48 protein-coding genes and 1 riboswitch (2 of these 49 only partly in view) are annotated in these 57,671 nt (G+C 63.7%); of the genes, 18 read left to right on the top strand and 30 right to left on the bottom strand.

What is annotated here, in order from left to right; translation table 11 throughout:
* The 3 genes from XB14_RS19590 to XB14_RS19580 all read left to right on the top strand — a co-directional run.
* A protein-coding gene (locus XB14_RS19590) for a LysR family transcriptional regulator (protein WP_077963267.1) crosses the window boundary here: on the top strand, positions 1–751 show its 3' portion. It extends 167 nt beyond the left edge of the window; only the last 751 of its 918 coding nucleotides appear in the window; its start codon lies beyond the left edge, outside the window; it ends in the stop codon at positions 749–751.
* Between the two features lie 260 nt (positions 752–1,011).
* The gene (locus XB14_RS19585) at positions 1,012–1,374 is read left to right on the top strand and encodes an ArsR/SmtB family transcription factor (RefSeq protein WP_077963266.1); all 363 of its coding nucleotides are present in this window, start codon (positions 1,012–1,014) and stop codon (positions 1,372–1,374) included.
* Positions 1,355–1,846 (top strand): SRPBCC family protein, encoded by a 492-nt coding sequence (locus XB14_RS19580; protein ID WP_077963265.1) that lies wholly within the window; start codon positions 1,355–1,357, stop codon positions 1,844–1,846. Before XB14_RS19585 ends, XB14_RS19580 begins: the two co-directional genes overlap by 20 nt.
* A gap of 125 nt (positions 1,847–1,971) precedes the next feature.
* On the opposite strand, the gene XB14_RS19575 is transcribed toward XB14_RS19580, so the two are convergent.
* The 12 genes from XB14_RS19575 to XB14_RS19520 form a co-directional block, all read right to left on the bottom strand.
* The gene (locus XB14_RS19575) at positions 1,972–3,519 is read right to left on the bottom strand and encodes a SpoVR family protein (RefSeq protein WP_077963264.1); all 1,548 of its coding nucleotides are present in this window, start codon (positions 3,517–3,519) and stop codon (positions 1,972–1,974) included.
* Positions 3,520–3,531: 12 nt separating this feature from the next.
* Positions 3,532–4,851: a YeaH/YhbH family protein gene (locus XB14_RS19570; RefSeq protein ID WP_077963263.1), complete on the bottom strand. Its 1,320-nt coding sequence runs from the start codon at positions 4,849–4,851 to the stop codon at positions 3,532–3,534.
* 25 nt (positions 4,852–4,876) lie between these two features.
* Positions 4,877–6,826: a PrkA family serine protein kinase gene (locus XB14_RS19565; protein ID WP_077963262.1), complete on the bottom strand. Its 1,950-nt coding sequence runs from the start codon at positions 6,824–6,826 to the stop codon at positions 4,877–4,879.
* Between the two features lie 269 nt (positions 6,827–7,095).
* On the bottom strand, positions 7,096–8,007 hold the full coding sequence (locus tag XB14_RS19560; RefSeq protein ID WP_077963261.1) for an alpha/beta hydrolase family protein: 912 nt from the start codon (positions 8,005–8,007) through the stop codon (positions 7,096–7,098).
* Positions 8,008–8,016: 9 nt separating this feature from the next.
* A complete protein-coding gene (gene kduD / locus XB14_RS19555) occupies positions 8,017–8,775 on the bottom strand; it encodes a 2-dehydro-3-deoxy-D-gluconate 5-dehydrogenase KduD (protein ID WP_077963260.1) in 759 nt (252 codons plus the stop codon).
* Positions 8,759–9,844, bottom strand: a complete 1,086-nt coding sequence (locus XB14_RS19550; RefSeq protein WP_077963259.1) for an ABC transporter ATP-binding protein — start codon at positions 9,842–9,844, stop codon at positions 8,759–8,761. Before XB14_RS19550 ends, kduD begins: the two co-directional genes overlap by 17 nt.
* 10 nt (positions 9,845–9,854) lie before the next feature.
* Positions 9,855–10,907: a carbohydrate ABC transporter permease gene (locus XB14_RS19545; protein WP_077963258.1), complete on the bottom strand. Its 1,053-nt coding sequence runs from the start codon at positions 10,905–10,907 to the stop codon at positions 9,855–9,857.
* The gene (locus XB14_RS19540) at positions 10,904–11,932 is read right to left on the bottom strand and encodes a carbohydrate ABC transporter permease (RefSeq protein ID WP_077963257.1); all 1,029 of its coding nucleotides are present in this window, start codon (positions 11,930–11,932) and stop codon (positions 10,904–10,906) included. Before XB14_RS19540 ends, XB14_RS19545 begins: the two co-directional genes overlap by 4 nt.
* A gap of 274 nt (positions 11,933–12,206) precedes the next feature.
* Positions 12,207–13,475: an ABC transporter substrate-binding protein gene (locus tag XB14_RS19535; RefSeq protein ID WP_077963256.1), complete on the bottom strand. Its 1,269-nt coding sequence runs from the start codon at positions 13,473–13,475 to the stop codon at positions 12,207–12,209.
* 92 nt (positions 13,476–13,567) lie between these two features.
* Positions 13,568–16,054: a hypothetical protein gene (locus XB14_RS19530; RefSeq protein WP_077963255.1), complete on the bottom strand. Its 2,487-nt coding sequence runs from the start codon at positions 16,052–16,054 to the stop codon at positions 13,568–13,570.
* On the bottom strand, positions 16,051–16,887 hold the full coding sequence (kduI, locus tag XB14_RS19525; protein ID WP_077963254.1) for a 5-dehydro-4-deoxy-D-glucuronate isomerase: 837 nt from the start codon (positions 16,885–16,887) through the stop codon (positions 16,051–16,053). The genes XB14_RS19530 and kduI overlap by 4 nt, the downstream gene beginning before the upstream one ends.
* Complete coding sequence (locus XB14_RS19520) at positions 16,884–17,984, bottom strand: glycoside hydrolase family 88/105 protein (protein ID WP_077963253.1); 1,101 nt, start codon at positions 17,982–17,984, stop codon at positions 16,884–16,886. The genes kduI and XB14_RS19520 overlap by 4 nt, the downstream gene beginning before the upstream one ends.
* A gap of 117 nt (positions 17,985–18,101) precedes the next feature.
* On the opposite strand from XB14_RS19520, the gene XB14_RS19515 reads away from it, so the two are divergent.
* Positions 18,102–19,154, top strand: coding sequence for a LacI family DNA-binding transcriptional regulator (locus XB14_RS19515; protein WP_077963252.1), 1,053 nt, complete (start codon positions 18,102–18,104; stop codon positions 19,152–19,154).
* Positions 19,155–19,202: 48 nt separating this feature from the next.
* Here the strand turns inward: XB14_RS19515 and XB14_RS19510 are convergent, their stop codons facing one another.
* The 8 genes from XB14_RS19510 to XB14_RS19475 all read right to left on the bottom strand — a co-directional run bounded on the left by XB14_RS19510 (position 19,203) and on the right by XB14_RS19475 (position 27,825).
* Positions 19,203–20,894 (bottom strand): aconitase X, encoded by a 1,692-nt coding sequence (locus XB14_RS19510; RefSeq protein ID WP_077963251.1) that lies wholly within the window; start codon positions 20,892–20,894, stop codon positions 19,203–19,205.
* On the bottom strand, positions 20,891–21,892 hold the full coding sequence (locus tag XB14_RS19505; protein WP_077963250.1) for a 4-hydroxyproline epimerase: 1,002 nt from the start codon (positions 21,890–21,892) through the stop codon (positions 20,891–20,893). Before XB14_RS19505 ends, XB14_RS19510 begins: the two co-directional genes overlap by 4 nt.
* Positions 21,893–21,905: 13 nt before the next feature.
* Positions 21,906–23,153 carry an NAD(P)/FAD-dependent oxidoreductase gene (locus XB14_RS19500; RefSeq protein ID WP_077963249.1) on the bottom strand — a complete coding sequence of 416 codons (1,248 nt, stop codon included), beginning with the start codon at positions 23,151–23,153 and terminating at the stop codon, positions 21,906–21,908.
* A gap of 7 nt (positions 23,154–23,160) precedes the next feature.
* Entirely contained in the window at positions 23,161–23,883 is a 723-nt protein-coding gene (locus tag XB14_RS19495) for an amino acid ABC transporter ATP-binding protein (protein ID WP_034798411.1), read from the bottom strand.
* On the bottom strand, positions 23,876–24,526 hold the full coding sequence (locus XB14_RS19490; protein WP_077963248.1) for an amino acid ABC transporter permease: 651 nt from the start codon (positions 24,524–24,526) through the stop codon (positions 23,876–23,878). Before XB14_RS19490 ends, XB14_RS19495 begins: the two co-directional genes overlap by 8 nt.
* Positions 24,527–24,539: 13 nt before the next feature.
* Positions 24,540–25,205 carry an amino acid ABC transporter permease gene (locus XB14_RS19485; RefSeq protein WP_077963247.1) on the bottom strand — a complete coding sequence of 222 codons (666 nt, stop codon included), beginning with the start codon at positions 25,203–25,205 and terminating at the stop codon, positions 24,540–24,542.
* 71 nt (positions 25,206–25,276) lie between these two features.
* On the bottom strand, positions 25,277–26,083 hold the full coding sequence (locus XB14_RS19480; protein ID WP_065778224.1) for a transporter substrate-binding domain-containing protein: 807 nt from the start codon (positions 26,081–26,083) through the stop codon (positions 25,277–25,279).
* Between the two features lie 224 nt (positions 26,084–26,307).
* Positions 26,308–27,825 (bottom strand): aldehyde dehydrogenase (NADP(+)), encoded by a 1,518-nt coding sequence (locus XB14_RS19475; protein ID WP_077963246.1) that lies wholly within the window; start codon positions 27,823–27,825, stop codon positions 26,308–26,310.
* 156 nt (positions 27,826–27,981) lie between these two features.
* Here XB14_RS19475 and XB14_RS19470 point away from each other — a divergent pair, with 156 nt between their 5' ends.
* The gene (locus tag XB14_RS19470; protein WP_077963245.1) at positions 27,982–29,019 is read left to right on the top strand and encodes an Ldh family oxidoreductase; all 1,038 of its coding nucleotides are present in this window, start codon (positions 27,982–27,984) and stop codon (positions 29,017–29,019) included.
* 102 nt (positions 29,020–29,121) lie between these two features.
* On the opposite strand, the gene XB14_RS19465 is transcribed toward XB14_RS19470, so the two are convergent.
* Complete coding sequence (locus XB14_RS19465) at positions 29,122–30,084, bottom strand: dihydrodipicolinate synthase family protein (protein WP_077963244.1); 963 nt, start codon at positions 30,082–30,084, stop codon at positions 29,122–29,124.
* Positions 30,085–30,198: 114 nt separating this feature from the next.
* Complete coding sequence (locus XB14_RS19460; RefSeq protein ID WP_034798498.1) at positions 30,199–30,909, bottom strand: GntR family transcriptional regulator; 711 nt, start codon at positions 30,907–30,909, stop codon at positions 30,199–30,201.
* A gap of 260 nt (positions 30,910–31,169) precedes the next feature.
* Here XB14_RS19460 and XB14_RS19455 point away from each other — a divergent pair, with 260 nt between their 5' ends.
* The 3 genes from XB14_RS19455 to XB14_RS19445 all read left to right on the top strand — a co-directional run bounded on the left by XB14_RS19455 (position 31,170) and on the right by XB14_RS19445 (position 32,850).
* On the top strand, positions 31,170–31,316 hold the full coding sequence (locus XB14_RS19455) for a DUF1127 domain-containing protein (RefSeq protein WP_064817045.1): 147 nt from the start codon (positions 31,170–31,172) through the stop codon (positions 31,314–31,316).
* A 191-nt stretch (positions 31,317–31,507) separates the two neighbouring features.
* Positions 31,508–32,227 (top strand): GNAT family N-acetyltransferase, encoded by a 720-nt coding sequence (locus XB14_RS19450; RefSeq protein ID WP_077963243.1) that lies wholly within the window; start codon positions 31,508–31,510, stop codon positions 32,225–32,227.
* 95 nt (positions 32,228–32,322) lie between these two features.
* Positions 32,323–32,850 carry an EVE domain-containing protein gene (locus XB14_RS19445; RefSeq protein WP_077963242.1) on the top strand — a complete coding sequence of 176 codons (528 nt, stop codon included), beginning with the start codon at positions 32,323–32,325 and terminating at the stop codon, positions 32,848–32,850.
* A 12-nt stretch (positions 32,851–32,862) separates the two neighbouring features.
* On the opposite strand, the gene XB14_RS19440 is transcribed toward XB14_RS19445, so the two are convergent.
* Positions 32,863–33,804 carry an AraC family transcriptional regulator gene (locus XB14_RS19440; RefSeq protein WP_077963241.1) on the bottom strand — a complete coding sequence of 314 codons (942 nt, stop codon included), beginning with the start codon at positions 33,802–33,804 and terminating at the stop codon, positions 32,863–32,865.
* 191 nt (positions 33,805–33,995) lie between these two features.
* Between XB14_RS19440 and XB14_RS19435 the strand changes: the two genes are divergently transcribed.
* From XB14_RS19435 to XB14_RS19405, 7 genes are all read left to right on the top strand, one after another.
* Positions 33,996–35,459, top strand: coding sequence for an alpha-glucosidase/alpha-galactosidase (locus tag XB14_RS19435; protein WP_077963240.1), 1,464 nt, complete (start codon positions 33,996–33,998; stop codon positions 35,457–35,459).
* A 115-nt stretch (positions 35,460–35,574) separates the two neighbouring features.
* On the top strand, positions 35,575–37,659 hold the full coding sequence (locus XB14_RS19430) for an ABC transporter substrate-binding protein (protein WP_077963239.1): 2,085 nt from the start codon (positions 35,575–35,577) through the stop codon (positions 37,657–37,659).
* 67 nt (positions 37,660–37,726) lie between these two features.
* Positions 37,727–38,737 carry an ABC transporter permease gene (locus XB14_RS19425; protein ID WP_077963238.1) on the top strand — a complete coding sequence of 337 codons (1,011 nt, stop codon included), beginning with the start codon at positions 37,727–37,729 and terminating at the stop codon, positions 38,735–38,737.
* Positions 38,734–39,861 carry an ABC transporter permease gene (locus tag XB14_RS19420; protein WP_077963237.1) on the top strand — a complete coding sequence of 376 codons (1,128 nt, stop codon included), beginning with the start codon at positions 38,734–38,736 and terminating at the stop codon, positions 39,859–39,861. Before XB14_RS19425 ends, XB14_RS19420 begins: the two co-directional genes overlap by 4 nt.
* 12 nt (positions 39,862–39,873) lie before the next feature.
* Positions 39,874–41,550 (top strand): ABC transporter ATP-binding protein, encoded by a 1,677-nt coding sequence (locus tag XB14_RS19415; RefSeq protein WP_077963236.1) that lies wholly within the window; start codon positions 39,874–39,876, stop codon positions 41,548–41,550.
* Positions 41,551–41,573: 23 nt separating this feature from the next.
* Complete coding sequence (locus tag XB14_RS19410; protein ID WP_077963235.1) at positions 41,574–42,947, top strand: alpha-glucosidase/alpha-galactosidase; 1,374 nt, start codon at positions 41,574–41,576, stop codon at positions 42,945–42,947.
* 302 nt (positions 42,948–43,249) lie between these two features.
* Complete coding sequence (locus XB14_RS19405; RefSeq protein WP_077963234.1) at positions 43,250–43,585, top strand: hypothetical protein; 336 nt, start codon at positions 43,250–43,252, stop codon at positions 43,583–43,585.
* Positions 43,586–43,632: 47 nt separating this feature from the next.
* Here the strand turns inward: XB14_RS19405 and XB14_RS19400 are convergent, their stop codons facing one another.
* From XB14_RS19400 to XB14_RS19390, 3 genes are all read right to left on the bottom strand, one after another.
* The gene (locus tag XB14_RS19400; protein WP_077963233.1) at positions 43,633–44,706 is read right to left on the bottom strand and encodes a GH25 family lysozyme; all 1,074 of its coding nucleotides are present in this window, start codon (positions 44,704–44,706) and stop codon (positions 43,633–43,635) included.
* Between the two features lie 167 nt (positions 44,707–44,873).
* On the bottom strand, positions 44,874–46,433 hold the full coding sequence (locus XB14_RS19395) for a B12-binding domain-containing radical SAM protein (RefSeq protein WP_077963232.1): 1,560 nt from the start codon (positions 46,431–46,433) through the stop codon (positions 44,874–44,876).
* Positions 46,430–50,557 (bottom strand): AAA family ATPase, encoded by a 4,128-nt coding sequence (locus XB14_RS19390; protein ID WP_179119621.1) that lies wholly within the window; start codon positions 50,555–50,557, stop codon positions 46,430–46,432. Before XB14_RS19390 ends, XB14_RS19395 begins: the two co-directional genes overlap by 4 nt.
* A gap of 171 nt (positions 50,558–50,728) precedes the next feature.
* Between XB14_RS19390 and XB14_RS19385 the strand changes: the two genes are divergently transcribed.
* Positions 50,729–52,402, top strand: a complete 1,674-nt coding sequence (locus tag XB14_RS19385) for an amidohydrolase family protein (protein ID WP_179119620.1) — start codon at positions 50,729–50,731, stop codon at positions 52,400–52,402.
* A 288-nt stretch (positions 52,403–52,690) separates the two neighbouring features.
* Entirely contained in the window at positions 52,691–54,376 is a 1,686-nt protein-coding gene (locus XB14_RS19380) for an amidohydrolase family protein (protein ID WP_179119619.1), read from the top strand.
* A 9-nt stretch (positions 54,377–54,385) separates the two neighbouring features.
* Here the strand turns inward: XB14_RS19380 and XB14_RS19375 are convergent, their stop codons facing one another.
* The 4 genes from XB14_RS19375 to thiO are packed head-to-tail and all read right to left on the bottom strand — an operon-like array spanning position 54,386 to position 56,930.
* Positions 54,386–54,991, bottom strand: coding sequence for a thiamine phosphate synthase (locus tag XB14_RS19375; RefSeq protein ID WP_077963229.1), 606 nt, complete (start codon positions 54,989–54,991; stop codon positions 54,386–54,388).
* Positions 54,988–55,761 (bottom strand): thiazole synthase, encoded by a 774-nt coding sequence (locus tag XB14_RS19370; RefSeq protein ID WP_077963228.1) that lies wholly within the window; start codon positions 55,759–55,761, stop codon positions 54,988–54,990. Before XB14_RS19370 ends, XB14_RS19375 begins: the two co-directional genes overlap by 4 nt.
* A 3-nt stretch (positions 55,762–55,764) precedes the next feature.
* Positions 55,765–55,962 (bottom strand): sulfur carrier protein ThiS, encoded by a 198-nt coding sequence (thiS, locus tag XB14_RS19365; RefSeq protein WP_077963227.1) that lies wholly within the window; start codon positions 55,960–55,962, stop codon positions 55,765–55,767.
* On the bottom strand, positions 55,959–56,930 hold the full coding sequence (gene thiO, locus XB14_RS19360) for a glycine oxidase ThiO (RefSeq protein ID WP_077963226.1): 972 nt from the start codon (positions 56,928–56,930) through the stop codon (positions 55,959–55,961). Before thiO ends, thiS begins: the two co-directional genes overlap by 4 nt.
* A 167-nt stretch (positions 56,931–57,097) precedes the next feature.
* Positions 57,098–57,218: riboswitch (TPP riboswitch) on the bottom strand.
* A 424-nt stretch (positions 57,219–57,642) separates the two neighbouring features.
* On the opposite strand from thiO, the gene bioB reads away from it, so the two are divergent.
* Positions 57,643–57,671: the beginning of a biotin synthase BioB gene (gene bioB, locus XB14_RS19355; protein ID WP_077963225.1), read on the top strand. Its footprint extends 988 nt past the window's final position; only the first 29 of its 1,017 coding nucleotides appear in the window; the start codon lies at positions 57,643–57,645; the stop codon falls past the right edge of the window.

Genomic DNA, 57,671 nt, shown 5'->3' with positions numbered 1-57,671 from the left:
GCCGCGCGGGCTGATGATCACGGCGGAGGGCGAGGCGCTGCTGCCGGTTCTGCGCGATAGCTTCGACCGGATGGCGGACATGCTCGATCGCTTCGAGGCCGGTCATATCCGCGAAGTGCTGATGATCGGCGCCGTCGGCACCTTCGCGGTCGGTTGGCTGCTGCCGCGGCTCGCGGATTTCCAGGCGAAGTATCCTTTTGTCGACGTCCGCCTCTCCACCAACAACAACCGGGTCGACATGGCGGCCGAAGGCCTCGACTTCGCCATCCGCTTCGGCGGCGGTTCCTGGCACAATATCGAGGCGACCCGGCTCTTCGAGGCGCCGTTATCCGTGCTTTGCATCCCCGAGATCGCCGACCGGCTGAAGACGCCGGCAGATCTGCTCGACGAGACGCTGCTTCGCTCCTACCGGGCCGACGAGTGGGTGACCTGGTTCGGGGCGGCCGGCATCGCCTATCCGGCACCGCTGCTCAAGGGCATCGTTTTCGATTCCTCGCTGGCGATGATGGAGGCGGCGGCCCAGGGGATCGGCGTCGCGCTGGCGCCGCCGCTGATGTTCTCGCGGCTCCTGTCCAACGGCACGATCCGGCAGCCCTTCGATGTCCATACCTCGATGGGCAGCTACTGGCTGACGCGGCTGAAATCCCGCCCCGTTACGCCGGCGATGAACGCCTTTCACGCTTGGCTCACCGCCGCGGCCGAAGAGGAGGCGCAGGCCATGCCGACGACGCTGGCCGGCGCCGCCGGCTGACGTCCTTTCAGGTTTGCACACCCGCTGCCGCGATTTGACGTTCTGATCCCCGATACCGCGATGACGGTCGGATTCCTCCGCCATCGGGCCGAGACGGACGCGTCGATCCCCTCTGTCGCCGAGCGCCTCGTCAGATGCGTTGCGGCCGCCGGAGCCCATCCAGTTCCTCCATTTCTTGTCTTCGGTCGGCGGTCACGTGCCATAGCCAGCCGATCTCGCTCCTTGCGTGAGGCCGACCTGTATGTTAGACACTGAACCATATGGTTCAGTTTTTGACAGCTCGCCTCGATGCCTCCTTTGCTGCCCTTGCGGACGCCACCCGACGTGGCGTTCTGGAGCGGCTCGGGAGCGGGGAAGCCTCGATCACGGAGCTTGCAGAGACATTTCGCATGACCCTCACGGGCATGAAGAAACATGTCGGCGTCCTGGAACAGGCAGGGCTGGTCACGACAGAGAAGGTCGGGCGCGTTCGCACCTGCCGGCTTGGCCTTGGCGGTCTCCAGGAAGAGGCAGCTTGGATCGAAGCGCGCCGCCAGATCTGGAGCGCGCGCTTCGATGCACTCGACGAAGTCGTTGAGGCCCTTAAGCGGAAGGAGAAGGTCGATGGGTCACAGAGCGAGTGACGGCCGCACGGCGGTCGAACGGAGATCCGAGCGCGAACTCGTCGTGAAGCGCACTTTCAATGGTCCGGTTCAGCTCGTGTTCGACGCATGGACCAAGCCCGAATTGTTCAAGCTGTGGTGGGCGCCGAAGTCGCACGGCATCCCCCTGCTATCGTGCGAGATGGATGTTCGCACCGGAGGCAGCTATCGCATCGCGTTTGGGCACGACGCCTCGCAGGCCATGGCTTTCCTCGGCAAGTATCTCGACGTGTCACCGCCTTCGCGCATCGTCTGGACCAATGACGAAGGCGATGACGGCGCCGTGACGACGGTGACTTTCGAGGAAAGCGATGGCAGGACGCTGTTGGTCCTTAGGGAACTCTATCCGTCGAAGGAAGCGCTCGATGAGGCCTTCGTCGGCATGGAAGACGCGATGCCCGAACAGTTCGAACAGCTGGACGAACTGCTCGTTGCCCTGGGTGCGAGCGTGTAAGCGCGGCGGGCTAGGCCAAATTTTATTGATGGCTAATCCGAATTCTTGTCATGACATCGCGTGTCAGCGCGTGGCTTTCGCGCGCGCTTCGGCATGGCCCTATCAGGACTGACTTTCGCTGGTAGTCACTCCGGTTTCTTGGCCGTCGAGCACTCATATACCGTGCGTCCGGTCTGCGCATCGACGCCGGCAAGGCTCACCTCATAGCCCCAGAGATGGCGGATGTGACGGAGCGTCGCGTCGCGGCTGCCCTCGTCGAGCAGGATGCCGCGCTTGACATTGTGTTGAAGCCGCAATTGCCGGTCGCCCAGCAAATCGACGTCCATCACCTGGATATCCGGCTGGTTGGCGCCGACGTCGTAGCTGTTGGCGAGTGCAGAACGGACCGCCGAATAGCCGCGCTCGTCATGGATCGAGGCGACCTCGACGAAACGGTCGGAGGAGCGGTCCTGGAGGTGGAACAGCCGGAACCGGCGCATCACCGCCGGGCTCAGATACTGCAGGATGAAGGACTCGTCGCGATGGTTTGCCCAGGCGTCGCGCAGCGTCTCCATCCAGTCGCCGTTGCCGGCAAAGGATGGGAACCAGTCGCGGTCCTCGGCCGTCGGCTCGGTGGCGATCCGCTGGATGTCCTGCATCATCGCGAAGCCGAGCGCATAGGGGTTGATGCCGGGATAGCGCCGGTCGTCGAAATCCGGCTGGAAGACGACGTTGGAATGGCTCTGCAAGAGTTCCAGCATATGGCCTTCGCCGATCCTGCCCTGGTCGTAGAGCCGGTTGATGATGGTGTAGTGCACGAAGGTGGCGCAGCCTTCGTTCATGACCTTCGTCTGGCGCTGGGGATAGAAATATTGTGCGATGACGCGAACGATCCTGAGCAGTTCCCGCTGCCATGGCTCCAGGATCAGACTGTGCTTTTCGAGGAAATAGAGCAGGTTCTCCTCCGGCAGGTTGAGCACCTTCTTGCGTTCGGAGGCGTCGCGCTCGGCCTCCGCCGGATCGCGGTTTTCGGCGACCTGCGGCAGCGTCCGCCAGAGATCGCTATAGGTCTGCTCCTCGTATTCCAGCCGCTCGCGCGCCCTCTCGCGAACCTTTTCGGAGGAAAGCCTCGGTGGCCGGCGATAGCGGAAGACCCCCTGGTCCATCAGTGCGTGGGCGGAATCGAGAATGGCTTCGACGGCGGCGTTGCCGTGGCGCTCCTCGCATTTCATCACGTATTTCTTAGCGAAATCCATGTAGCTGAGGATCGCGCCGGCGTCGGTCCATTGCCGGAAGAGGTAGTTGTTCTTGAAGAAGTGGTTGTGGCCGAAGGCTGCATGCGCGGTCACCAGCGCCTGCATCGCCATGGTGTTTTCTTCCATGAGATAGGTGATGCAGGGATTGGAATTGATCACCAGTTCGTAGGCAAGGCCCCGGTGGCCCTTGCGGTAGTGGTGTTCCTCGTAGGCGAAGCGCTTGCCGAAGGACCAGTGCTGATACATCAGCGGCATGCCGACCGAGGAATAGGCGTCGAGCATCTGCTCGGAGGTGATGATCTCCAGCTGGTTCGGGTAGACGCTGAGGCCCATCTCCTCGAGCGCGACCTGCTCGATCGCGTCATAGGCACGGGACAGGGTGGCGAAGTTCCAGTCCGAGCCCTGGAACAGGAGACCTGAAGTCGCACGTCGAGCCATCCGGTCGTCCCCTCATTTCCGGGTGCGTGTGGCCGGCTGCCGGGCAAAGAGCCTGCGGAAGACCGGGTAGATGTCGGCGGGTTTGGCGATCCGGGTCATCTGGAAGTTCGACTTTTCGCCGTCCACCGTGCGATAGGCTCGCCAGAGGGCAGTGCCGTTGTCTGTCGAGCCGAAGATTTCCGTCTCCCTTTCATCGATAATCTCGACATAGGCATAGTACTGGCAGAGCTTGGTCAGCTTCTCGCGCAGGAGCGCCGCACAATGCTCGCTGTCGCCGATGATATTGTCGCCGTCCGACGCCTGGGCGGCATAGATGTTCCAGATTTGCGAGGGATAGCGGTCCTCGACGATCCTGATCATCTCTTCGAGCGCGGTCGATACGATCGTCCCGCCGCTCTGGGTGCTGTAGAAGAAGGTTTCCTCGTCGACCTCGCGCGCTTCGTCCGTATGGCGGATGAAGACGATGTCGATGCGCTCATAGCGGCGCTTCAGGAACAGATGCAGGAGCACGAAGAAGCGCTTGGCGAGGTCCTTTTCGCGCTCGCCCATCGATGCCGAAACGTCCATCAGGCAGAACATCACCGCATTGGCGTTCGGCAATGGCTGCTGTTCGAAGCGGTTGAAGCGGATGTCGACCGGGTCGACATAGGGGATCCGCCGCCGCTTTTTCTCGATCCTTTCCAGTTCGCTTCGCAGTTCCTTCAGCCGCAGGCGGTCTTTCGCCGAAACCTCGGGCTCGGCCTCCAGTTGCGCGATCTCGTCGGCAATCGCGATCAGTTCCTTCTCCTTCGGCCGGTGCAAGGCCAGGCGCCGGCCGAAACTGTTGCGCATCGTGCGCCCGACATTGATGTTGGTCGGTGTTCCCGCCGTGGCGAAGCCGGCGCGGCGGGGCTTGAAGGTGACCGTTTCCTTGAGGCTGAGCTTGACCATGTCGGGAAGCTCCAGGTCCTCGAAGAAGAGATCCAGTACTTCCTCGCGTGACAGGATGAACTGGAAGTCATCGTCGCTTTCGCCGGTTCCGGGGCGGCCCTTGCCGCCGCCACCGCCGCCCGCTTCCGGCTTCGGCAGCCGGTCGCCCGCCGAAAACTCCTTGTTGCCCGGGAGCACGTAGTTGCGTTCGCCACTGCCGCGGGACGGCTGGAAGGTTGGCTCAGTGGCGCCATCGGTCGGCATCGGCACACCGTGGGCGGCGTCGACGTCGATGATCCTGTCCGATTTGACCTGATCCTTGATGACCCGCTTGAGTTCCTCGCGGGCCCGCTTCAGAAAGCGCTGTCGGTTGCCGAGGCTCTTATCCTTCGGATTGAGCCGCCGGTCGATAAAATTCGGCATATACCAATCCCCTGCTTCGGCATCGTCAGCCCGCCTTGTTGACCCGCATATACCAGTCGACCAGCCGTCGGACCTGGCGCTCCGTGTAGCCGCGTTCGGTCATGCGTTGGACGAACTCGGCATGTTGCTTTTCGGATGCGCTGTCCTTCTTCGAGCCGAAGCTGATAACCGGAAGCAGGTCTTCGACCTGGCCGAACATGCGCTTCTCGATCACGTCGCGAAGTTTCTCGTAGCTCGTCCAGGAGGGGTTGCGCCCATGGTTCTTGGCACGGGTGCGCAGGGTGAATTTCACGACCTCGTTGCGGAAGTCCTTGGGGTTGGCAATGCCGGCCGGCTTTTCGATCTGCGACAGTTCGCTGTCGAGAATTTCCCGGTTGAGGATCTGTCCGGTATCCGGATCCTTGAAGTCCTGATCCTCGAGCCAGGCGTCGGCATAGGCGATGTAGCGGTCGAAGAGGTTCTGGCCGTATTCGCTGTAGGATTCGAGATAGGCTTTCTGGATTTCGTGGCCGATGAACTCGGCGTAGCGCGAGGCCAACTCGGACTTGATGAAGTCGAGATAGCTCGCCTCCGTCTCCTTCGGGAACTGTTCGCGGCGGATCGCCTGTTCCAGGATATACATGAGGTGTACGGGGTCGGCCGCGACCTCTTTGGTGTCGTAGTTGAAGGTTTCCGACAGCACCTTGAAGGCGAAGCGGGTGCTGATGCCGGTCATGCCCTCGTCGACGCCGGCGGCATCGCGGTATTCCTGGACCGATTTTGCCTTGGGATCGGTGTCCTTCAGGTTCTCGCCGTCATAGACGCGCATCTTGGTGTAGAGCGGCGAGTTTTCGTGGCGGGCGAGGCGGGTCGAGACGGTGAAGCGGCTGAGGCTTTCCAAAACCTCCGGTGCGCAGGGGCTCTTCGTCAGCTCGCTTTCGCGCAGCAGCTTCTCGTAGATCTGCCGCTCTTCGGTGACGCGCAGGCAGTAGGGCACCTTGACCACCAGGATACGGTCGAGGAAGGCCTCGTTGTTCTTGTTGTTCTTGAACTGCAGCCATTCCGACTCGTTGGAGTGGGCGACGACGATACCCTGATAGGGGAAGGCGCCGAAGTTTTCGGTGCCGTTGTAGTTGCCTTCCTGTGTTGCCGTCAGCAGCGGATGCAGCACCTTGATCGGCGCTTTGAACATTTCGACGAATTCGAGCAGGCCTTGTGTCGTGCGGTTGAGGCCGCCACTGTAGGAATAGGCGTCGGGGTCCGCCTGGCTGTAGTTTTCGAGCTGGCGGATGTCGACCTTGCCGACCAGCGAGGAAACGTCCTGGTTGTTCTCGTCGCCGGGCTCGGTCTTGGCGATCGCCACCTGGCGCAGGCGCGAGGGTGTCAGCTTGACGACGCTGAATTTGGAGATGTCGCCGTCGACTTCGTCGAGCCGCTTCGTCGCCCAGGGCGAGATCAGGCCGGTCAGCCGGCGTCGGGCGATGCCGTATTTGTCCTCGAGCAGGTCGGCCATGCGGTCCGGGTGGAAGAGGCCGAGGGGAGATTCGAAGACGGGGCTGACCTTGCCGCCGACGGCCAGCGTATAGATCGGTTGCAGCTCCATCAGCTTTTTCAGCCGCTCGGCGAGCGAAGACTTGCCGCCGCCAACGGGGCCGAGCAGGTAGAGGATCTGTTTGCGCTCCTCGAGCCCTTGCGCGGCGTAGCGGAAGTAACCGACGATCCTCTCGATCGTGTCTTCCATGCCGTAGAAATCGGCGAAGGATGGATAGATCTTGACGGTCCGGTTGGAGAAGATGCGACCGAGGCGCTCGTCCGCGCTGGTATCGATCAGGGTTGGATTACCTATGGCTGTGACCATCCGCTCCTGCGCGGTGGCATACATGCTTTTGTCATCGCGACATGCGAGGAGGTATTCCTGAAGGCTGATTTCTTCTTGCGCTGCACTGCTGTAGATCTCCGAGAAGAGATCGAAGACGTCGCATTCGCTCTTTTGCATCATGCTCTCCCGCGGCCGCTGGCTGAGACGGGGATCGCTGCTTATCGGCTCGCTCATTCGAATAAACGGCGTCCCATTCGCAAAGTTCCTTCAGAGTACTCGCTTTCTTGTGATTCTCGAAGGGGTTGCTTTCGATGTTTGAAAGATCGTTACCGCGACATCACGAAATCCTGATCGAGCCGTTGGAAGAAGCGCGGAAAGGCGGCGCAGAGCGCCTGCTCGACGCCCGGCGGCTCCGCTATTCCGCGTGATTGTGACAGCGGGTAGCGTCAGTGGCTGCCCGTTCCTGCCAGGCGGTTGGTGAGGAATGCGAGAGCCGCGTCGCGCATGGTCCGGGTTTCGACATGGCCGACGCCGGGTTCTGCAACCAAAGATATGTCACCGCCGGCGCCGGCCGCCCGATAGGCGGCCAGCGTCTCGGCATAGGCGCGCTCCACGGCCGGCGGTGGCGTCAGCGGATCGTCGAGCCCCACGCAGATCAGTTGCGGCCGCGGCGCGACCAGCCCGGCGATCGCGCCGGTCGATGTCTCGGCGAGCAGGCGGGGCACGGTGAGATAGTGCCCGTGCCGATCATGCGCGCCGGTCTCGATAAGCGAAGCGAAATCGGCAAAGCAGCAGAGATGCGCGGTCGCCGCGATGCGCGTGTCGAGCGCTGCGAGAAAATAGGAAAGCGTGGCGCCCATCGAAATCCCGGTCATGCCGATCCTGTTGGCATCGACATCCTCGCGCGACGAAAGCCAGGTAAGCGCCGCCTGCTGCTCGGCGAGCATCTGGCCGAACAGGGTGCGGCCATACCAGAGGGCTGCTTTGGCCGCGGCGCTTTCGGTGACGTTGGAGCGTTCGCCGAATGTCGGCATATCGATGCAAAGGGTGACGAAACCATGCTCTGCGAGAACAGGGCCAGGTGGTCCGAGCAGCGCCGGCCGGCCATCGAGCAGTTCGCTGGCACCGATCTCGTAGCGTCCGCCATGGGCGTGGGCGTAGAGTATCGCCGGTCGAGGCCCGTCGTTTCCGGGCGGTCGTGTCAGCAAACCGCGGATCTCGGCTCCGTTACGAAGGCTGCGGAAGCGCAGCCTCTCGACAAGGTGGGAGCCTTGCTCGTCCGTCTCACACGCCTCCAGCACGAGCTCTGTATCGGCGAGACCGAGAAGCGTGTGCAGGCGTTCGCGAGAAATGGACATGGGTACAATCTATCGAACCAGCCAGCCGCCGTCGACCGGCAGCACCGTGCCGGTGACATAGCCGGAGGCGGGGGCGGCAAAGAAGAGCACGGCGGTGGCGAGATCATCCGGCGTGCCCCAGCGCCCCATCGGGATGCGGGCGGAGATCTGGGCGTTGCGATCGGGGTCGTTGCGCAGCGCCTCGGTGTTGTCCGTCGCCATGTAGCCGGGCGCAATCGCGTTGACGGTGATGCCGCGCGGCGCCAGCTCGTTGGCCATCGCCTTGGTGAGGCCGGCGATGCCGTGTTTCGAGGCGGCATAGGCCGGCACGCGAATGCCGCCCTGGAAGGTGAGCATCGAGGCGACGTTGACGATGCGGCCGGCGCGTCCGGTCGCAACCATGTGTTTCGCCGCGGCCTGCGACAACAGGAAGGCCGCCTTGAGATTGACGTCGAGAACGCTGTCCCAGTCTTCCTCGGAATAGTCGAGCAGATCGGCACGGCGGATGATGCCGGCATTGTTGACGAGGATATCGATGCCGCCGAGCGCTGACGCCGCCTCGGCGACCACATTGGTCGCATTGAACGGCCGCGAAAGGTCCACGGTCTGCTGGTGGAAGCGCACGCCCGTCTCGTCAACCCGTGCCGCCGTCTCCGGCATCGGCGACGAGCCGATGGCCGCTATGTTTGCGCCGGCGCGTGCGAGGGCCAGCGCCATGCCCTGGCCGAGGCCTGTGCGGGCGCCGGTGACAAGAGCGGTCTTGCCGGTGAGGTCAAACAGCGCGTTCAAGGCGAATCCCCCTGTCGTTGAAAAGATGGATCGGGGCGGCGCTGAGCGACAGCCTGACGTCGTCGCCCTGCGCGAGGTTATGCTGGCCGGGGGCGACGATCAGGATCTTCTGGCCGGCGACGTCGGCGTGCAGCACGGTTTCCGAGCCGAGCGCTTCGACGAGACGGATCTTCGCCGGAATGCTGTTTTCGCCCGCGTCGAGCGTTATGTGATGCGGCCGCACGCCAAGCGTGATCGGCCCTTCGGCCGCGGCCGTGCCATCTGCGATCGGCACCTGCAACTGATGGCCGCCCTTCAGCGTTGCGACCGCCGTGCCGGCGCCGGCCGCTTCCAGCGTGCCCTCGAGGAAGTTCATGTGCGGAGAGCCGATGAAGCCGGCGACGAAGCGGTTGGCCGGCCTGTTGTAGAGTTCGAGCGGCGTGCCGATCTGTTCGATGCGGCCGGCGCGAAGCACGACGATGCGATCGGCAAGCGTCATCGCCTCCACCTGGTCGTGCGTCACATAGATCATCGTCGCCGAGAGCCGGGCGTGAAGGGCCGCAAGCTCGGCGCGGGTCGAGCCGCGCAGTTCCGCGTCGAGGTTCGACAGCGGCTCGTCGAGAAGGAAGGCGACCGGTCGACGCACGATTGCTCGGCCGATCGCGACGCGCTGGCGCTGGCCGCCGGAAAGCTGCCCGGGGCGGCGCTCGAGATAGGCTTCGATCTCCAGCATGCGCGCCGCCTCTCCAATGCGCTCGGCAATCTCCGCCTTCGGCATGCGGGTGTTTTCGAGCCCGAAGGCGAGGTTCTGGCGCACGCTCATATGCGGATAGAGCGCATAGGACTGGAACACCATGGCGAGGCCGCGGTCGGCGGCCGGCACGTCGTTGACCACCTTGCCGTCTATGGCGAGCTCGCCGCCGGTCGGCTTTTCGAGCCCGGCAATCATGCGCAGCAGCGTGGACTTGCCGCAGCCGGACGGGCCGACGAAGACGACGAATTCGCCGTCCTTGATCTCCAGGTTGATGTCATGAAGCACGTCGACGGCGCCGAACGACTTGGTCACATTGGTAAGCTTGATGTGGCCCATGGGTGCCCCCTTATTTCAGTCCGGTGCCGGCGATGCCGGTGGTGATGAAGCGTTGCAGGAAGATGAAGACGAGCACGACGGGGATCATGGTGACAACCGTCATGGCAAGAATGAAATGCCACTGCACGTTCAGCTCGCCGGAATAGATGCTCAAGCCCACCTGCAGCGTATAGAGTTCCTTGCGCGAGAGCACGATCAGCGGCCAGAGGAAGTCGTTCCAGCGCCAAACGACGGAGAAGATCGCCAGAACCGCGAGCGCCGGCGCCGTCAGCGGCAGGATGATGCGCCAGTAGATCTGCCATTCGGACGCCTTGTCCATGCGCGCCGCGTCGATCAGCTCGTCGGGGATCGTCAGCATGTACTGGCGCAGGATGAAGACGCCCGTCGGCGTTGCGACGGTCGGCAGGATTACGCCCCAGAGATTGTTGAAGAGGCCGAGCGCCGAGACGATCGAATAGAGCGGCACCATGATCACCGAGAGCGGAACCATCAGGGTGGCAAGGATCAGAAGCATCGCGAAGGTGCGGCCGCGGAACTCGTATTTGCTGAGCGCGAAGGCGGCCATCGAATTGACGATCAGCGTGATCAGCGTCGCCGTGACCGTCACGAAGACGGAGTTCCAGAGGTAGCGGACGAAGTCGAAATGGGTGAAGGGCTCGCTGTAGTTCGAGGTCGCGAAGGACATGGTGCGCACCGGCGTGCGCTCGGCGATCTTGACCTTGACGATTTCGGTCGGCTTGTCGGGCGAAACCATCTGGCTGACGATGCCGATGCGGCGCACTTCGGCGAGCACCGTCTTGCTGCCATCCGGCATTGTCACCTCGTAGAGGTCGAGCGGCTTGTCGTAGCCTTCGACCGTCGCCTTCTGGGTCACATAGGGCATGATCGTCGGCGGAAATTCGGCAAGCGCTGCCGGCGACTTGAAGGAGGAGCCGACAAGCCAGACGGCCGGGCCGAACATGATGAAGAGACCGCCGATCAGCCAGACCCAGGTGAAGACGTCGGTCCAGTGCCAGCCGCTGCGGCCGCGGCGACGGAAGATGAATTCGGCGACACGGCTCATTTACGGGCTCCCTTCTTCTCGCCTTTGCGGCCAAGGCCGAGCTGGACCAAGGTCAGGACCACCAGCACGGCGCCCATCAGGATCGAGGCGGCGGCGGCAAGGCCGGGATTGCGCAACTGCGTCGCGAAGCCGGTCTCGTAGATGTACTGCGTGATGTAGAGGGTGCTGGTGCCCGGCCCGCCGCCGGTCAGCACATAGACCTCGTCGAAGATCTGCACGGCGCGGATGAGCACGAGCACGATGACGACAAGCAGGTTGGGCATCAGGAGCGGCAGGGTGATGCGCCAGAAGGCGCGCGCAGGCCGGGTGCCGTCCATCTCGGCCGCTTCATAAAGATCCTTTGGGATCGCCTGCAGGCCGGCAAGCAGGATCAGCGTGTAGAAGCCCATATGCGCCCAGATCGAAACGCCGACGGTCGCGGCAAAGGACCAGTTGCGGTCGTTGAGCCAGGTGTAGGGATCGAAGCCGAGGCCGTAGAGCCCGAAATTGAGCAGCCCCTGGCGCTGCAGGATCCACTTCCAAATGAGGCCGACCACCACGGGCGAAAGCAGCACGGGGAAGAAGAACACCGCCCGCCAGAAGCTGCGCGCCATAAGCTCGCGGTTGAGGATCAGCGCCGTGATGAGCGAAAACAGGATCATCAGGCTGACCTGCAGCAGCACGAACCACGCCGTGTTGCCGACGGCCGTCCAGAAGGTGTCTTCCGCGCAGGAGTTCGGGTCGGTGTAGTTGGCGCAGTCGAAGAGCCGTGCATATTGCTCGCCACCGACGAAGCTCCGGTCGGGCAGGAAAAGGGCCGTGCCGCCGGTCATCGAATAGGCGAAATTAATGAAGAAGGGCAAAAGCACGAATACGCCGAAGATCAGCATGTTCGGCAGCAGGAAGAAGGTCGCCATGCCGCCGATGCCGAGCCGACGCTGAACCCAGCGCAGCGGCGCATCGATGGCCGCCATCGCCAGGCGAACGGGGGCCATTGCCGCCTCGCCGAGGCTGGAGCCGGTTCCTTTTGGAACATCTGCCTTCATCGCTTGCCACCTCGCCCGCCGAGTGCACTTTGAAGTGCAACGGCTGTCACCGGATTTTGGTCTGGAGCGCCGCGGGTTCCAATGAGTGCGCGGCGCTCTATCACTTTGATTCTAGAACATCCTTCTGCCTTCGTCAGAAGGCCGATGCTCCCTCCCGCGCAAGAGGAGGGCAAGGCTTTTCCAAGATAACGGTAAGTATTGACTTACGCATGTGCCGACCGATCCGACGGCATGTTGCAGCACGCCGCCGGGAACCGCGCGTCGGTTGTTCCGATCAGTTCCCGGTGTCTTTCACCTTGGTGGCGATATCGGAGTCGATGCGGGCGAAGGCCTCGTCGACCGTCATCTCGCCGGCAGCCGCCTGGCTGACACGGGTGACCAGCGCACCATAGACGGCGTCGGACCAGAGCCAGCCGGGAAGCTTGCGCGCCTCGTCGGAAAGCGTCTTGCTCGCCTCGACGAAGGCGTTGAGCGCCGCCTTCGCCTGGGCGTCGTCGGTCTTGAAGTCGAGGGCCTTGGCGAGCACGCCCTTATGGGCGGGTAGGAACAGGGTTCGCTCGGAGAATTCCTTCACGATCGGTTCGCTCGCAAGGTAGTCCATCACCTTGGCGACTTCGTTCGGGTTCTTGGTGTACTTGACTGCGACGAGACCCGCGCCGCCGGTCATGCCGGTGCAGTTTGCCGGGCCGCAGGGGCTGCCGGTCGCGACCCAGTCGAAGTTTGTGCCGATCTTCGTCGAGAAGTTAGGCACCTGCCAGGAGCCGGAATAGTAGTAGACGAGCTGTCCGTTGATGAAGTCGTCGGCGGCAGCGCGATAGGTCGAGCCCGCGGCGGAAACCCAGACGTCCTTGCTCATCGTGCCGTCGGCGACCCAGCCGACAAAAGTCTTCAGGAAGTTCTTCGAGCCTTCGTCGAGCGGCGCCGGCTTGCCGTCAGCGCTGATATAATTGCCGCCATAGGCGAGGTTCGGGCCGCTCAGGCGATGGCCGGAGCGGTCGAGCGCCATCGGGAAGGGCACCTGCTGGTTTTCCGCCACCTGCTTTGCCGCCTTCGCCCAGTCGTCCCAAGTGGCATCCTTGCCGGGAATGGCGACGCCGGCCTGGTCGAACAGCGTCTTGTTGGCAAAGCCGCCGGCAATGGTGATCTGGGTCATGAAACCGGAGATCTGGTTCGACCCGTCAGGCCGCATCCAGTCCGCCTGGCCGCCGAAGTTCTCGTCCCAATAGGCGGCATCGGCAACGAGCGGCCGAAGGTCGAGCCAATGCTGGCTCTGGGCCTTCAGGTTGGTGACGCGGGCGATATCCGGGCCGTTGCCGGCTTCGAGCTGCACCGGCAGCTGCTCCTTGACGACGCTGTAGGAGACGTTGTCGAGGATGACGTTGATCCCGGGGTTCTCCTTCATGAAGCGATCCAGCAGGTCCTTCAGCACCTCGCCTTCGACGCCATCGGAATACCACATGATGCGCACGTCGCCGGCCATTGCTGCCGTCGACGTCAGCAGCCCGACGGCAAGCGCCGCGAGCATCGTTTTGGTCTTCTTCATTGTCTTCTCCTCCACTTGATCCTTGGACGAGCGTCCTCCCGCTCGCTTGGGACGGCGCCGGCTTCTCCCGGCCGGCGCAATTCTTCGTGCCCTTATCGGGCGGCGAGCATGGTCGCCTCGCCAGCCACGGTGAAATCCTTGGCGGCGATGGTACGCCCTTCGGCCTCGGTCGAACCGTCACTGCGGAAGACCACGCGGCCATAGTCCGGATCGTTGACGACGAAGGCGCCGTCGGCCGTTTCCTCGACCAGGAGCGCAGCAAACCTGGCTTCCGCCTCGGCAAGTTCCCCGGCTTCGCAAACCCTGACGACCCACCGTGTCCTGTGTCCAGCCTGGCGCAGTTCCGCATTGGCCGACGGGCCGTCGGTCACGGGGACCAGCGTGTTGTCGCCGATCAGGACAACGGCGCCGCGGCCGCTGCGGGCCAGCGCGAGTTTGCCACTCACCCTGCTCTCGTCAAATTCGGCGACCGGGAACCAGGCATGGGTGAAATCCGGTTGTTCGCTGACGGTCGAAAAGTCGAGTACGGCCAGCCCCCTGTACTGGTGGGCACGAGGGAGGGTGCCGCAACCACCCCAATAGGATGGCCGGCCGTACCCGAACTGAATGGTTTCGCCCGGATGGTTGATCCAGATCGCCGCTTCCGGCCGCTGGCCAAGGCGCAAATGCAGCACTGTTTCCTGATAGCCCCATTCGTTCCAGCGATAATGCGCCGCCGAGCCCATGGCGAAATGGCGGCCCTTGTAGTGGTAGAGCGCGGCAAAACGGTTTTCGCCCTGGGCGAAGCGCCATTCCTGATGGGTCGCCTCGTCCTGGTGGCAGGCAACGGCGGCGAGCGCTTCCGGTACGACAAGGCCGTGGTCGCGCAGGCAGACGGCAAGCTGGGGCAGCGCGTGTACCCGGCGGCCGTACCAGCCCTTGCTCCAGAGCAGGCGGGCGACACCCGAGAGTTCGAGCGAACGGCCGGCGCAGAGCGTGTGCTCGTAGGAGCGGCCTTGCGCCGCCGTCACCATGCCGTGATGGGCCGAACGCGCGATGATCTCGCAGAGGCGCACGATGCCCTTCTTCGCCCGTTCGGCAATGTCGGCATCCGGCGAAAGGGCCGCCAGTGCCGTCAGGCCCTTGAGGTCGATCGGGAAATAGGGGGCCGAGTTGAACTCCGCCATTTCCCAGGCCTCGAAGTGATCCAGCCAGGCGCGGACGCGGGTAGCACCGACGGCGCTTTGCTCGCTTCCCTTGCGGCCCGAGCGGCGGAAGGTTGCCTCCGGGAAGAGGTGACCGGCAAGATAGGCGGAGGTGTGGAACAGAAGCGCGTGGTTTTCGGAGAAATACCACTGCACGTCGTTGCCCGGCTCATCCATCCAGTAGCGGAAACCAAGGATCGCCTGGTCGATGCGGCCGCGGGTCTTTTCGCCGATATCTTTCCCCCAACTCGCGCGTGACCAGATCAGCGGCACCAGCGAGAAGTCGGCGCAGTCGTGGCAATCCTCGATCGAGGGCAGGATCTCCTCGATCATCGCATCGGTGTCGGCGCCGCCGCGACCGCTGGCAAGCCGTGCAAAAGCACGAACCGTATCGCGCTCGGAAAAGCCGGAGATCTCGTCGAGCGTTTCGGTGATCCGGGCGACAAGAGTTTCCGCCGGTTTGCCCTGGCGGCCGGCATGGCAGATCTCGACGCCGAGCGAGCGCGAGGCGACGAAGCCGCCGGCATCAAGCGTGATGCGGAAATGGCGGAAATCGGCCGGCGTCTCCTCCGATGGTCCGATCACCAGCCTCTTGTCGCCGGCCTTCAGCACGAAGTCGTGGTCGAAGCGTTCGGTCGACATGAAGTCGCCTTCGACCGCGACATTGACCTTGACGTCGAGCGGCAGGGCGGCTGCGAAGAGAAGCGTGATGTCGCCTTCGAAGTAGGCGGTGCGGTCGAAATGCATGCCGTCGAGCGCGGTTTCGATGTCGGCTGCGGCGGCACTGGCGCAGGGAACGGGCAGTGCCACGCGGGCGATCGGGCCGGAGAGATAGTCGAACTGGAAGAAGTAACGCGCATCGCGTTCGGCGAGATCATCAAAGAAGATCGTGACCTCGTTGAGCCCGGCCTGAAGCGGCAGCTCGAATTCGGCCTTGGCTTCGAGGTTGCGGCTATAGGGTGCCATCCAGCCGATTTCGGCTCCGTTCAAGAAGACAACCGCGCCGCCGCATGTGCCAAGGCGGATCTTCGCGGTTCCTGCCGTGTCGGCCTCGATCGAGGTGCGGGCCCAGGTGGCAAGCCGTGTCGGCCGGAACCAGAAGCCCGAGAGATCGAGCCGCGGCGAGCCGAAGGGCAGCCACCAGCGGCTGGCCTCGAACGTGCCGCGCACGTCTGGCCGCTTGCCGCGGTAGCGTTCGGCGAAGATCGTCCGGCAGGGATACTCGTGCGGAATGAAGTTCTTGTGCTTGGTCAGGAAGAAGAAGGGATCCATTTCGCCCTTCATCGGCTGGTCCGGCACGTCGAAGCGTTCCTCGGCGATCGCGCCGAGCTGCCAGTAGCCGATGGCCTGCCCTGGAACGAGGTTTTTCTTCAGATGGAAAATCGGATCGCTCATTTCAGCTCAGCCAAGGCTACGGGGGTGACGTCGTTGTATTCCTGGTTTTCGCCGGTCATGCCCCAGACGAAGGCATAGGGCCCGGTGCCGGCGCCCATGTGGATAGACCAGGCCGGTGACAGCACCGCGTCACAGTCAGCGACGATCAGGTGCCGGGTCTCGTCCGGCTCGCCCATCACGTGGACGATCCGGTCCTCGGGCGCCATGTCGAAGTAGCAATAGGCCTCCATCCGCCGCTCATGCACATGCGGCGGCATGGTGTTCCATGCGCTGCCTTCGGCGAGATCGGTGATGCCCATCAAAAGCAGGCAGGAAGGCATGACTTCCGGATGGATGTACATGACGAGGCGGCGCCTGTTCGAGCGCTTGACGTCGCCGAGTTCGATCGCCTTTGCCTCTGCCTTCCGGATCAGCCGGTGCGGCAGGTCGGCGCCGGCGGGCACCGAGTTCATGTAGAAGCGTGCAGGCCTGTCGGCGGTTTCGCTCGAAACGACGATCTCCTTCGCGCCGCGCCCGACATAGAGCACGTCGCGGTTTTCGAGCACGAAGCTCTTGCCGTCGACCGTGATGGTGCCGGTGCTGCCGAGATTGGCGATGCCCATCTCGCGCGCCGAAAGCAGGTAGGGCGTGCCGATATCGGCGCCCGATCCGAAGGAGACGCTTTTCGTCTTCGGCATGGCGCCGCCGAGGATCAGCCGGTCGACATGGGTGTAGGTGAAGTTCACCGCGTCCTCGGCAAAGAGATCGCTGATCAGGAATTCGCGGCGAAGCCGCGCCGTGTCGTAGGTCTTGATGTCTTCGGGATTGGCCCCGTAGAGAACCTTCATCGTCATGCTGCCTGTCCTTCCGCGCCGACATGCTGCAGGGCTTCGGACAGGCACAGGATTGCCAGTGCCTGGCCGTAGCCCGTCGGCTGAATTGGGATGTCCTTGTAGAATTGCAGGTCGTGGCCCATGCGCGTGCCGTAGGAGACGTTGAGCACCGTGCCGGTCTCGTCGATGTTGCGCATCACCGCGTCCAGCGCCCGCAGACCTGCGGCGCGCCAGGCAGGGGTGCCGTAACCAAGGCGATAACCCTTGAGCAGGCCGTAGCCGATGCCGGCGGTGGCCGAGATCTCTTCATAAGACGATGCGTCGTCGAGCAGCGTGCGCCAGGCGCCGGACGCTGTCTGCAGCGGCAGAAGCGCCTCGACCTGGGTGACAAGCACGCCGCGCAGATACTCTTTCACTGGCGCCGCAATCTCAGCGAGGTCGAAGAGATCGAGCATGCCGGCGGTGATCCAGGCATTGCCGCGCGCCCAGCGCGCCCGGGCGAAATTGTGCCGGCCGTCGAAGGTCCAGCCGTGGAACCAGAGGCCCGAATGCGTGTCGGCAAGATAGCGTGCATGGACGAGGAACTGCCGTGAGGCCTCGTCGATCAGTTCGCGCCGGCCGCTCGCCTGGCCGTAGGAGGCAAGGAAAAGGGCGACCATGTAGAGCGTGTCGTCCCAGAGCTCGTTGTCGTTGACCTTGTCGGAGACATGGTGCTCGAAGCCGCCTTCCGGCGTGCGACCCATTTCGCTCATCACCCGGTCTGCCCACTCGTCGAGCAAGGGCTTCCAGCGAGGGTTCCCGGTCTTTGCCCAGAGCACGGAGAGGCCGAGCATCGGCGCCGTGGTGTTGACGTTCAGCTCGGGAAGGCCTGCTGCCAGACGCCCCTCGTACCAAGTCTCGATAAGCGCGCGGATATCGTCGCGGCCGGTAAACTGCCAGAGCTTGATCAGGCCATAGAGGCCGACGCCTTGCGGCCATTCCCAGCTGTCGAAACTGATGTAGTCGCCCGCGGTCCCGTCGAGGTTCGGCTCGTCGAACCGTCCGTCGTGCTTGAGACCGGTCATGCCGCCGACAAGGCGATCGAGACCCGTGCGAATGTCGTGGGCATTCAGGCCCATGGCGTTCCTCCTCCTCAGCCGCTCTTCCCTCGGCTTTCTTGAGAGAGATAAAGGCATGACGTTTTTTCTTGCGCAATATGAAAATTTTTCTCAGTATTGTGGCAAGGGAGGATCGGGATGACCGTCAAACCGTTGGCCGGCAAACGCGGCAGGAAGAGCAAGAAGGTCCGGCTGGAGGATATCGCCGAAGCTTGCGGCGTTTCCCTAAGTACGGCGTCACGCGCCTTGGCGGGTGAAAAAGGCGTGCGCGCGGAAATCCGCCAGAAGGTGCTGGAGGCGGCAAAGAACGCGAACTACGTGATCCCGACCGCGGTGGCCGGGCAAAAGGTCATCGTGGCGGCGTCGAGTGCTGCGATGATCGACTATGTGCGTAACCAGTTCACCCACTATGTGTTGGAGGGGCTGAAAGAACGGGCACAGGCGCTGGATCTCGAAATCGTCACCCGGCCGATTGCCGACCGGAGCGAAGAGCTCGCCGTGCTTGCCGAGGCAGAGAGCGACGAACAGGTTGCCGGCCTCTTGTTTCTGACGATCGACGACGAGGGTATGCTGGCGGCCACCCGCGGCTTCGACAAGCCGGTGGTGCTTTTGAACAGCGACGACCCGTTCATGCGGCTGTCGAGCGTCACGCCCTGCAACCGCTCAAGCGCACGGCTTGCGACCGACCACCTGACCGAGCTCGGACACGAGCGCATCCTGTTTCTGATGCGGCCCGGTCGCCGCACGATCGAGCGGCGTTACGAGGGCTGGCGCGATGGCTTGCTGGCGAAGGGCCTGCCTATAGACGACGACTTGCTCGTCACTGTCGAGGACTGGCTGCCGGAACTGGCAATGCAGGCGCTGATGCAGCGGATCGCCGATCGGGGTCTGGACTTCACAGCTGTGCTCGCCGCCGGTGACAGTCTTGCGGTCGGCGCTATGGTGGGCATTCAGCAGAAGGGCTTTTCGGTTCCCGGCGACGTCTCGGTCATGGGCATGGACGACCTGCCGCAGGCAGCCTTCCTCAACCCGCCGCTGACGACGATGCACATCCCGATGCGCGAGATCGGCTCGGTCGCGCTCGATCTCCTGCGCGACACGCTTTCAGGCATTCCGGCGCCACCACGGCGGGTGGAGCTAGCCTGTCATCTGGTGCCGCGGGCCTCGACGGCGCCGCCGCGCGGCGCCTGAACCGACACCATGGCGACGGGTTTGGCCGTCGCTATCGCGTCGCGATCCTCAGGAGAGCCAGGCCGGCAACCGTGCCGGAACACGCCCGGTCAGAGCCGCCTGGACACAATCGGCGAGGCTGCCGAAGCGAACGGCGCGGCCGGAAAGGCCGGGGCCGTAGTGGGCGTATTTGCCGGAATTGGTCATCAGTGCCCGGGTCCTGGTCGGGAAGACCGGTTCGGAGATCGAGCACCAGCAGAGATCCGGCAAGACCTGGATGCCGCTTGCTTCCAGGCGTGAAAGCAGACCTTCGTCCCTTGCTGCGGCAATCGCGTCTCGTCCGGCGGTCACGATGACGGCGACATTTCCATCGCGCTTGCGGCCGTCGAAAGCGACTGCCAGAGCGCGGCATTCCTCAAGCGACGCATGCGGGCTGCCGATGGCGACAAGTTCGACCTCCGCCGGACCTTCGTTCAGGAGCGACCATGCCGCGGCCATGTCGGCGCGCGTGATCTTGGTGCGGTCGGCATTCTCGGCCGCGGCACCTTCCGCTTCCGGGGTTACGCCCTCCACGTGCAGCATGGGTGCTGCGGAGGTGGTGCCGAAGGCGGCGCAGAGCGCCTTCAGGTCGTCGCGCGAGGGCTTTGCCGATGCAAGACCGCGCAGCAGCGGGATGCGGTCGGGCGCGGCCTTGCCGGCGAGATAACCGATCAGCGGCCAGAAGGCATCGTCGATGTTCTCAGGCAGTTCCACGTCGATGACGCGCGTCGCCTTGCGCGGCTGGTCGAGATAGACACCCGAGAGCGGCGCACGAGCGGTGAGCGCGATGCAGAGGTCGAGAAAGTCGGGGTGTTTGGCAGTGCGCGCGCCGAGCACCGTATTGGCGAATATGACGGCGTTCGATTCCGCCCAGGCGATGGATTCGCCCGCCTTCGGGGCGCTGTCGAGCAGATAGGGCGAGCAGGTGAAGGTCGGGCGGCAGCCCATGCGCACATAGGCATCGGCAAGCCTTGCGGCCGGGTCGCCGAAGCTTTCCGGCACGCCCTGCGCCTTCCAGTTTGCGCGATCGACCGAGATCGCATTCATCGTCGTCGGCACCCGGACCTTCGCGCCCATGGCGGCCATCTTTTCGGCAAAGGTAAGATTGGCGGGGCTCGCATAGATGCAGCCGTCGATATGGCCCTGGACGACGTCGATAAGCTTTTCCGCGCCCTGCTGCGCGGCCATCGCCGCGATGATGCGCATCGCCTGCTGCACGGCGATGCCGTCGCGGCCATCGAGCATGGCGCGATCGTTTTCGCTGAGGTCGAGAGCCGTCGTCGCCGGCGGGGCGACCGGGATCGTCAGGCCGTCGGCCTCGATCGCCCTAGCGCTGATCCGTGCCGACTTTGCCTGTGAGAGCGCCTTGAAGGCGTCGCGCGAAAGGCGTAGTACTGGCAGTGACTTGCCGAACATTTCGGCCGCGATCAGCGCGCCGAGCGTCAGCACGTCCTCGGCTTCCGAGAAGATCAGGGCCGCCGGTGCGCGGCCGGTCAGCGCCATGTCGAGCAGCACACCCGAACCGGTGCAGGAACCACGGCTCGACGGCATCATCAGGATGCCGCCGCTAAGACAGAGATCGTGCAGCGGATGGTGCACGTCGATCACCCGGCCCGTCGCCGGATCGACCCCGCCCCAGAAGCTCAGCGCCTCCTCGGTGGCGATGATGGGGCCATCGGCGGAGCCGGAGAGAATGCTGCGGGCGGAGATCGATTGGGTCATTTTACGACAAATCCATGAGCAAAGGGGTCGCGGTCATCGATGAAGATCGTGTTGATGCCGGTCATGCGGGCCCAGCCGGCGATCGAGGGAATGATGGCATCGCGGTCGGCGACCTTGGTCGCTGCCTCGACGCGGCCCTTGAACAGCGAGCCGATGATCGACTCGTGCACGAACTCGTCGCCGACCTTGAGCTTGCCTTTGGCGGCAAGCTGCGCCATGCGCGCCGATGTGCCGGTGCCGCAGGGCGAACGATCGATCGCCTTTTCGCCGTAGAACACGGCGTTGCGCGCATGCGCCTCGGCCTTGGTCGCCTTGCCGGTCCACTGTATGTGGCTGAGGCCCTGGATCTCGGGATGCTCCGGATGCACGAACTCGTATTTCGCGTTGAGTGCCGCCCGCAGCTTCGGGCTCCAGCCGACGAGTTCGCCGGCCGTGTGGTCGGCCATGTCGCGAAAGTTCTTCTGCGGCTCGACGATGGCGTAGAAATTGCCGCCATAGGCGACGTCGACGACGATCTCGCCGAGACCCTCGACTTCAGCCGTCAGCTCTTCGGCATAGAGGAAGCCCGGCACGTTGGTGAGACGCACTTCCTCGACGAAGCGGCCTTCCTGGCGGTAGGTGATGTCGACCTTGCCGGCCGGCGCGTCGATCGAAAGTTTGCCCGGTTCGCGCGGGGTGATCAGGCCGTTTTCGATCGCCATGGTGATGGTGCCGATCGTGCCGTGGCCGCACATCGGCAGGCAGCCCGACGTTTCGATGAAGAGCACGGCGACGTCGCAGTCCGGCCGGGTTGGCGGATAGAGGATCGAGCCCGACATCATGTCGTGGCCGCGCGGCTCGAACATCAGGCCGGTGCGGATCCAGTCGAACTCGCGCAGGAAATGCGCCCGCTTCTCCAGCATGTTGGCCCCTTCGAGCCGCGGTCCGCCGCCGGAAACGAGGCGGACCGGGTTGCCGCAGGTGTGGCCGTCGATGCAGGAGAAGGTGTGGTTGGCCATGGATTAAACTCTATCAGAAACGTTGAGGCGAGAAGGAACTGATGTCGATCGCCGGCCGCTGGCCGGTGAGCAGATCGGCGACCAGCCGGGCGGTGCCGGCCGATTGGGTGAGGCCGAGATGGCCGTGACCGAAGGCGTAGACGACGCGGCCGGTGGCGCGGGCGCGGCCGATCGCCGGCAGGCTGTCGGGCAGCGACGGGCGGAAGCCCATCCACTGTACGCCGCCTTCGCTCTTGAAGCCGGGCAGGAAGGTCTGAGCCTTCTTCAGCATGGCCTCCGAGCGGCGATAATTCGGCGGCAGCTTCAGGCCGCCGAGTTCGACGGCGCCGCCGACGCGGATGCCGGTCGAGAGCCTGGTCACGACGAAGCCATGGCCGCCGAAAGTAACCTGGGTGCGCAGGTCGAAGGCATCCTGCGGCAGCGTGGTGTTGTAGCCGCGCTCGGTTTCGAGCGGAATGCGCTCGCCGAGTGTGCGGGCGACCTGGTGCGAGAAGGCGCCGGCCGACAGCACCACCTGGTCTGCACGCCGCGTTTTGCCGTCAGCCGTCAGTTCGACGCCGCCATCGACTGGCTTCAGCGCCGTCACCTCGGCCCGTTCGATCGTGCCGCCCTTGGCGCGGAAATGGTCGGCGAGCGCCAGCGTATAGAGCTTCGGATCGGCGATCGAGTACCAGCCGGGCGTAAACGTGCCATGGGTGAAGCGCGGCGCAAGGCCGGGCTGGATCTCGGCCATTTCAGCCGCACCCATATGGCGGAATTCGATGCCGTGTTCAGCCCGCGCCTTCCAGCCCGCAAGAGACGCTTTCAGCTCGCTCTCGCTTTCGTAGACCTGGAGATTGCCTTCCTTGCGCAACATCGGCAGCGTGCCGGTCTCCGCCAGGAACGGTTCCAGCTCCGCCTTGGAGAGGTCCATGATCGCCGTCTGCGCGGTCGTCGAGTGCGCGACGCGGCCAGGCGAGCAGGCGCGCCAGAAGCGGAACATCCAAGGGGCGATCTGCGCCGCATAGGCCGGCGGCACGCTCAAGGGGCCGAGCGGGTCGAGCAGCCACTTCGGCGCCTTCTTGAGGATGCCGGGCGAAGCGAGCGGCAGGATGTCGGTGAAGGCGAAAGCCCCGGCATTGCCCGCCGAGGCACCTGCTGCCGGGCCTTCCCGGTCGAGCACGGTGACGGAAAGTCCCCGTGCCTGGGCGGCGATGGCCGCAGAAAGGCCGACAACGCCGGCGCCGATGACGATGACGTCAGGCTGAACTGCATCCTTCATGATCGGCTCAGTGCGTCGCTGCCAGGAACTTCTGGAGTTCCGGATCCTTCGGCGCGCCGAAGAGCGCTTCCGGTGCGGCGATTTCCGCCATCACGCCCTTGTGGAAGAAGGCGACGCGGTCGGAGACCTCGCGAGCGAACTTCATCTCGTGCGTGACGCAGATCATCGTCATGCCCTCGGACGCCAGCATGCGCAGCGTGTCGAGCACTTCGCCGACGAGCTGCGGGTCGAGTGCCGAGGTCACTTCGTCAAACAGCATGTATTCCGGCGACATCGCAAGCGCGCGGGCGATCGCCATGCGCTGCTGCTGGCCGCCCGACATGCGGGTTGGATAGACGCCGAGCTTCTCGCCGAGGCCGACGTGGGTCAGCTGCTTTACGGCGTTCTCCTCGGCCTTTTCCTTGGAGAGGCCGAGCACCTTGCGCGGCGCCAGCATGACGTTTTCAAGCACGGTCAGGTGCGGGAAAGCATTGAACTGCTGGAAGACGATGCCGAGCTTGCTGCGCAGCTTGTTGAGGTTTGTTGACTTCGCGTGGACCTCGGTGCCGTCGACGAGGATGCGGCCGGCATCGATCGGCTCGAGACCGTTGATGCAGGTAAGCAGTGTCGATTTGCCGGAACCGGAGCCGCCAATGATGGTCAGCACCTCGCCCTTGTTGACGGTGAGGTCGATGCCTTTGAGAACCTCCAGCGAGCCGAAGGATTTGCGAACGTTCTGGATCTCAATCATTGGACCACCGTTTTTCAAGGTAACCGCCGAGCCGGGCGATTGGGAAGCTGATGAGGAAGTAGATGGCGCCGCAGATCAGAAGGATCAGCAGCGGTTCCTGCAGGCGGGTGACGAGCACCTGCGAGGCGCGCAAGAGTTCGATGAGGCCGAGCCAGAGGACGAGGGCGGAGTCCTTCATGACTCCGAGCGTCAGGCCGATCCAGGACGGCAGCGAAACGCGGGTCGCAAGCGGCGCCACGATGTAACGCATGTCCTGCCACCAGGTCATGCCGAGCGAGCGGGCGGCACGGCGCGTCGTCGGCGGAACCGACGAGATGCCGCCGCGCACGATTTCGGTGCAATAGGCGGCCGTATAGAGCGACAGCACCACGCAGGAGGTCGTGAACGGCGCCCAGCCGAGCTTGGCGATCGCCTGGAAGGCGTTGGCAAGGACGAGCTGGATGAGCAGCGGCACCGAGCGGAAGACGTCGAGCACGAAGGTGAGCGGGGCGGCCCAGTAGGGGCCGACCTGGTTGCGCACGACGCCGAAGATGATGCCGAGCACCGTGCCGGCGGTAACCGAGACGGCGGTGACTGCGAGCGTCATCAGGGCGCCTTGCAGCAGGAAGCCGAGATCAGCGAGGGTGAGGGCGGTATTGAACATCTCTCACCTCTCCTTAGTAGCGGAACATGCGCGCGGCGAGCAAGCGTGCCCCGAGCGTCACGGCCTTGGCGATCAGGTAGTAGATGACAGCCGCGATCGCGAAGAATTCGAAGGTGCGGAACGAACGGGCGTTCAGTTCCTGGGTGATGCCGGCCAGGTCGGTGTTCATGCCGACGGTGACGCCAAGCGAGGTCATCAGGATTGCCCAGACCATCTGGTTGGTCACCGGCAGGAAGGCGATGCGCAGCATCTGCGGCAGCACGATGTAGCGGAAGGCCTGAACCGAGGTCATGCCGAGGGACCGGCCGGCTCGCGCCTGGGTATCCGGAATGGCCTTGAGCGCGCCGCGGAAGTTTTCCGCAAGATAACCGGCATTGTTGAAGGCGATCCCCGCGAGCAGCGCCGTATAGGGGCTCAAATGGATGCCGAAATTGCCGAGCCCGAAGTGGGCCATGTAGATCTGGAACAACGCCGGCGTGTTGCGGGCGATCTCGACCCAGGCAGTGGCAAAACCGCCGAGGATGCGATTGCCCGACAGGCGGCAGGCTGTCAGCGCGAGCGCCAGTGCCAGGCCGATGACCATCGAGAGCAGAGCCACCTGCAGGGTGACCAGCGCTCCATCGAGCATCTGCGGCAGGGCTTTGAGCGCCTGGTTCCAATGGAAGGTATAACTGAACATGTTTCGTCTCACCTCTTCGGAAACGAATAGCGGCGCGAAGCTATACTTCGCGCCGCGAGATGAACGGCATATTAGCGGTAAACGCCCTTGGCCGTAAGGTCCGGAAGCTCGCCGCCGACCCACTTTTCGTAGAGCTCTGCGTAGCGGCCGGTGCGGACCTGCTGGTTGATGAAGAGGTTGAGGAAGTTGACGAAGCCGTATTCTTCGCGGTTGGTGAAGAGCGCGACGTAGTCGGTGTCGAACGGCGCCTTGCCGACGACGGAGATGCCGGCGAACTTGCCGCCCTTGACGTTGGCCTGGGCAACCGTCGAGGTCGAAACCGTGGCGTCGATCTGGCCCTGGCTGAGCGCGAGGAAGACGTCGGCCTGGGTCTGGTACGGACGGAACTCGCCAGCACCCCATTCCTTGACCTGCTTTTCGAGCGCGATCGCTTCGAACGTGCCGGCGGTGGCGCCGACGACCTTGCCCTTCATGTCTTCGAAGGACTTGACGCCCGACTTTTCGTTGGCGGTGACGGCCATTTCGAAGGCGAAGTAGGGGATCGTCATGCCGACGGTCTTGGCACGCTCAAGCGTGTCCGAGGTGGAGGCAACGCCGACGTCGACACGGCCCGACATCAGAGCGGGAATACGCTCCGGGAACGGGGTTTCGACGATTTCGGCGGTGACGCCGAGTGCCTTTGCGAGGTCGTTGCAGTAATCGACGTCAAAACCGATCGGGTTGTTGTTCTCGTCGCGAGAACCCATCGGCGGGAAGTCGAGCACGACTGCGCAACGCAGCGTACCCGAGCCGATGACGTCATCCAGCTTGTCGGCATGGGCCTGGCTGGTCAGAGCAGCGGCCGCAACGAGGCCGAGCGCGAGCACCGAAGTCTTCATTATCTCTCTCCCTGAAATGAGTGCCGTTTGACGGCTGAGGCACTATTCCGTTTTAGAGAGCACAAATCAATAGAAAAATACAATTAGTATACAAAAAGTATAAGTTCATAACGCAAAACGCGCGTGGGCATCCCATTTGTTTCGCCAAATGAGATGCCCACGAAGCGATCTGTCGTGTCAGCAGAGTGCGGGCGGCAAGCCGCCCGCCATTTTCCCCGCGCGTTTTAGCCCTGGAAATCTTCGGGCAGCAGGCCTTCCGGCATGTTCTGGTAGGCAACCGGACGCAGGAAGCGGCGGATCGACATCGTGCCGACACTGGTGGCGCCGAAGTTGGTCGAGGCCGGGTAGGGGCCACCATGGACCATGGAATCGACCACCTCGACGCCGGTCGGGAAGCCGTTGACGAGCACGCGGCCGGCCTTGCGCTCGAGGATCGGGCGCAGACGCCGGGCGGTCTCGAGGTCGGCCTCGTCCATGTGGATCGTGGTGGTCAGTTGCCCCTGGAACCCGCGGGCGAGCTGCTCCATCTCGCCGGTCGAACCGACGCGGATAACGAGACCGAGCGGGCCGAAGACCTCTTCGCCGAGCGCATGGTCGGCGAGGAACTGCTCGCCTGACGTTTCGAACAGGTTCGGCGAGGCGGAGCGGCCGGAGGGTTCCGTCGTCAGAAGCGGCTTGACGGCGTTGCGGCTCTCGAAATGCGCCTTGCCGTCGTGATAGGCCTTGCCGATGCCGTCGGTGAGCATCGTCTGCGGTGCCACCTTGCCGAGCGCTTCGACGGCGGCCGTGGTGAAGCGGTCGGCGTCAGCGCCTTCGACCACCACGGCGATGCCGGGATTGGTGCAGAACTGGCCGGCGCCCATGGTCAGCGAGCCCGCCCAACCCTGACCGAGCGTTTCGGCGCGTGCCTTCAGCGCCTCCGGCAGCAGGAACATCGGGTTGACCGAACCGAGTTCGCCGAAGAACGGGATCGGTTCGGGACGCGCGGCGCAGAGATTGAAGAGGGCACGGCCACCGGCGAGCGAACCAGTGAAGCCGACGGCCTTGATCAGCGGATGCTGCACCAGCGCTTCGCCGACCTGGCGGTTGCCGCCCTGGATCAACGAGAAGACGCCCGGGTGAACGCCGGTCTTGCGGATTGCGGCTTCGACGGCCTCGGCGACGATTTCGCCGGTGCCCGGATGGGCCGAATGACCCTTGACGACCACGGGGCAGCCGGCAGCAAGCGCCGCTGCGGTGTCGCCACCAGCGGTCGAAAACGCGAGCGGGAAGTTCGAGGCCCCAAAGACGGCGACCGGGCCGATCGGGCGCTGGATCAGGCGGATTTCCGGGCGCGGCGCCGGCTGGCGCTCGGGCAGGGCCGCGTCGAAACGGCGGTCGAGATATTCACCCTTTTCGATGTGGTCGGCGAAGAGGCGAAGCTGGCCGGTGGTGCGGCCGCGTTCGCCCTGGAGGCGCGCTTCCGGCAGGCCGGTTTCCTGGCTGCCGATCTCGGTGATGGCTTCGGCGCGTGCCTCGATCTCGTCGGCAATGGCGCGCAGGAACGCGGCGCGCTCGGCGCGGGTCGAATAGCCGTAGCTCAGGAAGGCTTCTTCGGCGGCTTCAGCCGCGCGGTTGACGAGCTCCACGGTGCCGGTGGCGAACTGATGGACCGGACCATGGGCGGGTGCCGATGCGAAGGTGCCCGCGCCGTCGAGCCATTCGCCGGCGACAAGGTGTTTTCCTTTGGGGGTGAAGGCCATCTGCCGATCCTTTCGTTCGATCCCGGATTGCCTTTTGTGGCGGAGGGGATCATGGCTGAATTGCACTTGTCGGATCTTTGTATACTATATGTATGCAGAACATCAATCGCCTGACTGGCCCTTCCGGATCAGGCGCAGCATTTGAGAGGGAGAGAGATGAGCGAAACCAATACCCTGACGATCGCAGCACTTTTCGAGCGCGTCGAGGCGATTTTCCTGAAGGCGGGGCTCAACGCCGTCCAGGCCGGTGCGCTTGCCCGCGTGATCGTCGCCGGCGAGCGTGATGCCTGCAAGTCGCACGGCGTCTACCGCATCGAAGGGGCACTGCGCACCGTCAAGGCCGGCAAGGTGAAGCCGGACGCGGTGCCGGCGCTCGACGCGGGCGAAGGTTCGGCCATCGTCAAGGTCGACGCCAAGGGCGGTTTTGCCAATCCGGCCTTCGAGCTCGGCCTGCCGGTGCTTGCCGAGCGCGCCCGTTCGCTCGGGATCGCGGCGCTCGTCATCAACGACTGCACCCATTTCTCGGCACTCTGGCCGGAAGTGGAAGGCCTGACGGGCGAAGGCCTTGCCGGCCTCGTGATGTGCCCGAGCTATGCGACCGTTGCGCCGACCGGCGGCAACAAGCCGCTTCTCGGCACCAATCCCTTCGCCTTCGGCTGGCCGCGCCAGAACAAGCCGCCCTACGTCTTCGACTTCGCGACTTCGGTTGCCGCCCGCGGTGAGATCGAACTGCACCGCCGCGCCGGCAAGCCCTTGCCCGAGGGCTGGGCGATCGATGCCGAAGGCAACCCGACGACGGATCCGGACGCGGCGCTCGCCGGCGCCATGCTGCCCTTCGGCGGCCACAAGGGCTCGGCGATCGGCACGATGGTGGAACTCCTCGCCGGCATCATGATCGGTGACCTGACGAGCCCGGAAGTGCTCGATTATCTCGGCACGACGACGCTTGCCCCCTTCCATGGCGAACTGATCGTCGCCTTCTCGCCCGAAAAATTCGCGGCCGGACGGCCGGGCAATCCCTTCGCGCGTGCCGAAATCCTGTTCGAGGCGATCGTCGGCCAGGGCGCCCGCCTGCCGTCGCAGCGTCGCTTCGTGGCGCGCGCCAAGTCGGAAGCCGAAGGTGTCGTTCTCAACACGGCTGAAATCGAGCAGCTCGAGCGGCTGCTTGCTCTTGGACTGGACGCCGTCGCGTAAGCCACGGCTAACCTTTTCGTCGGTCATCGACCCGTCGAGACTGCCAAACGAAAAAGGCCCTCCAACCGGAGGGCCTTTTCTATTTAAGTGCTGATCGAGCGATCAGGCCTTGTACTTCTGGACGGCGCCCGGGAGCTTGCTCCACTCGGCATACCAGGCGGTGAACAGCTTGAACTGGGCTTCGACGTAGCCGCGCTGGCTGTCGGAGAGAACGTCGCTCTCGTTGAAGTGCAGCGTGTATTCCTTGTCGCCCTTCAGCACCATCATGTGCTTGAAGTAAAGAACGAGGTCCGGGCCTTCGTCGAAAGAGGAGAGCACGGCAAGCGCCTGCTCCAGTTCCAGTGCGCGCTGGCGGGCGTCGACGTCGCCTTCGGCGGCGGCACGCGACAGGTTGCACATGTGGATGACTTCCTTCGGCAGAACGCAGCCGATGCCGGTGATGGCACCCGTTGCGCCGCAGTTGACGAAGCCGTGGAAAACGGCCGTGTCGACACCGATCATCAGCGAGACGCCATCGTCACGGCTGGTGATGTTCTCGGCCGCATAACGCATGTCGGCAGCGCCGCCGAATTCCTTGAAGCCGACGAGGTTCGGATGTTCGGCGCGCAGCGCGAAGAACAGGTCGGCGCGGGTGGCGAAGCCGTAGTACGGGCTGTTGTAGATGACAGCAGGCAGGCTCGGGGCGGCCGAGAGAATGGCCTTGAAGTGGTTCTTCTGGGCAGCGACGACCGAACCACGGGAAAGCACGCGCGGGATGACCATCAGGCCGTGGGCGCCGACCTTCTCGGCATGTGCCGCGTGAGCGACGGCCGAAGCGGTGTTGACGGCGCCGGTGCCGACGATGACAGGGATGCCGGCCTTGACGAGGCGCTCGACGCCCTCCATGCGCTGCGCATCGGTCAGGAGCGGCCAGTCACCCATCGAGCCGCAGTAGACGACGGCGGACATGCCTTGAGCGATCAGCTCCTTGCCCTTGCGCACCAGCGCGTCGAAATCGGGCGTGCGGTCTTCCTTGCAGGGGGTCATCAGCGCCGGGATGACGCCGGTGAAAATCTGAGCCTTCATCTGAAACTCCTCTCGGGCTTTGTCTTCAGGGCAGCGGCGCACCTACGCCCCTGCCTTTGATCCAGACAATAGCTGTTTGTATTTTATTTGTCGACAAGAAAAATACAAAGGTCGCTACAAAGCGATATCGAGCTTGTTGTTGCGGGCAAAAAGCTTCTGCACCTGCTCGACGATCTGCTCCGCATGCGCCTTGCCCAGCCGATCCGCAGCCTCGACGTCGCGCGCCGCGATCGCGGCGATCATGGCCGCATGCTCGTCGACGAAGCGCTGGGGGAACTGCTCGTCATAGGACTGATAATAGAGACGGAGAATGCGCCGCCCTTCGTCCAGCAGCCGGCGGAACAGGCTGGTGAAATAGGGGTTGCGTCCGCTTTCCGCGATTGCCGCATGGAAGGCGGCGTTGGTGGCGATCATCGTGAGCGGGTCGCGCGTCTGCACGGCTGCCGCATAGTCTTCGTGGAAGCCGCGAATGATCGCCAGGTCTTCCGGGCGGTGGTTCTGCGCCGCAAGCCGCGTGGTGACGCGGTACATCAGCACCAGCGCGTCGAAGAACGGATTGAGATTGAGGAAGTCGATGTTCGCCACCATCGTCGAGCGGTTCGGCAGCGTGTCGATCAGCCCTTCGCCGGCAAGACGCACCAGCGCCTCGCGGATCGGCGTGCGCGACATCTTCAGCCGCTCGGCAAGCTGCACTTCGTCGATCGGGCTGCCCGGCGGCAGCACCAGGTCGAGGATCTCGTCGCGCAAGAGGTCATAGACCATCTTTACGCCGGAGCCGCGCTTACGCTCGGGGATGGGGCTGTTGTCGGTGTCGATATCGGTCATGTCAGATTCCTTTGTCGACAAAAGAAATACTTGTCTCTGTCGCCGGGATCAACAGTTTCCGCTGCCGTCATTGCGCGAAGCTGTTATCCGCATCTGCGTGCACAGGTTGTTGTGGCGACCCATGCGTTTCCCACATGGGAGCGCTGAGTTTTGAGCGCTGCAACTTACGGAAAGCCTGAGATATAAGGTGTTCATCGAAGCGAAACGAGGCGCCACGGACTGGCAGCCAGGCTTCGAAAGCCCATTGAAAGGGGGATCAAATGAACATCGCACGCTCCATCAACAACTGGCGCAAGTATCGTCAGACGGTCACCGAACTGGGCCGCATGTCGAACCGCGAACTTCGCGACCTCGGCATCGAACGCGCCGACATCGACCGCGTCGCACGTACGGCCTTCGCCCGCTAAGGCGATCTTAAAGACTGAAGAATTGCCAAGCGCCTGCATCTCCTGCGGGCGCTTTTGCTTTTTGGCGCCTTCATTGCGCCATTGTTGTCCCACACATCGCTGGCACTGCGATTTGATTAATCGACTACTCTATTAATTGCGCCGCTTGCCGCCGACAGGCGCAGGCGTGTCCTTTCAAGAGACCGCGTGCCATGCCGTTGTTTTCACCTGAGATTACCGATTTCTGGAACGCGTCCTTTTCGGGCGATGTTCTCGCCAGCGCGGATCGGTTTACCGTCGCGGTCAATCCCGACCTCGACGAGGACAGCCCGGCCATGGTGCTGCACACCGCTGAAAACGGCGTGATCATGGTCCTGTCCCCGCCGCTCGCCGCCGCGCTGTCGTCAGCGGCGGGACAGGTGCTCACCGAAGCGACCCTTCGCCAGGGGTTGCGCGATGCCGGCATCGTTCTGAACGGTGCTGACAACCTTTTCTACTTCGCCGAAGCGGATAAGACTGTGCTGTTGCGGGAGAAATCGAGCGACCATGTGCGCGCGCTCACGGCGAAGGATGCGGCAGCGTTCGCCCTGTTCCAGGGCTCCGCCTCGGAAGAGGACCTCGATGCGGCCTATGTCGAACTGGATCACTGGCTGGTCTACGGTGCCTTCGATGGTGACAGGCTGGTCTGTGCCGCGAGCATGTATCCCTGGCAGGAGCGGCAGATCGCCGATCTCGGTGTGCTGACGCTTGTGTCCGACAGGGGAAGGGGCCACGCCCGCAACGTCGTGCGCGCAATCAGCAGGGTCGCCCTCGAAAAGGGCTACCAGCCGCAATATCGCTACCAGCTCGACAACCACGCGTCGGTGGCGCTTGCGGGAGCCGTGGGCGTGACGCTTTTTGGCCAATGGGAAGCGCCCTCCGAAGACGGCTGAGACGCGGCTCGACGGTATGCCGGGCCGTCAAAACGATGCTGACAGAATCTGGCAGGGGTCGCGCGTAAAGTGGTCCCAGGATAAGAGATCGAGGGATGACCATGTCAGCGCAGAATTTGTTTCAGACGGGCGGTGCAAACAGGCCAGGCGAGCGCAATTTCTGGATCGGTGCGGTTTCCGGCGACGATCTGCAGCATGCTGCGGAAGACGGCTTCTCTCGCTTTGGCTACGGCTACGGCAATGTCCAGGCGATGACGCGCATGAAGGCGGGTGACGGCTTCATCGGTTATGCGCCCAACGCCGCCTACAATGGCAGGGCGGGGCTTGCCTGTTTTGCCGCCATCGGCGTCGTCAAGGAGCGCCCTCCCTACTTCTTTGCCATGGGCGGCGTCGCCCCGCATCGCGGCGACATCGACTGGGCCGACAGCATGGAGGCGCCGGTTCGGCCGTGGCTCGACAGCTTGGAATTTGCCGAAGGCAACCGCAACTGGGACCAGAAGCTCCGTCTTGGTCATCTGGCCATCAGCGAGCGGGATTTTCGCGTGATCGCGCGGGCCATGCACGCAGACCTCGGCATGGTTTTCCCGAGGGTGCCGGCCTTTCGCCAGCAGCTTGCCGGCTGATCGCTCGCGTCCTCAACCAGGCAGCAGCACCGTTGCGTCCTCCGCCGTGTCGACCGGTTGCTCCACGGAGCCGGCGGCGATGCTGGCATACATGCCGGTGGTTCTGAATTCCGTCGGGCTCAGACCGAAGGAGCGGCGGAAGACCTTGGCGAAATAGTTGGGATCTTCGAAGCCGGAGAGGATTGCCACCTCCTTGACCGGCAGGCTCGCGGTTTTCGTCAGCAGTTTCACGGCGCGCTGCAAGCGCTTCTGCAGCACATATTCGGCCGGCGCCATGCCTTCGCTGGCGGCAAAGACGCGGGAGAAATGGGCGCGGCTCAAGCCTGAGACGCGCGCCAGTTCTTCCACCGGAAGCGGGCTCTGCAGGTTGTTCATGATGTGATCGACGACTCGGTGCATCGTCCGATGCTCGTGGCTGAACACCGGGTGTGAGCCGAAGACGTCGTCATAGAGTGCCATCGCCGCCTCATAGGCAATCGCCGAGGCCCGGCCCGGCGTCTCGCCGCCGCGGACTAGGCGCAGGCTGCAGTCGGCGAGATGCTCGATCGTTTCCGGCTGCAGCTTCAGCACGGGGCCGGTGACGGCGAGAATGGCGCGGTGGATGCGTAAGGCCTCGTCGCCATTCATCGAGATCCAGAAAAACTCCCATCGCCCGCCATTTTCCAGCCAGTAGCGATGATTGTGCGGCACGAGCAACAGCAGCGTCTCGCCCTCGCGCACCCGATAGGCGCGGTTCTCGTAGCGCAGATTTCCAGCGCCCGCGATCGTGTGCTGCAGCACGGTGAAGGGCGTGTTTCCGCGCTTTCTGCCGTCCCAGTCATAGGTCGCATTGGTGCGGATTTCATAGCCGGTGCTGGTCGGCATCGTATGCAGGCTCTGGCGTCCGCGCGGCAGCGAAACGGTGCGCATGACGGGGCCATTATCGATCAAATCTTGCAGCATAGAATTACCCATAAAAGCACAATACCGCTCTGGCGGGGTCGGCGATTATACACATAATGACCACCAACAGCGCAACAGGCAGTGCTTTTGGCCCATAGGAAATGGGGGGAATCATCGAAGTTGCGCGCACAGGCGGCGAAGAACCGTGAATTGATTTTACCCTTTGTCAGAGACGTATGCAGTTCATGAGGAGTGAAAAGGGCATGGCAACATTCAAGATCGCCATCATCGGCGCCGGCAGTATCGGCTTTACCAAAAAGCTCTTCACCGACATTGTCGCCGTGCCCGAGCTGCGCGATATCGAGGTGGCGTTGACCGATCTCAGCGCCCGCAATCTGGAGATGATCAAGGCGATCCTCGACCGGATCGTCGAGGTCAACCGCCTGCCGACGAAGGTGACGGCAACCACCGATCGGCTGAAAGCGCTCGAAGGCGCCCGCTACATTATCAGCTGCGTCCGCGTCGGCGGTCTCGAAGCCTATGCCGACGACATCCGCATCCCCTTGAAATACGGCGTCGACCAATGCGTCGGCGACACGATCTGCGCCGGTGGCATCCTCTACGGCCAGCGCAACATTCCTGTGATCCTCGACTTCTGCAAGGACATCCGCGCCGTCGCCGAACCGGGCGCTAAGTTCCTGAACTATGCCAACCCGATGGCGATGAACACCTGGGCGGCGATCGAATACGGCAAGGTCGATACGGTCGGCCTCTGCCACGGCGTCCAGCACGGCGGTGAGCAGATCGCCGAAATCCTTGGTGCAAGTGACGGCGAACTCGACTACATCTGCTCCGGCATCAACCATCAGACCTGGTTCGTTGATGTCAGGCTCAGAGGCCGCAAGGTCGGGAAGGACGAGCTTGTCGCCGCCTTCGAGGCGCACCCGGTGTTCTCGCAACAAGAGAAGCTTCGGATCGACGTGTTGAAGCGTTTCGGCGTCTATTCGACCGAAAGCAACGGTCATCTCTCCGAATATCTGCCCTGGTATCGCAAGCGCCCGGAGGAAATCACCCGCTGGATAGACATGTCCGACTGGATCCACGGCGAGACCGGCGGTTACCTCCGCTATTCGACTGAGACCCGCAACTGGTTCGAGACCGAGTTTCCGCAGTTCCTGGAGGCAGCCGGAAAGCCACTCGACCACAGCCGTCGCTCGAACGAGCACGCGAGCCATATCCTGGAAGCGCTGGAGACGGGCCGGGTCTATCGCGGCCATTTCAACGTCAAGAATTCAGGCGTCATCACCAATCTGCCGGCCGACGCGATCGTCGAATCGCCCGGCTTCGTTGATCGTTTCGGCATCAACATGGTCTCGGGCATCACGCTTCCCGAGGCCTGCGCCGCCACCTGCCTGTCGTCGGTCAACGTCCAGCGCATGTCGGTGCATGCGGCCGTGACCGGCGATCTCGACCTTCTGAAGCTCGCGATGCTGCACGATCCGCTGGTCGGCGCCATCTGCACGCCGGAGGAGGTCTGGCAGATGGTCGACGAAATGGTGGTCGCGCAAGCTGCGTGGCTGCCGCAATACGCCCATGCGATCGACGGTGCGAAGGAGCGGCTGAGCCGCGCCACCGTCAAGACGCGCGAATGGAATGGCGCGGCGCGCCGCCAGGTGCGTTCGCTCGATGAACTGCGCGCCGAAAAGCAGGCCCGAGCAGCGGGCTGATCGATTGCAGCACGGGCCCGCGTGAGGAGACGCGGGGCACGTGCTTGCGCAACTGCAGACTTTCTAAGGAGGAGGCCACGCTTCAGCGCGGCGAATAGAGGGAGAATCTGAGCCAATGACCAGCCACAGACTGACGAAAATGGCGAGCCTGCTGCTCGTCGGCATCTCGACCTTCGCCCTTGAGGCGGCTGCCTCCGATCCGACCGTCGTGCCGGAGCAGCCGCCGTTCCCGGCCCAGGGCAAGATCACCTATGTGCCGCGCGACTCGATCGCCGAGTTCAAGGCACTGCCGGAATACAAGGAACCGGCCTGGGTCACCGAGAAATACGTCAAGGCCGGCAAGCTGCCGCCGGTCGCAGACCGCCTGCCGAAGGAGCCGATGGTCTTCAAATCAGGCAACATGCCCGATGGCGTCGGCGTCTACGGTGACACGCTGCGCCACGTCATCGGCGGCCGCCCCGAGGGCTGGAACTACTCGGCCGGCCAGAGCCAGGGCTGGGGCGGCATCGACATCGGCATGTCGGAATGCCTGACGCGCACCGCGCCGCTGTTCCAGGTGGAGGCAAATGACGTCGAGCCGCTGCCGAACCTTGCCAAAAGCTGGGACTGGTCGGCGGACGGCCACAAGCTGACGATGCATCTGGTCGAGGGCGCCAAATGGTCGGACGGTGACTCCTTCGATGCCGACGATGTGATGTTCTACTGGGAAGACAACGTTCTCGACCCGAATGTATCCCCGCTGAACGGCGCGACGCCCGAGACCTTCGGCGTCGGCACGACGCTGAAGAAGATCGACCAGAACACGGTCGAATGGACCTTCAAGGAGGCCTTCCCGCGCCAGCATCTCTATGCCATGGCCTATGGCACCTTCTGCCCCGGCCCGTCGCATGTTCTCAAGGCCAAGCATCCGAAATATGCCGGCACGACTTATGACCAGTACAAGAACGCCTTCCCGCCGGAATACATGAACATCCCGGTCATGGGTGCCTGGGTTCCGGTCGCCTATCGCCCCGACGATATCATCGTGCTGCGCCGCAACCCCTACTACTGGAAGGTCGACGAGGCCGGCAACCAGCTCCCCTATATCAACGAGCTGCACTACAAGCTCTCGACCTGGGCCGACCGGGACGTGCAGGCGATCGCCGGGTCTGCCGATCTGTCCAACCTGGAGCAGCCGGAAAACTTCGTCGAATCGCTGAAGCGCGCTGCCCAGGATACGGCGCCGGCAAGGCTTGCCTTCGGCCCGCGCCTCATCGGCTACAATCTGCACATGAACTTCTCGGCCAACGGCTGGGGCGAGCCGGACGAACGCGCCCAGGCCGTGCGTGAGCTCAACCGCAACGAGGACTTCCGCAAGGCGGTGACCATGGCGGTCGACCGCAAGAAGCTCGGCGAAGCCCTGGTGAAGGGCCCGTTCACGGCGATCTATCCCGGCGGTCTATCCTCCGGCACTAGCTTCTATGACCGGCAATCGACCGTCTACTACCCCTTCGACCTCGATGGCGCGAAGGCGCTGCTCGAAAAGGCCGGTCTCAAGGACACCGACGGCAACGGCTTCGTCAACTTCCCGGAGGGCAAGGCCGGCGGCAAGGACGTCGAGATCGTGCTTCTCATCGACAACAGCTATGCGACCGACCGCAACCTCGCCGAAGGAATCATCGGCCAGATGGAAAAGCTCGGCCTGCGCGTCGTTCTGAATTCGCTGGACGGCAAGCAGCGTGACGCGGCCAACTATGCCGGCCGCTTCGACTGGATGGTTCACCGCAACGGCCCGGAATACGCCTCCGTCGTGCAGAATACGCCGCAGCTTGGCGCAACAGGCCCGCGCACCAGCTGGCACCACCGCGCACCGGAGGGCGGTCAGGTCGACCTGATGCCGTTCGAACAGGAGCTTGTCGATACCATTAACAAGTTCATCGCCACCAACGACAATGCCGAGCGCGTGGCGCTGATGAAAGAGTACCAGAAGATCGCGACGACGAACCTCGATACGGTCGGTCTCACCGAATATCCGGGTGCGCTGATCATCAACAAGCGCTTCGCCAACGTCCCAACGGGTGCGCCGATCTTCATGTTCAACTGGGCGGAGGACACGATCATGCGCGAGCGCCTCTTCGTACCCTCGGACAAACAGGGTGACTTCGAGCTCTTTGCCGAACAGCTTCCGGGCAAGCCCGGCGAGAAGAGCCTCAGCAACTGATGCCAAGCCGCTCCTCCGGCTTCGCCGGGGGAGCGCTCCGTCACCCCAACCGACAGAAGGAAACGGCATGTTCAGGTTTCTGCTTGTCCGCATCGCCTCTGCCATTCCGGTGCTGCTTGTCCTCAGCGTCGCGACGTTTGCCATCATCCAGGCCCCGCCCGGAGACTACAGCGACTATATCCGCTCGCAGCTCATCAACCAGGGCGGTGCGTCCTATGAGGAAGCCGAAGCCCAGGCGCAGGCCTATCGCAAGGAGCATGGGCTCGATCGGCCGATGGCGGTGCAGTACGTCAACTGGATGACCGGCATCCTGACGCGCGGCGATTTCGGCCACAGCCTCTACTACAACAAGCCGGTTGCCGATGTCGTCGGCGAGCGCCTGCCGCGCACTTTGGCCCTGGCTCTCGTCTGCCACATCCTGGCGTCGGTGATCGGCATTTCCTTCGGCATCATTGCGGCGACGCGGCAATATTCCTGGATCGACAGCCTGCTTTCGACTGTCGCCTTCCTCGGCATGACGGTGCCGCGCTTCCTGATGGCGCTGATCATCGTCTACATCCTCGTCTTCCACTTCAATGTCAGCGAAATCAACAGCTTCCACTCGGCGCGCTATGGCGGTGCGCCCTGGTCCTGGGACAAGTTCGTCGACCTCGTCAAACATGTCTGGCCGGTCGTGGCGATCGCCACCTTCGGCGGGCTCGCCTACAATATGCGGGTGATGCGCGGCAATCTCTTGGACACTCTGAACGCGCAATATGTCGAGACGGCGCGGGCAAAGGGCTTGAGCGAAGGTGCCGTGGTCATGCGCCACGCTGTTCCGAACGCGCTGCATCCGCTGATCATGTACCAGGGCGTCGTGCTGCCCTACATGCTGACCGGCGAGATCGAGACCGCGATCATCTTCGCGCTGCCGACCGTCGGCCCCGCCATTGTCGGCTCCATGTGGGTGGGCGACGTCTATGTCACCGCCACCTTCATGCTGGTGCTATCGGCGACCCTTATCCTCGGCAACATCATCGCCGACATGCTGCTTGCCGCGCTCGATCCGCGCGTGCGTCTCGGAGGAGCTCACGCATGACCGTCGAGATGCAAACAACCCTTCCGCTCGTCGTCGAACCCAAGAACGAGCAGCACAATGAAAGCTACCAGGCGCTCGTTTGGCGCCGGCTGAAGCGCTCCTGGACCGGCATGCTCGGCCTCGTGCTCGTCGGCCTCTTGATCTTCATGGCGGTCTTTGCCGACTTCCTGTCGCCGGTCGATCCGAAGGCGACCGGTGTCGCCTTCGCGCCGCCGCAGGCGATCAGCTTCACCGACAAGGACGGCAACGTCGTCTTCTCGCCGCGCAGCTATCCCTTGAGCGAAGGCACCGAGCTTGACCCGATCACCTTCCAGCCGATCATCGGTCCTGACTACGACAATCCGCAGATCCTCGGTTTCTTCGTCAAGGGCGCACCCTATCGCCTCTTCGGGCTGATCCCGGCCGAACGCCATTTCTTCGGCGCGGTCGATGGTTCGCCGGTGCACCTGCTCGGCACCGACAAGTTCGGCCGCGACGTGCTCTCGCGCATCTTCGTCGGATCGCGCATTTCGCTGATGATTGCACTGATCGTCGTTTCGATCGTGACCGTCGTCGGCACCACCGTCGGCATGGCGTCGGGCGATTTCGGCGGCCGTTTCGACGTCTGGACCCAGCGCTTCGTGGAATTGGTGCTCGCCTTCCCGCAACTGCCGCTCTATCTGGCGCTGACTTCGCTGATCCCGGTGACGGCACCCACCAACGTCTTCCTCGCCTTCGTCATCATCGTCATGTCGGCGCTCGGCTGGGCGCAGATGTCGCGCGAGGTACGCGGCAAGACGCTGGCGCTTGCCCGCATCGACTACGTGCGGGCGGCAATCGCCGTCGGCGCCAGCGACCGGCGCATCATCTTCCAGCACATCCTGCCGAACGTGATGAGCCATGTGATCGTCGCCGTCACGCTGTCGATCCCGCAGGTGGTGCTCTTGGAATCCTTCCTCGGGTTCCTGGGCTTCGCGGTCAAGCCGCCGCTGATTTCCTGGGGGCTGATGCTGCAGGACACGTCAACCTATTCCGTCATCGGGTCCTATCCCTGGATCCTCTCGCCCGTCGCCTTCGTGCTTGTCACGGTCTTCGCCTTCAATGCCCTTGGCGACGGCCTGCGCGACGCCATCGATCCCTATTGAGGAGGACGCACCATGACAGAGACAATCGACGTCCTCACGGCTGCTCCCAATGAGCGCAGGGACCTTGCGGAACGGGATGGCCGCCGGCCAATCATCGACGCGCGCAACGTCGCGGTTCGTTTCAAGGTCGAACACGGCACGGTGGAGGCGGTAAAGGACGTGTCCTTCCAGCTCTACCGCGGCGAAACCATCGCCATCGTCGGCGAGTCCGGCTCGGGCAAATCGGTCACGGCCCGCAGCGTCATGGGACTGCTGTCGAAGCGCGCTACCATCGCCCCGCAGTCGCGCATCGAATATGACGGTAGAGACGTGCTCAAATTCTCCCCACGCGAACGTCGCGGTTTGCGCGGCAACCGGCTGGCGATGATCTTCCAGGAGCCGATGAGTTCGCTGAACCCGGTCTATACGGTCGGGTCGCAGATCATCGAGGCGATCCGCGCGCACCGCCGGATGAGCCGCCGCGCTGCGACCGAACGGGCGCTCGAACTGCTGCGTCACGTCAAAATTCCGGATCCGGAACTCCGCATCAACCAGTATCCGCACCAACTCTCCGGCGGTCAGCGTCAGCGGGTGATGATCGCCATGGCGCTCGCAAACGACCCGGACGTGCTGATCGCCGACGAACCGACGACGGCGCTCGACGTCACCGTCCAGGCGCAAATCCTCAACCTCATCCGCGACCTGCAGCGCGAGCTCGGCATGGCGGTGATCCTGATCACCCACGACCTGACAGTCGTGCGCCAGTTCTCCGACTACGTCTATGTCATGCAGTATGGCGAGGTGAAGGAGCACAACACCACGGCGGCGCTCTTCGCCAATCCGCTCCATATCTATACCAAACGGCTGCTCTCGTCGGAGCCCTCGGGTGCGGCCAAGCCGCTGCCCGACAATGCGCCGATCATACTCGACGGGCGGGATGTGAAGGTCTCCTTCATGCTGAAGAAGGGCGGCCTGTTCCGGTCCGAGTTCTCCGAACTCGTCGCGGTCGACAAGCTCAGCCTCAATCTGCGCAAGCACGAAACGCTCGGCCTTGTGGGCGAATCCGGCTCAGGCAAGACGACCTTCGGCCAGGCGCTGATCCGCCTGCTCAACCCCGATGGCGGCGAGATCTTCTTCGACGGCATCCCGATCCATGACAAGGACCGGACCCAGATGCGGCCCTTGCGCTCGCGCATCCAGATCGTCTTCCAGGATCCCTTCGCCTCGCTCAATCCGCGCATGTCGATCGGCCAGATCATCGAGGAGGGCCTGATCGTCAATGGTATCGGCGAGAACCGCAAGGAGCGGCTCGACCGGGTGGTCGACGCGCTCGCTGCTGCCGGCATGCCCGGCAACATCCTGTCGCGTTTTCCGCACGAGTTCTCCGGCGGTCAGCGCCAGCGCATCGCCATTGCCCGGGCGATCGCGCTCGAACCGGAATTCATCCTGCTCGACGAGCCGACCTCAGCGCTCGACCTTTCCGTCCAGGCCCAGATCATCGAACTCCTGCGCAAGCTGCAGGACGAGAGGGGCTTGAGCTACCTTTTCATCTCCCATGACCTCAAGGTCGTGCGCGCGCTTTGCCACCGGGTGGTGGTGATGCAGCATGGCAGGATCGTCGAGGAAGGGCCGGTGAGCGAAATTTTGTCCAATCCCAAGACCGCCTACACCGAACGGCTCGTGAAAGCCGCCTTCGATGTGGCAGCATGACCATTAGAATTGAGAGGCAATCCATGACCAGACAACCCAAGATCACCTTCATTGGCGCCGGCTCCACCGTCTTCATGAAGAACATCATCGGCGACGTGCTGCAGCGGCCGTCGCTGTCGGCCGCGACGATCGCGCTGATGGACGTCAACCCTGAGCGCCTAGGCGAAAGCGAGATCGTTGCCGGCAAGCTGGTGCGCACGCTCGGCGTCAAGGCGAAGATCGAAACCCATTCCAACCAGAAGAAGGCGCTGGAAGGGGCCGATTTCGTCGTCGTCGCTTTCCAGATCGGCGGTTACGAGCCCTGCACGGTGACCGATTTCGAAGTGCCGAAGAAATACGGCCTGCGCCAGACGATCGCCGATACGCTCGGCGTCGGCGGTATCATGCGCGGACTTCGCACCGTGCCGCATCTCTGGAAGATCTGCGAGAACATGCTTGAGGTCTGCCCCAATGCGATCCTGTTGCAATACGTCAACCCGATGGCGATCAACACTTGGGCGATCTCGCAGAAGTATCCGACGATCCGCCAGGTCGGCCTCTGCCACTCGGTCCAGGGCACGGCTTTCGAACTGGCCCGCGATCTCGATATCCCGGTGTCGGAGATCCGTTACCGCGCCGCCGGCATCAACCACATGGCGTTCTACCTGACCTTCGAACACAAACAGGCCGACGGCAGCTTCCGCAATCTCTATCCGGATCTGGTGCGCGGCTACCGCGAAGGCCGCTTCCCGAAGCCCAGCCACTGGAACCCGCGCTGCCCCAACAAGGTGCGCTACGAGATGCTGACGCGGCTCGGCTACTTCGTCACCGAAAGTTCTGAGCATTTCGCCGAATACACGCCCTATTTCATCAAGGACGGCCGTCCCGATCTGATCGAGAAGTTCGGCATCCCGCTCGATGAATATCCGAAGCGCTGTGTCGAGCAAATCGAGCGCTGGAAGGGGCAGGCCGCCGCCTTCAAGGAAGCGGAAAAGATCGAAGTGGCCGAGAGCCACGAATACGCCTCTTCGATCATGAATTCGGTCTGGACCGGCGAACCCTCCGTCATCTACGGCAACTTGAGGAACAACGGCTGCATCACCTCGCTGCCGGAAAACTGCGCCGCGGAGGTTCCGTGCCTGGTCGATGCCTCAGGCATCCAGCCGACCTTCATCGGCGATCTGCCGCCGCAGCTGACGGCGCTGATCCGCACCAACATCAACGTCCAGGAACTGACGGTGCAGGCGCTTGTGACCGAAAACCGCGAGCACCTCTACCACGCCGCGATGATGGATCCGCACACCGCGGCCGAGCTCGACCTCGACCAGATCTGGTCGCTCGTCGACGACCTGCTGATTGCCCATCGCGACTGGATCCCGGAATGGGCGCGCGTGTCGAAAAAGGTCCAGGCCGCCTGACTTCTTCTCCCGGTCAGGCTGCCGTCGAGCCCCGGAACCTTCGTGTCGTCTCCCCCATGTCCTAACCGATTTAAGGGGAACGCAGGCAGCGGAAGGTTCCGGGGCTTGTTCTTCTCAAACCGTAGTGGCCGCCGCCAGCGGCAGCACGATGCGCATGCAGGCGCCGCCGGACGCAGAGCGCGCGACGTCGACGTAGCCGCCATGCAACTGTCGTCGATGCCTCCACCCGGATCGGCGGGGACCTGTCTGAAACCGTCGATAGCCCCAGGGCGCCCGATGCGATCGCCGCCGCCATCGATGCGATGATCAACATCCCCAATCTTCAGAGCTTCGATGCGCTGCGCGATCATCTGCCCGCCTGGCGGAACAAGCTGGTGAAGTGGCGATGCGGATTTGGCGGCGCCAAGCGCGGCTGCGGCGATCTCGATGTCGACATCGTCAGGCTGGCGCTGTCGGACTTATCCGAGCCGGCGCTGGCGCGCCGGATCCTCGGCCTGCATAACCGGCTGAGCCTCGAGCCGAAGGACGTCGATTTTCTCGCCGATCTCGGGCGGCGCCTGTTGCAGGAGCATCCCGGCTATCGGCGGTTCCTCGACCGCATCAACGATCGCGGGCCGAAAGTGGCCCGCGCCAGTTGAGAGGCCGTGGCGTCAGGTTGGTATGGGCGCGATGAGGGCCTGTCGGCTCAGTTCGCACGCGCCTCCAGCCAGTCGTGCCATTGGCCTTCGCTGCCGTGGAAGACGTTGAGGTCGATCTTGCCGTCGACGCCATGCGAGAGGCCGGAGCCGGAATACTGCCAGAACAGCCACTTGCGGTTCGGATAAACCTTGGACGGATGCTGGGCCACGGCCCTCAGCCAGAACGGATACTTCTGGAACGCGCCCTGCAGGTTGTCGGCGTAGAAGTCCGGCGCCGTGTAGATGATCGGACGCTGGCCGTAATGGGCCTCCAGCTTGTCCATGAAGACCTGCATCTTTTCGCGAATGCGCTCCGCCGACAGGCGGCGCTTGCAGCTGGATTCGCCGTTGTACTCGACGTCGATCACAGGCGGCAGCGCGCCCGGCTCGCGCGGCACGTTGCGGATGAACCAGTCCGCCTGCTCGCCGGCGGTGCGGCACCAGTAGAAGAAGTGATAGGCGCCGCGCCGGATGCCGGCCGCCTTGGCGGCGCGCCAGTTCTTCTTGAACATCGGGTCGAGATGGTCGCCGCCGTCCGTCGCCTTGATGAAGGCGAAGTTCGCGCCTTGGGTTCGCAGCTTCGCCCAGTCGATTTCGCCCTGCCAGCGCGACACGTCGACGCCGTGCACCGCCATCTTGCGCGGATTGGTGGAACGGCCGAAGTTGATCGGCTTGGCGTCGCGGAAGCGGTGACCGTAAACCCGCGAGCGCCCCTGCGGCATCACTTGCGTCACCGGATTTTCCGGCGCGACGAAGGCGACCGGGCGCGCGCCGGGAACGGGCGCGGCGAGCGTCGTTGTCGTCGTCGTTGTATTGGCCGCAGGTGCGAAGGCCTCCGGTTCCGGGACCGGCCCCGCCCAGGCGAGCATTTCCTGCGGCGGTGCGTCCTGTATGTTTTGAGACGGCGCGGCCCGCGATGCGACCTGACCGACACTGGCGGCCGGCACCGGTGCGGCCGACATCGCGACCGAACTCGTCGTTTCGCGCGAGGGCCGTGGGGCTATGGTGTCCAGGCTCGAACTGGAGGAGCAGCCGGAAATGAGGCCGGCAAAGATGATCGCGGTCGCAGCTGAAAGACGCATGGGCACCCGTACGCAAAACAAGGTCGACGGCGATCGCCGGCCGACAGGTGTGAAATAGCTAACGGAAGCTTACCCAAAAAGTTTGAATCCAATCTTACCAAGCCGACCTAACTTCACGCACTGGAGGTTGCAGGGATGCGGGCACTTTGACGCACAGCCTTAGGTGCTCATCCGGGCGCATGTTCGGTGCCGGTCAGGCCCCTTCGCCGCTCGCCGGCGCGAAATTCGAGGTTTCGGGCGATGGTTTGGTCGAGAGCGCCAGACGCGTCGGTGATCATCGTCGGCGAAAAATGCGAACGGAAACCCTCGCCAACGCGGAAGGCGGGCGTATAGAGCGGGCCGAGCGGCTGCGACGTCGTCACATAGGTGAGATTTTCGTCGCTTCCCGAGCGCGTCGGCAGGCCGTGGCGATGCAGCACTGAAGGGAGCGCGAGGCGCAGGCTGTTGGCCAGCAGGTGGATCATCTGCCGTCCCGAAAGCGAGTGGCGATAGTTACGATAAAATCCCAGGCAATGGCGCAGGATGCGCGCGCGGTTGCCGTCGAGGCGCGACAGCTTGCGGGCAAAGAGGGCCACGTCGTCGAGATCGTCGAGGGGGCGTGTCATCAGCGTGAACCCATCCATGTCGCGCAGTTTCGCTGACGGCAGGAAGCGGCCCTCCGCGACGCATTCGTCGAACAACGGCGTGCCGAGCAGCGGGATCGTCAGGCTCAGAAACGCCGGCAACGGCATCCGGCTTTCGCCGGTGATGAAGGCGAGTTCCTCCTGCATCGCCTGCATCGTCTGCGACGACGGATCGAACATCATTCCGTACTGGAAGGCGACGCCGGCGTTGAGACAGGTCTGGATCGCCTCCAGTTGCGGCACCACCAGGTTCTGTTTTTTCTGGTAGCGTTTCAGTTGCGCTTCGTTCAGCGTCTCGACGCCGCTGAAAAGGCCGAGACAGCCGGCCGCCCGCACCGCGTCGAGATTGGCGGGATCGCGGAAGAAGTCGCCGGTGACGAGCGCGATCCAGCCTTCGAAGAGGCCCTGGCGCCAGAGCGAGCGGATGAGGTCGAGCTTGGCATGAAAGACCTCCTTGCTGTTGCCGTAGAAATTGTTGTCGATGAAGAGCACGTATTTCTTCGGCGGGGCGTTGCGCAGCTGTGCCTCGATATAGCTGGGGTCGTAGCTATGGTAACGCCGGCCCTCGGCGGTCAGCGCGCAGAAGCTGCACTTGAAATTGCAATAGCGGCTGGTCTCGATGTAGCTGACCGGGCCGCGCCAGTTGGCGAGGTCGAAGCGTGGCAGGATCGTTTCGGATAGGGCCCAGGCGCCGAAGACCTCTTCGATGACCGACTGCATTTCTTCGATGTCGCCGTCGCAGGCGTAGTCGAAGGTCTCGGCGCTCGAAACCGGCAGGTTGCGCACGACCGGTCCGCCGGCAACGACGACGCAGCCGGGCGACTTGGTGCGGGCATAGGCCGTCAGGTGCCGCATCCGGTCGAAGGCCGCGGTCACCCCGGTCAGCACCAGCATGTCGAGTTCGGCAAAGGCGGCCTCGTCGACGAGCGGACCGTCATGGAATTCGCTGTAGACGCGAAGGTCGACGCGGTCGCGCGCGAAGGCCCCGGCCAGGAACAGGTGGCCGGTTCCCTGCGGAATGAAGTCGGGGCGGCCGTTCGGATTTCGGGTTTCGTCGAAATGGGCAAGCACGATCAGGATGCGGGGCGGGCTGGTACGGTTCATGCGCGGCTTCCCTGGGATCTGGCAAACTGGACATGCGGCGCCTGGTCGGTTTGACCGAGCGGAAGAACCTCGCACCAGGTGGCCCGGCGCAGGGCAAACATCGTCTCGAAGGCCTGGCGCGCTTCGGCGTCCCTCGGTCCGGCAGCATGCTGCAGGACGGCGAGCGCCACGGCCGGCATCTCCAGCCGGATCGCTTCCGCGAAGGCATATTGGGCGACGCGTTCTGCGCGGCGTTGTTGCCCGCGACGCTGGTGCAGGGTCGCCTCGCCGAGCGCTGCGGCCGGCCGGCCGATCGGGTAGACCCGTGCGAAGCGTTCGAGTTTTCTAAGGACGAGCTGCGCTGCCAAAAGGTCGCCGCCGTCGGGGTCGCTTGCGACATCGAACAGACGGGCAAGCGCCGGCAGCGTCCGCGTCTTCATCGCCGGATTGAGCGTCTCGCACCAGGATAGCGCGCGCTCGAGCCAGGAGGCAGCCTCGCTGGTGTTGCCGCGCCGGCGGGCAGCCTCGCTCAGAAGCGACGCGCCTTCGATGGAATGGACGAGTTCCAGCCCATCTCCCTTCTCGCGCAGGATCTGTTCGAGTTCGTCGAGATCGGTGTCGATCGCGTTCCACCGGCCAAGCGCGGCGTGGCCCCTGAGGCGGCCGAGCAGCCCACACCCGAGCACCTGCATATCGCCGCGCCTGCGGCCTTCCTCGCAGATCCGCTGAACGAGGATCTCCCAAGGTGCGATGCCTTCGAACGCCGAGGTCAAAAGCCAAGGGCCGGAAATCGTCTCCAGCCCGACGGCCACTTCGCACCAGCGCCGGAGGTCACCGACCGTCGTGGCGTTGTTGAGGCCGGCCTCGAACGCCCGCTTGCCCTCGCGCCAGTGCCCGATGCCGATCTTGTACATGCCCGACAGCAGGTCGACCCGCACGCGCGTTCCCAACTGGTCGACGCGTTCGGAAAGTGCTGCAGCCAGCCGGCTGTAGTGTTCGGCCTGGCTGTGCAACGGGATTACGCCGCATATGGCGCCGAGGCTGGCATAATTGGCGGCGGTCGTCGGCGAGACGTATTTGTTTCGCTCCGCAAGGTTCGTCGCCCTAAGCGTCGCGTGGATCAGCCGCAGCTTCTCGCTGGTGAAATAATAGATCCGCGTCAGATCCTCATGCGCCTTTGCCGCAAGCAGGAAGGGATCGGATGGCGATCGCGAGATTTCGCGCTTCAGGATCCAATCCGCGTCGCGGTGCGTGGTGCGGCGCCACACCTGTTCGGCGAGATCGAGCACGAGATGCAGCGCCAGGCCCGTAGAGGTGCGCGGCAACGGCATGCCGGAAAGCCGCAAGCCCTCCTCATAGGCGTGCCGGGCCGCCTCGGCGCGGCCGAGATTGAGGCTCGCCTCGCCGAGCAGGAAACAGGCGGCGGCCCGTCTGGCGGGTGCGAGGGTGATCGAGAGCTCGCGTGCCGCCTTGAAGAAGCGTTCGATCAGGTCGACGACGGCGGCGTTGTCGAACTGGCGCAGGCGCAGCTCGGCAACGCGATCCAGATAGTTGAAGGCCCGCGCGGCGTCGCCGGCGCGCTCCCAGTGACTGAGGAGACGCGGCAGGTTCTCGGCATTATCCGGTTGCCCGCCTTCCTCGATCGCCTGGGCGATCGCGCGATGCGCTTCATGGCGCTGTTCGGACAGCAGGCTTTCGTAGATCGCCTGGCGGATGACGGCATGGCTGAACATGTATCGACCGGGTCGATCGTCGGCGGGCTTGATCAGATGGGCCTCCTGCAGCCGGGCGATGCTTGCCTCGATGTCGAGCGCCGTCTTCCTGATCGGCGGCAGCGCGGCGAGTTCGGCGACGGAGAAGGTCGCGCCCATGGCGCTTGCGATCTTCAACAGGACCTGGAGTTCCGCCGGAAGCTGGTCGGTCCGGGCGATCACGGTAACCTTGGCGGTGTTGAGCAAGGTCGCATCGTTCGAGTGGGGCTCGGAGAGCAGCGAGACGGGGGCGGGCGGCTCGGCGCCTTTCGGCAGCCGGCGCTCGCCGATCATCCGGCAGATTTCGCAGATCAAGAGCGGGTTTCCGGCCGACTGCGCATAGACCGCCTCGCCGAAGCCGTCGGCAGGTGAGTTGCTGCCGATCGAGGCGCGAACGAGTGCGATCGTGCCGTCGAAATCGAGCGGCAGCAGGTCGAGCGTCTGGGCGCCATTGTGGTGCAGGCCGGTCCACCGTGTGAGGTCTTCCTGCGTTCGGGCCGTGCGGGTCGATACCACCACCGGCACCGGTGTCGTTCCAGAGACCAGCCGCCCGAGCAACTGGCCCGACGCCTCGTCGAGCCAGTGCACGTCTTCCAGCACGACAAAGCCCTGTCCCTCGGCGAGGTCGCCGATCATGAGTTCGCTCAGCAACTCGCGCAACCGATGGGAGCGCCCGTCGCCGGACATGGCCCGGGTCTCGGGCGTATCGGCCAAGGTGAGGTTGATGGCGTCGTTGAGCAACGGCGCGAGCGGAGCAAGCTCCGGTCTTTGCGCAAAGAAAAGCTCCACCTGATCCGCAGCATCGGCGCCGCGCAGGTCGCCGATGCCGAGCAGGTCGCGGATGACCCCGCGCCAGGCGAAATAGGGCACGTCGCTCTCGATGTCATCGGCATTGCCGACGAGAACACGGCTGCCGCGGTCGCGGCGGCCCTCGACGAAGGCGCGCAGGAGCGCCGACTTCCCGACGCCGGAATCGCCCCTGACGATCATCACCCCGGATTGCCCCCTGTACGCACCCTCCAGATAGGCGGAAAGGGCGGTCATTTCGGCCGCACGGTTGAGGAGGATGGGAGACTTGGTGTCGATCGTCGCGACCGTCTCGGCAATCGGTGCGAAGGCCGACACGCCGCCGCGTACGCCGGGGATGGCGAGCGACCACGGTCCGGAGAAGGCGATCTGGCCGGCCGTCTCCCTTGCTGTCGCCTGGTCGACGAGGATGCGTCCTGCGGCGACGCTTGCCAGGCGCGCGGCCATGTTCACCGCGGCGCCCACCACCGTGTAGTCCGCGCGATGGCTGGCGCCCAGCGCGCCGCAGAAGCTCTCGCCGGTCGAGATGCCGACCGAAAGGCCGATATCGGGGTCGTCGAGCTCGCCTGCAAGGCGCAGCGCCGCGACGATCGCGCGCCGTGCATTGTCGGCATGTTTGGGACCGGGCAGGCCGAAGACGGCGAAGATTTCCAGACCATTTGCGTGCAGCGCCGTATGGAGGACCTCTCCGCCGGTGCGCCCGACGACTGCGATCGAGCGCGCGACGAGTTGGTTCAGCCGGTCGAGGTCACGTTCGATATCGCGGCCGACGATGTGCACGAACAGGGCCGTGACGGTCCTGAGATCGGCAAGCCACTGCGAAAGCGGTGACAGGAGGCGGCCGCGCAACGAGAGCGGCAGGTAGGCTTCAAGTCGTCCAAATTGCTGGTTGCTGGCGGTGCCCGAAAGGGCACGGTGCGGCGTGGCCGCGGTCGAATAGGGGTCGATGCGGTCGAGCCGGGCGGTTCCCTCCCGGCCGGGCCCGCCCGTCGCCCGCTTGCCGATCAGCCGCCAAACGGCGTCGGAGACGAGAATTTCGCCGGCATCGCTCAAGAGGCCGCAATGGTCCGCCTGCGCCAGGCAATCGCCGCCGACGATCAGCCAGCGCTGGTCGACGCGGGGTACGAGATGCAGCAGCGTGATCGTGCCGACGCCGACGGCGATGCGCAGCTGCAGTGCGTCTTCCGGCCCGCCCGGTCCGCCGATCTCTTCGCGGATGCGGCCGGCGCAGTAGCAGCTGCGCCAGGCGGCCTGTTCCAGCTCGTCGGCGGAGGCGGCCTGCCAGCCGGCCAGCAGGCTGTCGCCGGCAAAGCTCAAGACGGTGCCGCCATGTTCCTCGATATGCCGGACGAGCGGGCCCATGTAGCCGTTCAAGAGCTGGCTCACCCGCTCGGCGCCGGCGGCGCGGTCGCTCTCGGACCATTTGGCGGTCAGGCGGGTAAAGCCGGAGATGTCGGCAAACAGCAATGCGCCGGGAAAGTCTTCCCGCGTCGGGCCAGCCGAATCCGTCGCCGCCGGGGAAGACCAGCGAACCAGGGCTCCCGACAGGTAACGTTGGAATTCATTCTTGCCGGCGCCACCTACCACGCAAAATTCTCCCCAAGATTTTAGAGTAACATGCCTCCCTTCCCACTTAAAGGCCGCCCGTGTTGACCTAAGGGTACCAGTAACGGGCAAGTAAATATCTGTTTCACGCCGTTTGCGAACGGAGTAATGTTTGCCCGATTGTTCGAGGGGGTCTCGCAACAGGAGGGGACGATGGGGGACGACTGGGCTGATCCGGTCGCCGCCGTGACGCGCCGCGATGTCTTGCGGCTGTTCTCGGCTGGCATGATGGCGAATGTGCTTTCCGGGTGTCGACACGACTGGCCGCCGCCTGGAAAGTGTGAGGTGCCCTATCCCATTATCGACGTTCATTGCCACTTCTTCAACGCCGCCGACGTGCCAGTTGCGGGCGTAGTGCGCTATTTGGCGTTACGGGAAGGCGCGCCGGACAAGAAAACATCGAAGCTGATAAAGGGCTTGGCCGTCGTCCTCGTGGTTGCGCTCGCGGATGTCGCGCCGGAAGCGAAGGACGAGCTTGCTGTTCTTCGCAAGCGTGCGCGCCGTTTCTCAGAGGCTGAACTCGCGCGGCGCCGGGACGAGCAGTTGTACAAGGCTATGGAGGTCCTCATTGAGCTTGCCAACGGGGAACGTTCGGCAAGCGAATTCTTGCAACCTAGCACTGCTGATCGGTCTGATTTCGAACTCCTTTTGAGCGAGCTTGCGGACCACGCCAACCTGCCACGCAACTTTCAAAAGGGTTTGGGCGGCGCGAGCGACGAGGATATCGATGCGATCGTCGAAGCCGCCAAAAACCACGACATTATCGGCGTCTATGTCAGGTTCGTGCAGTTAATGCAGGACTACCGGAAAGATCTCGCGGAAAGTTATCTGCGGATTTACAGATCCCAATGCAGCGCGCTGTCGCTGATCACCCCGAGCATTCTGGATTTCGACAAATGGATCCCGGGAAAGGCTTCGCCGCAACGCGACCAGATCAACGTCATGCATGAGATGCAGCAGGTCGTGGCCAAGGAACATGGCGTCCACATGCACAGCTTCGTCAGCTTCGATCCGCTTCGGGAGGCGTGGGACCCCGGCTCCTCTCTGAAGAATGTCAAGTATGCAATCATGTGCAAGGGGTTCATCGGGGTCAAACTCTACCCGCCGATGGGCTTCATGGCGATTGGCAATACCAGGTCGGGGATCGATGCGGCTCTGAAGAGGCTCTACAAGTGGTGCTGTGAAAACGACGTACCGATCATGGCACACGCGGAAAACAGCCTTGGCGCGCGGTGTGGCAACGGCAACCTCGCAAGCCCGCAACATTGGCGAGAGCTGCTCAAGTTTGACCGCTACAAAAATCTGAGGATGAATCTGGCGCATTTTGGCGGTTTTGACGAGAACCGGCGCCAGGGTGAAGAGACAGGCGTGCTGGTCAACTGCATACAAGACAAGTTCTCTGGACCACCAAGCTGGGAACAGATCATCGGAGAGACGATCCATGATGATCGTCGGCTAAATCTCTATGCGGATCTGAGTTACCTGAGCGAACTGGTCAGTACCACAAGTACTGGCTTGCACTATGATATCAGGAAGCGGCTGAACGCGTGGCTTCGCGCCTATGATCCCGACGCCCGTCACCTGATGTTCGGCACCGACTGGTCGATGATGTCGCGAGAGAGGAACTACAACAACTACGTGCCGCGGATGGTCGACGGGCTCGCCCAGGCCGGTGTCAGCGATAACCACCGGCAGAATATTCTCTGGCGTAACGCTTCCCGCTTCCTCGGCCTGGACCGTCCGGGCCCCACGCGCGACCGGATCACCGCCTATTGCAAAGAATACGAACTGGGCACGGACTGGCTTTCGGCACTCGCGATCGCCTGAGCTCGGTTGTGAGTTGCGTCCAGCCGACCGTTTGCCGCCGGTCAGTGGCGGAGGGCCAGTCTTTCAGAGTTCCGACAGATAGTTTTAGAATGCATAGTTGCCCGCGCCGCCAGCCACGCGAATTTCATTCAGGATCTTAGAGTAAACCCCGGGGCTTCCGAACTGAAAGAGATCCGTTTTTAGCTGCCGGTTTCCAGTAACGGGCAAGTAAATATCTGTTTCACGCCGCTCGCGAACGGAGTAATGTTTGCCCGATTGTTCGAGGGGGTCTCGCAACAGGAGGGGACGATGGGGGTCGACTGGGCTGGTGCGGTCGCCGCCGTGACACGCCGCGATGTCTTGCGGCTGTTCTCGGCAGGCGCGATGGCGAGTGTGCTTTCCGGTTGCAGGCACGACTGGCCTCCGGCGGCCGCCTGCCAGCTTCCCTACCCGATCGTCGACGTTCACTGCCACTTCTTCAATGCGGCCGATGTGCCGGTGGAAGGGCTGGTGCGCTATGTGGCGCTGCGGGAAAAGCTGCCGGAAGCCAGGCTGTCCGCCGATCCGCGGCAGTCGAAGCGCCTGGAAAATGCCCTGGTGGTGTTCCTCGTTACGGCCCTTGGCGACGTCGCGCCCAAGGCCAAGGCCGAGGCCGCCATTCTCAAGAAACGGTTGCCGCGCCCCTCCGACGCGGAGTTCGAGCGACAGAAGGACGAGCAGTTGCGCGTCGCGGTCAGGCAGCTCGTTGCGCGCGCGAGCGAACAGCGCGCGACATTGACGGCCCGAAGCGGCGCCGAAACGCCCGACCATCAGGGCTTGCTGGAACAGATCGGCGGCACCGCCGGCCTGCCTCAGGGGCTGCAGCGCCGCTCCGGCAGCGTCGCCGAGGAGGATGTGGATGCCCTGGCGTCGGCCGCCAAGGCTCACGACCAGATCGGCAACTACCTCTCCTTCGTGCGGCTAATGCAGGACTACCGGGAAAACCTCGCGGAAACCTATGCGCGGATCTTCGCGTCGAAATGCCAGTTCTCAATGATCACGCCGAGCATCCTCGATTTCGAGAAATCGATCGGCGGCAGGGCATCGCCGCAACGCGAGCAGATCGATGTGATGGACGAGATCCAGCAACTGGTGATGAAGCGACATGGCATCCACATGCACAGCTTTGTCGGGTTCGATCCGCATCGCGAGGCGCAGAAACGCGGGTCATCGCTGGAAAACGTCCGCTACGCGATCATGGAAAAGGGCTTTATCGGTGTGAAGGTCTACCCGCCGATGGGCTTCAAGGCGTGGGGCAACGCGGATCCGGCGATCGACGCGGCGCTGAAGCGCCTCTACGACTGGTGTCGCGACAACAGCGTGCCGATCATGGCGCATGCGGAAAACAGCATCGGCGCCGGTTGCGGCTACGGCAATCTGGCTAGCCCCGCCTATTGGAAGAAGCTGCTCGACACCAACCGCTATAACGACTTGCGGATCAACTTGGCGCATTTCGGCGCCTTCGATGAAGTCATTCGCCCGGGGGCGCCGACGGGGGTGATGGTGTCTTGCTCCGCCGACAAGTTCTCCGGTCCGCCGACCTGGGAGGACATCATCGGCGAGACGATCGATCACGGGCGGCGCCCGAACCTGTTTGCGGACCTGAGCTACCTGAGCGAACTCGTCACCGACAATACGCCCGGGCTGCACGAAAAGATCCGCGCGCTGCTCGACAAATGGCTCGAGGATTATGACCAGGACGCCCGTCATCTGATGTTCGGCACCGACTGGTCGATGATGGCGCTCGAGAAAGACTACAACGCCTATGTCCCGAAGATCGCCAAGCAACTGACGGAGGCCGGTATCTCTGCGGAAAAACAGCAGAACATCTTCTGGAAGAACGCCTCCCGCTATCTCGGCCTCGACCGGCCGGGACCGACCCGCCAAAGGCTCGCCGCCTATTGCCGCAGGCGCGGCATGGATGTCTCCTGGCTTTCGCAGCTGGAGATCGCCTGACCGCGGATCTCATCGCCAGGGCGCGGTCCTGGCGATCCATTCGCGGGTCCGGCCTTCCGGGTCGGCGTTGCGGGTGATGTCGGTGACGACGGCGGCGCTATCGGCGCCATGCTCGAAGACGCCTGAGATGCGCTCGACGTTGAGACCGCCGATGGCGACCAGCGGCAGCGACCCGACACGCTTCCGCCAGGCGGCAAGACGCGGCAAGCCCTGCGGCGCCCACTTCATCGCCTTGAGGATGGTCGGGTAGATCGGTCCGAGCGCGACATAATCGGGGTCGGCTGCGAGCGCCGTTTCCAGTTCCGTCTCGTCATGGGTGCTGAGGCCGAGCTTCAGGCCGGCGGCGCGGATCGCCACGACATCGGCGTCCGCAAGATCCTCCTGGCCGAGATGGACGAAATCGCAGCCTTCCTCGATCGCCAGTTGCCAGTAATCGTTGACGACGAGTTGGCAGCCCTGGTCGTCGCAAACCGCCTTGGCGGCGCGAATTTCGCGGCGAAGCTCCGCTTCCGCGCGATCCTTGACGCGAAGCTGGACCAGTTTCACGCCGAGCGGCACCAGTCGCTCGACCCAGATGGCGCTGTCGACGACGAGGTAGAAGGGATCGAGTTTCATGCAAACACCGCCTTTCCGATGACGGGGGTGGAGGGCACGGCAAAGTCGCGCGGTTCGAGCATGCCCGCCTCGAAGGCTTGCCGGCCGGCATCGATCGCCTGCGCAAAAGCCGAGGCCATGAGCGCCGGTCTGGCGGCGCCGGCGACGGCGGTGTTGAGCAGGACCGCATCGAAGCCGAGTTCCATCACGGTCGTCGCGTGCGACGGGCGGCCGATGCCGGCATCGACGATCAGCGGCACGTCGGGAAAATTCGCCCGTATTGCGCGGAGCGCCGGGATATTCTGCGGACCCATGGCGCTGCCGATCGGCGCGCACCAGGGCATCAGCACCTTGCAGCCGGCCTCAAGGAGCCGTTCGGCAACGACCAGATCATCGGTGGTGTAGGGGAAGACCTCAAAACCTTCGGCCGACAGGATGCGTGCCGCCTCGACCAGTCCGAAGACGTCGGGCTGCAGCGTGTCGTGATGGCCGATCACTTCGAGCTTGAGCCAGTTGGTGCCGAACACCTCACGCGCCATCTTGGCCGTCAGCACCGCCTCCGACACCGAGTGGCAGCCGGCGGTGTTCGGCAGCACGTGCACGCCGAGCGCCCGGACCAGCTCGAAGAAGGCGCCACCCTGGCGGCCCCCGGCGGTTTCGCGCCGGAGCGAGACCGTGACGATCTCGGTGCCCGAGGATTGCACCGCGTCTTCCAGCACGGCGGGGGAGGGGTAGCGGGCGGTGCCGAGAAGCAGCCGCGAGCGCAGTTCCTGTCCATAAAGCGTCAGCATGTCTCAGCCTCCTTTCATCGGCGAGAGAATTTCGATCCGGTCCCGATCGCTCAGCGCATGATCCGAGCGGTCGGCCCGGTGCACCAGCTCGCCGTTGACGGCGGTGGCGAGCCAGTCGCCTTCGTAGTCGAGGGTGGCCAGAAGCTCGGCGAGGGTTGCGACGGCGAGGTCGTGGTCCTCGCCATTGACGGTCAGTCTCATGCAGCGTCTCCCTTCAGGTCCTGCGTAACGGCCAGCTCGGCTGCTTCCGCCGCCAGGGCTGGCGAAAGCAGGAAGCCATGGCGGTAAAGTCCGTTGATCGCGATGGATTGCCCGGCGCGCGTGACGCGCGGCAGGTTGTTGGCAAAGGCCGGGCGGACGCCGGCGCCGGTTTCGACCAGGCGTGCTTCGCCGAAGGCCGGATGCAGCGCATAGGCGGCGTTCAGCAGTTCCATGAGCGAGCGGGCGGTGATCGGGCCGCCATCGTCCGTTTCGATCATCGTCGCCCCGCACATGAAAAGCCCGTCGCCGCGCGGCACGATGTAGAGCGGGATGCGCGGGTGAATGAGCCTGACCGGCCGCGACAGTTCCACCTCGTCCGTCCGCAGATAGAGCATTTCGCCCCGAACGCCACGCAGGCCGGGCGTTGCGCCGATGCGGGCCGCACCGGTGCAGTCGACGACGAGATCGTGTTCGCCGGCGCTATCCGCCAGGCTGAGGAAGACGACGCCGCGTTCCACAAGCTTTTGCCGTAGCTGGCTAAGCGCCCGGCGCGGGTCGAGATGCGCCTCGCCCGGAAAGAACAGCGCCTCGCGGAAGCGCCCGGCAAGCGCCGGCTCCAGCCGGGCGATCGCCGCAGCGTCGAGCCATTCGTAGCCGGACGTGCGCGAGGCGAAGCGTTTGAGCTCGCCAGCGTCCCGCGGCGGCGCGACGACCAGCGTGCCGTTGCGGGAGACCTCCCCTGGCAGGGCGTCGTCCCACCAGTCGATGGCGCTGACGCCCTTCGTCAGCACCGCTTCCTCGGCGCTTTCGCGCTCGCACCAGGGCGCCAGCATGCCGCCGGCAAACCAGGAGACAGCGCCGGCAAAGCCCGGCTCTCGCTCGACAAGCGTCACCGCGGCGCCGCGGGCGCTGAGTTCATGCGCCAGGCAGAGCCCTGCGACGCCGGCACCTTTGACGAGGACCCGCACGGCTCAGTGCGCCCGCGCGGCGTCGGCGGGACGTCGTCCTGAGGAAAGCGGGATGGTGTTGGCGGTGTGCATGCCGAGGCTCCGATGGTGGAGACCCAGTTCACGAGCGAAGGGGAGGGGAAAGACGCCTTGCCGATCGGTTGGTCGCGTGAATCGCGACGATTGCGGCAGCGATGTCTGCACCGTCCCTACGCCAGTATGAACTGGATCAGGTTCAACGGGTCACTGCGCCGCGTAGACCGCATAGCAGAATCTCAGCCCCTTGCCGGGACACCCCTGGTGAATGCGCCAAGCTGACCGCTCGGGGCGCTTTTTGTCAAGAGCCAGCGTTCGTGCTCGTTGTGATCTCAGCAGTTGAAAAATTATCTATAATTTTGCGACGAGAAAGCGGAAGCGTTCGCGACGTGATGGGAGGAGGCGGGTCAGCCGGGCAGAGCGGGTCGAAAAATACCGGAGAAGCCCGCGCTCGTCCTTATTTCTCGGGTGCAGTCCGCCCGATTTCGGAATGGGAGATGCGACCGATTGATTGCTGATTCTTGTCCCCGTCTCGGCGGTTTCCAGATTCGTTCTCAGTCAAAAATACAACCATAAGATTATGCACTGACGGAAACTCTCCATCTGGGTGCTTGCGAACTTTGCTGGTCGATAAAATTATAGATAATACCAGATTCTATCTATTTCGCGTTTGCAATGACCTGGAGGACGAGCCGAAATGCTGGACGGAAGCCTATCGACAAGTGC

It is taken from the genome of Ensifer adhaerens (genome assembly GCF_002007205.1).
Classification (GTDB): domain Bacteria; phylum Pseudomonadota; class Alphaproteobacteria; order Rhizobiales; family Rhizobiaceae; genus Ensifer; species Ensifer adhaerens_D.
This window is presented reverse-complemented; position numbering and strand designations above follow the sequence as displayed.

Bases quoted from the DNA above. Each gene is read 5' to 3' on its own strand.
- XB14_RS19435 (WP_077963240.1), top strand. From the start codon at position 33,996: ATGGCAACATTCAAGATCGCCATCATCGGCGCCGGCAGTATCGGCTTT.
- XB14_RS19550 (WP_077963259.1), bottom strand. From the start codon at position 9,844: ATGGGCCACATCAAGCTTACCAATGTGACCAAGTCGTTCGGCGCCGTC.
- XB14_RS19575 (WP_077963264.1), bottom strand. From the start codon at position 3,519: ATGGCTCGACGTGCGACTTCAGGTCTCCTGTTCCAGGGCTCGGACTGG.
- XB14_RS19400 (WP_077963233.1), bottom strand. From the start codon at position 44,706: ATGCGTCTTTCAGCTGCGACCGCGATCATCTTTGCCGGCCTCATTTCC.
- XB14_RS19510 (WP_077963251.1), bottom strand. From the start codon at position 20,894: ATGACCCAATCGATCTCCGCCCGCAGCATTCTCTCCGGCTCCGCCGAT.
- XB14_RS19495 (WP_034798411.1), bottom strand. From the start codon at position 23,883: ATGATTGAGATCCAGAACGTTCGCAAATCCTTCGGCTCGCTGGAGGTT.
- XB14_RS19420 (WP_077963237.1), top strand. From the start codon at position 38,734: ATGACCGTCGAGATGCAAACAACCCTTCCGCTCGTCGTCGAACCCAAG.
- XB14_RS19465 (WP_077963244.1), bottom strand. From the start codon at position 30,084: ATGAAGGCTCAGATTTTCACCGGCGTCATCCCGGCGCTGATGACCCCC.
- XB14_RS19395 (WP_077963232.1), bottom strand. From the start codon at position 46,433: ATGAACCGTACCAGCCCGCCCCGCATCCTGATCGTGCTTGCCCATTTC.
- XB14_RS19585 (WP_077963266.1), top strand. From the start codon at position 1,012: ATGGTTCAGTTTTTGACAGCTCGCCTCGATGCCTCCTTTGCTGCCCTT.
- XB14_RS19455 (WP_064817045.1), top strand. From the start codon at position 31,170: ATGAACATCGCACGCTCCATCAACAACTGGCGCAAGTATCGTCAGACG.
- XB14_RS19440 (WP_077963241.1), bottom strand. From the start codon at position 33,804: ATGGGTAATTCTATGCTGCAAGATTTGATCGATAATGGCCCCGTCATG.
- XB14_RS19415 (WP_077963236.1), top strand. From the start codon at position 39,874: ATGACAGAGACAATCGACGTCCTCACGGCTGCTCCCAATGAGCGCAGG.
- XB14_RS19425 (WP_077963238.1), top strand. From the start codon at position 37,727: ATGTTCAGGTTTCTGCTTGTCCGCATCGCCTCTGCCATTCCGGTGCTG.
- kduI (WP_077963254.1), bottom strand. From the start codon at position 16,887: ATGACGATGAAGGTTCTCTACGGGGCCAATCCCGAAGACATCAAGACC.
- XB14_RS19530 (WP_077963255.1), bottom strand. From the start codon at position 16,054: ATGAGCGATCCGATTTTCCATCTGAAGAAAAACCTCGTTCCAGGGCAG.
- XB14_RS19505 (WP_077963250.1), bottom strand. From the start codon at position 21,892: ATGGCCAACCACACCTTCTCCTGCATCGACGGCCACACCTGCGGCAAC.
- XB14_RS19480 (WP_065778224.1), bottom strand. From the start codon at position 26,083: ATGAAGACTTCGGTGCTCGCGCTCGGCCTCGTTGCGGCCGCTGCTCTG.
- XB14_RS19535 (WP_077963256.1), bottom strand. From the start codon at position 13,475: ATGAAGAAGACCAAAACGATGCTCGCGGCGCTTGCCGTCGGGCTGCTG.
- XB14_RS19380 (WP_179119619.1), top strand. From the start codon at position 52,691: ATGGGGGTCGACTGGGCTGGTGCGGTCGCCGCCGTGACACGCCGCGAT.
- XB14_RS19560 (WP_077963261.1), bottom strand. From the start codon at position 8,007: ATGTCCATTTCTCGCGAACGCCTGCACACGCTTCTCGGTCTCGCCGAT.
- XB14_RS19385 (WP_179119620.1), top strand. From the start codon at position 50,729: ATGGGGGACGACTGGGCTGATCCGGTCGCCGCCGTGACGCGCCGCGAT.
- XB14_RS19470 (WP_077963245.1), top strand. From the start codon at position 27,982: ATGAGCGAAACCAATACCCTGACGATCGCAGCACTTTTCGAGCGCGTC.
- XB14_RS19405 (WP_077963234.1), top strand. From the start codon at position 43,250: ATGATCAACATCCCCAATCTTCAGAGCTTCGATGCGCTGCGCGATCAT.
- XB14_RS19570 (WP_077963263.1), bottom strand. From the start codon at position 4,851: ATGCCGAATTTTATCGACCGGCGGCTCAATCCGAAGGATAAGAGCCTC.
- XB14_RS19580 (WP_077963265.1), top strand. From the start codon at position 1,355: ATGGGTCACAGAGCGAGTGACGGCCGCACGGCGGTCGAACGGAGATCC.
- XB14_RS19485 (WP_077963247.1), bottom strand. From the start codon at position 25,205: ATGTTCAGTTATACCTTCCATTGGAACCAGGCGCTCAAAGCCCTGCCG.
- XB14_RS19565 (WP_077963262.1), bottom strand. From the start codon at position 6,826: ATGCAAAAGAGCGAATGCGACGTCTTCGATCTCTTCTCGGAGATCTAC.
- thiS (WP_077963227.1), bottom strand. From the start codon at position 55,962: ATGAGACTGACCGTCAATGGCGAGGACCACGACCTCGCCGTCGCAACC.
- XB14_RS19490 (WP_077963248.1), bottom strand. From the start codon at position 24,526: ATGTTCAATACCGCCCTCACCCTCGCTGATCTCGGCTTCCTGCTGCAA.
- XB14_RS19450 (WP_077963243.1), top strand. From the start codon at position 31,508: ATGCCGTTGTTTTCACCTGAGATTACCGATTTCTGGAACGCGTCCTTT.
- XB14_RS19375 (WP_077963229.1), bottom strand. From the start codon at position 54,991: ATGAAACTCGATCCCTTCTACCTCGTCGTCGACAGCGCCATCTGGGTC.
- XB14_RS19475 (WP_077963246.1), bottom strand. From the start codon at position 27,825: ATGGCCTTCACCCCCAAAGGAAAACACCTTGTCGCCGGCGAATGGCTC.
- XB14_RS19545 (WP_077963258.1), bottom strand. From the start codon at position 10,907: ATGAGCCGTGTCGCCGAATTCATCTTCCGTCGCCGCGGCCGCAGCGGC.
- XB14_RS19370 (WP_077963228.1), bottom strand. From the start codon at position 55,761: ATGCTGACGCTTTATGGACAGGAACTGCGCTCGCGGCTGCTTCTCGGC.
- XB14_RS19515 (WP_077963252.1), top strand. From the start codon at position 18,102: ATGACCGTCAAACCGTTGGCCGGCAAACGCGGCAGGAAGAGCAAGAAG.
- XB14_RS19410 (WP_077963235.1), top strand. From the start codon at position 41,574: ATGACCAGACAACCCAAGATCACCTTCATTGGCGCCGGCTCCACCGTC.
- XB14_RS19430 (WP_077963239.1), top strand. From the start codon at position 35,575: ATGACCAGCCACAGACTGACGAAAATGGCGAGCCTGCTGCTCGTCGGC.
- XB14_RS19460 (WP_034798498.1), bottom strand. From the start codon at position 30,909: ATGACCGATATCGACACCGACAACAGCCCCATCCCCGAGCGTAAGCGC.
- XB14_RS19445 (WP_077963242.1), top strand. From the start codon at position 32,323: ATGACCATGTCAGCGCAGAATTTGTTTCAGACGGGCGGTGCAAACAGG.
- XB14_RS19540 (WP_077963257.1), bottom strand. From the start codon at position 11,932: ATGAAGGCAGATGTTCCAAAAGGAACCGGCTCCAGCCTCGGCGAGGCG.
- XB14_RS19500 (WP_077963249.1), bottom strand. From the start codon at position 23,153: ATGAAGGATGCAGTTCAGCCTGACGTCATCGTCATCGGCGCCGGCGTT.
- XB14_RS19520 (WP_077963253.1), bottom strand. From the start codon at position 17,984: ATGGGCCTGAATGCCCACGACATTCGCACGGGTCTCGATCGCCTTGTC.